The sequence below is a fragment of the Halanaerobacter jeridensis genome (assembly GCF_016908315.1).
GTDB classification, from domain to species: domain Bacteria; phylum Bacillota; class Halanaerobiia; order Halobacteroidales; family Halobacteroidaceae; genus Halanaerobacter; species Halanaerobacter jeridensis.
The window spans coordinates 1-57,671 of the sequence record NZ_JAFBDQ010000004.1 but is presented as its reverse complement, the minus strand read 5'-3'; the positions used below and the strand labels follow the sequence as shown (position 1 = coordinate 57,671).

The following is a 57,671-nucleotide window of genomic DNA, read 5'->3' as shown; positions in this document are numbered from 1 at the left end:
TACAGTATCCACCTCTCCTTCTATACTTTTTTCCTTTAATACCTTTCTAATATTAATTTTTAACATCATACTACTGCCTAAACCATGACCACAAACTGCATATATTTTAAGCATAATTATTCCCCCTTTTCTTTAGAATTTAAAACTTCTGTTATATATTGATATAACTTATCAGCATCTTCCTTGGCATGCATTTTTTCTACGACATTATCAGACATTAATAATGTCGTTAATTCTGACATAGCCTCAACATGTTTTTCTTCATCTACAGCCCCAAAAGCTAATGCTACTTCCACGGGATCATTACTTTGATGACCAAACTCAATTGGAGGATCTAAAGTAATTAAACTCATTCCTAATTCTTTAACTCCATCCTCAGGGCGCGCATGTAAAATAGCTATACCTTGGGCCAAAACTACATAAGGACCATTCTCTTTGATTGAATTAATCATTGCTGTAATATACTCTTCTTCAATTAATTCATCTTTTAGCAATAATTCACCAGCTTTTTTTGTGACTTCCTGCCAATTTTCCACTTCTACTCCAGTTATTATTCTAGTCGGAGCTAATATTTCTAATAACATCCCCCCGCCCCCTTTCTATCATCGTCATAATTCTTTATTTTGTATCATCTTTTTACTTTTTTCTTCTAATTATATTGTACTTAGTAATTATTACAATCTCAACAGTTAATTACCACAATTATCTTCTAATGGCATTGTGGCAAAACTAGGTTAATTAATCCAAAATTGCCACAATCATTAATTAATTAATTCTTTCTCAAAACAAAAACAAAACCGCCTCACGGCGGCTACTTTAAAATTGATAATGGATTCCAACAGCAATTCCTAAAGATTTCATTTTTTCAAATTGATAATGATCAGTGAAGATATCTAAAGTAAAATTTTGCTGCTCCATACCTAAAGATAGACAACTGTTATGCCCAAATCCTTTAATATAATAACGCTTTGAACTAGAATCAGAATAGATGATTTTTAATGATGAAGTAACATAATCATCATTTCCTGGATTATTCTCTTCCCACTCTGCCCATTGAATTCGAGGATACAAAATAATTTTTTTGCGTTTGAAATATAAAGCTAAATTTAATGCCTGCGGTAGACGCTGTTCTAAATCTATGATTTCCTCTCGCCCTTTCATTGTGGCATTATAATCAATATTCCCTTCACTATCTCGACTTACATTATCAGTACTAATCTGTCCGCTTTGATGTTCTAAATCACTCCAATTTATTCTAGTAGCTAAATTATTCAATGCCAATTGAAAATAAAGGTCTGAATTAACTATAAATTTTGTTTTAAGATCTAAACCATAACCAGAACTAGTAGTCTTATTTGTCGGCTTATAAATTTCTGCTGTACCATAAGTTATTTACATCATCACTATTATCAGATTTAGGAATTGCTACACCTGAAAACTCTTCTCTATAATATTCAATACCTTCTAAATCTTTAATAGTAATCTCTAATCTTAATTTCCTTTTGCTTTCCAATTCTAATTCTTTGCTATAACTAACTTCTTGACCTAAATATTCAACTTCATTCCTAGCATAACCAATTGCTAAATTATTCTTTGTCACCGTATCATTTTTTACATGTTTTATAAATTCAATCAAATCAGAAGATCCCACTATATTTGTACGAGATTGATTAAAAAATTGAAATCTCCACTTTTTAAAACGCTATTTAGTATAATATTTATTATATTGTTTATACATCAAATCTTCATCTAGAAGAGGAATCTGGTCAAGATCAGGTACCGGAATTACAGAAGCATCTATTAAATCTAATTTCTTTAGCTTATCAATTTCTAGCCAATTATTTTCTAAACTTCTCTCTACATTATAACTAACAAGAACATCATTACTTTTTTTCTCTTCTGCAGCATTAATCTGAACTGAAATTAATAACAGCAAAATAATTAATATTAAGATCAATTTTATTTTGTTATTGCTATCAATTACTAAAATCATTATCTACTCCATCCTTTTTATAAAAAAACACCCAAAGTGGGTGCTTTTTTATTTAGCAATTCAATTTTTAATTAGTAAAGTGTTTCTGTAGTACCATCATCATAATGGATGGTTGGACCAAATGTATCTTCGTCAATTGAAGCAATCTCTTCATTATTACTATCTTTAATTGAACCTGTAACTTCTGATTGGGCTTCAGTTAAAGCAAACTCAATCTCTTGTTCATTAGTTAAAGTCAAAGTAGCACTGTCTTCAGTTTCAGATACTGCTAAAGAGCCATTCATACTTCTACTACCACGGCTATAAGCAATTTCTAAATAATGACTACCCTCTTCAGAATTATCAGCTTCGTTTTTATTTAAATTAGCACTCATATCTAGATTTAAAGTTGGATAGTCTACATGAGTTACTTGTCCATTAAATGTTACACTACCATAAGGAAAATCACTTTCAGAATAAGGATCATAACTAGCAGCATTATCTGCTGTAACCTCTAAAGACCCCTGCCAAGTGGTAGTCTGAGGATTAAGATCATTATAATCACCATTAAAACCTATAGTTTGAGGAAGAAGATCATTTTCATAAGGGTTTTTCACAAAATCAGCATCAAACTGACCTTCAAATTGAGCAGAATCAGTACTCACTAAACCTGTAAAACTTAATTCTGCACTATCTGGAGTTTCCGCTGACATATCTTCATCTCCGGTCAGACTAATATCTAATTCTCCATTAGTACTAATTACATCAGTATTAATGTTTCCAGTTAAACTTAAATCTGCAGTCCCTGTTAAATCAGTTTCAGCACTACCAGTTAAAGCAACATTCAAACTGACATCTCCACTTTCTGGGCCATGGAAAGTTCCATTTAAATTATAATTAGGATTAGCAGGAATTATAATGTGGTAGATAGTTCCATACTCGTCTATTATTTCAGCAGTAATTGTATCGGTACTATCATTACTTAATGTCAGACTGCCTTCATAATAATAATCACTTTGACTTGAATCGTTCACATTATATTCAAATTCTGCTTCTTCTAAATCAATAGCATAATCATAACCATCAGTTTGAGGATCAGTTGACTCTACTAGTATATTATTAAGATTAGTTAACTTAACAGAAACATAATAACCTTCATTAACAGTATCATTAAGCTTCCACTCCCAAAACTGTCCATCATTTTGATATTGCTCAACAAGTTCTACATCACCATTAGCTAGCAAATTATATTCTCCTGGCCTAGCCTCCATAAAATCTGATGTGATTAAATGATCAATTTCTTCCATCTCTGTACTTAAATTTTCAAAAAAACTAGCAATTTCTTGAGCAGTTTGATTCTGTTTTATAGCTTGCTGCTGTAAAGCCTGATTCATAAATATACCAGCATTTCTAACTTCTTGAGTCATTCGTTTAGCATCAGCACAAGCTGGATAACCAGGATTAGGAATTTGAGTATTATTAACAAAGTCTGCTAATTTACTTGTATTTATCTGTGGTTTGCCAGACGTATCAGTATTAATATCTCCACTACCAACAGTCAAATTAAGAGTTCCATTCTGAACTTTAGATAACTTCTTAGCCTTTTTCAATACATTTTCAATATCAATAGTAGTAATCTTATAATCATTATTACCTCGGTATTGATGATAGCGTAAAGCTGTTAATGTAGTAGCTCCATTAACTTCACCAGGTCCTGCTCCATCTAATTGCATTGTTTCCCCCACTTCAGGAATTAAAGTAGATAAATGTACTCTATTCTCTCCTACTTCTTTCTCTGCTACGATTAAAACATTAATTCCTTTTGGGATTTTACTAATTTGATAACTTCCATCATTTCCAGTAGTAGCTACTGTTCCCACTTGTTGATTAGTGTTAAAATTAACTGCTGTTACTTCCGCTTCTGTTACAGCTTGTTCAGTACCATTAGCTCTGACTTTAGTAATTAATAAATTAGCAAAGTGCTGCCATAATCCAGTATTACTAGCCACTGTAGTTCCACTAGGTGCTTTTACCGTACCTGAAATAGAAGTAGTTTCTAGTTTAGGTGCTGATTTACCTCCACCACCACCACTGCTACAGCCCATCAATAAAGAAAAAACTAACAATAAACTTATTAATAATCCACTCCAAGCTATTTTTCTCATCTCTTTTCCCCCTTTACTAAAGTAATTTTACTATAATTAAAAATTACCATAGTTATTTATTTCTTAAAACTAGGCAATTTTTGTTTTTTAGCTTTTTTTGGAAAAAGAATTCAAAAAAATAAATCCCGCCTGCATTAACAGGCGGTTTCCCGTAATCATTGGGATTAAAAATAGGAATCAAATAAGGCACCACTATACATAGAAGAAAAGGGGAATATTGATTGCCCTGACTGATTATAGAGACTATACTCACTCAACTGCGAATACTCTGAAATTGGCCCTGATAAAGTATTTTCTACTTGATCATTTACTTGGGAGGCAACACCAGTTACACTCCCTAAAGTTTCCTTTACTTCATCATAATTTTCTTCTAAGCTTTGACTAAATTCTTCTTCGTTCAAACTCAATGTTCCATCAATTCTACTTTCAATTCCAATCGCATCTAAATCACTAGCTGAACTTTCAGTAATACTAGTTAAATTTTGCGCTAACTCAAGTGAATTACTCTGTTGAATATTATCTCTCAAAAAACCGATTGTGTCATTAAATTGATCAACAAAAGATTGAGCAGCTTCCGTAACAGATTCATTATCTGGACTAACCGTAATTGTAGAACTTCCTGTAGATTGCAAATCAAAACTAAGTTGTCCATTATCAATTTCTAATTGATTACTAGTTGACACCTGACTTTCCCCGTTAACTTCGTATTCAGCATCTTGAGCAGCTTGAACTGTATTATCTAAATTAGTCTGAGTAGCTAAATCACCACTTACATCAGAAATAGCAAACTTATCACTTGTTCCAGTTGCATTAGATTCAACTTGTAACTGCTGAGTTCCATCATCATTAGTCACAATATCTGCACTAAGGTCTAATTCAGAATTATTAATTTCATCTTCTAATTTATTTAATACATCTGAATTAGTATCACTAGATAACACATTAATATTTATTTCTTCAGATTGGCCACCTTGGCTAAGCTGAATAGTATTATCTCCAGTAGTGAAACTACTAGCAACATCACTATCAAAACTAGCACTTTCATTAACCTGTGCTTGCGCAAGTTGATTGACTTGAACTTCATATTCAGTTGTAGTAGCACCTGTATCTGCACTAGCAGTTAATACATCAGTATTTGAACTAGATGCTATTCGCTCACTAAAAACAGAATCACTTTCTTCAGTCGTATTTAGAACTGAATCTGCTTCTTCAGTAATCAAAGATTCTGCTTCAGTACTTAAATCTGATAGTTGAGATTGAAAATTATCTAGATAATCAGTGTCAAGAGAATTAGTGTAAATTGAAGAAATGTCAGTTAAAGAATTGTTGACATTTTGAGTCCGAGTGCTCAAATTAGAATAGTTAACTAGGGAAGAATAAAAGTTATAACTATTAATATTGTTACTTGTGTTAAATAGGGAATAAGAACTATCAATTCTCATGGTGTCACCCCCTTTATGCAACTCTTATATATATTATACTAAATTTTTATTACAAAGTAAATAAATCTAATAAGTATATTTCAGTCTCCTAGTTAATGGAGGTGATATTATAATTGTGTCAGACGCTTGGGATAATGTAGAAGAAGAAGTCTTTCAGTCTCCTACTTTACGGAGTAAGTACTGTAATTGATAATTGGAATCCAGGAAGTGGTGAGGGATTTTACTTTCAGTCTCCTACTTTACGGAGTAAGTACTGTAATTGTAAATTGGCAGGGTGTTGACGCATATTATAATACTTTCAGTCTCCTACTTTACGGAGTAAGTACTGTAATGAATGGGGAAGAAAAGAAACAGGCTGTTTTAAATACTTTCAGTCTCCTACTTTACGGAGTAAGTACTGTAATCGCATATTTTAAAACATAATAATCCTATGATAGCAGTAATCAAAGTTCTTACTATCATCACAAAAACCTTTTATTTTTCTCAAACCAAATCTTGCATAAAACCCCAGGGGGTTTGAGAAACTTTTTTCATCGTTGCTATAATAGTAATTAGCAATGATATAGAAAGCTCACTCATATTCAATAATCATTTAAAAAACTTTAAAAACCATGGGGGTTGCGAAAATGGTATTTCAATTTATTAATTCACGTATTATACTTATATTCCTTCTTATTTATCATAATTATTATAATTAATTCTTTTGGTTTGCAACTTTTCTTTATAAGATAAATTATTATCAGATGCTTTCCCAAGACTACAAAATGGACAATCTTTAATCTCTTTTTCTCCCTTGGGAGTCCAATAATATGAGCCGCATTTATAACAATATACTTTTTTAATCATTATTATTCTCCCCTTTCACACATCCCCACAATAATTTTGATACTCACAATCTCTACATTTGCCGCGATCACTGGTAGGAGCAGGCATCTTTTCTGTTGCAATAATCTCATTAATCCCGCTAATTATTTCTTTAACTTCTTCTCTTAATCCCGGAGTTAATTCAACTTCTATAGTTTCTTTAGGAGGAATTAAATGAATTAACCCTCTATTTATTTTCGTTTGATATTGGTCTTCAACTAATAAACAATAAGCAATTAATTGATATTTATGGTTAATTCCAGGCTGACGATTAGTATACTTTAGCTCAATCGGAATATAATTTCCTTCTTGTACAACCATCATATCCATTTCACCTTTTAAATTTAATTCAGGAGATGACAATCTAACTCCAAATCTTTTTTCACCTTCTTCTAAACCATAACGCTCTAAAGTTCGTCGCGGTTCTAGTTCTTCGTTACGATCATGTCTTTCTTGACCGTTTTGCATTTTATAAGTTTGTCTAGGCTGTACTGGCATACAGTAAGTAAAATAAATAATACGCTGACAGTAAGCATATTGTTTAATATCAGTTACTTTAATCAATCTAATCACCTACCTCTTAATTTCTTGTTTTTGTTTTAAATCTTTATTGCAAATAGGAAATAATTTGATATCGCCCTCTTCTTCCCCTAAAATCTTATCTAATCTCAGCATTAACTCTTCTCTTAAATTTCTATTTAATCGCCCAATAAAAGCACTCCACTGAATTCGATGCAAATCATAATCTTTACAGGCTTCAGCTATTTTCTTTCTTTTCTTATCATCGGGAATATCATAAATAAGAATAGTTTTCATCTTACCACCCACTCACAAACGAATCATATTCTCTATTTCCTTTTAAATAAGAAGCTAATTTCCTCGCTTGTTTTTGAATAATAACTTCTAAACGATACTTCTTACCTTCGTATCTTTCTTTGCTTTTTAACCTATCTAAAATTTTATTAGCCAGTTTTTTTCGATCATCTTCAGCTATTCGACCCTCTTCAACTTCGAACTTAACATTCTGATTTAATAACCCAATAATAGTTTTATCTACTATAGTTTGTCTAAATTCTTCGATCAAATCTAGGGTTAGAGATGGTTTTCCTGGGCGGTCAGCATGTAAAAATCCTGCATATAAATCTAATCCTGCTCGTAAAATTGCAGAAGAAACTTGAGAATAAAGAATACCATAGCCATAATTCAATAATGAATTAACTAAATCTTCAGCTCCTTGTGTTTTGCGACCAGGAAATTCTAATTCATCAGGTAAAATTTCCTCGATAACCTGCCAATATTTTTGGGCAGCTCGTCCTTCACTTGACAAAATCAAGCTGCGGCATTCTTCAATATCATCTCCTGTTATATCTTCGAGTTCTTTTTTTATTTCTTCTATCTCTTCAATCTGATTATAAATCCAATCATAAAGTTCTTTGTTCTTTTGTTTCCTAGATTTGGCTAAGTATTTAAGTAAAACAATTTGATTATCGATTTTACCTTGAGCAAAAGTCGAAGCTAGCTCTAATCCCCGCTTATCTTGATAAGCCATTAACTGCTGGCGTCTAGTTTTAATTGTTCCTGTCATTGCTGCCGAAGATAACTTAGCAAGATGCTGACCGCGATAATCAACAAAATCAATTTGAATTCCTGCTTTAGCACATTCTTGAATCAAATCTGAAGAAAAAGAAACACCAGAACTAGAAATCATTATCTCTTTTAATCTAAAGAATGGTACCTCTTTGATAACTTCTTTGTCTTTTTTTACCACTACCCGCTCGCTCTTCTTACCTACAAACATACCATAGTCATCTACTACTAATGATTTTTGGCCCATTTTTAGTCCTCCTTTAATCAGTGTTACTTTTATTATAAAGAAGACTATTCCCAACGGGGTGAAAGTAAAAACTAATTTTTCAAAAAAAGAGAATGACCTCGGTTAAGAGATCATTCATTGAATAATTCTTTGAAATTTAATGTATTAGACAATTTTTCCATGAAATTATCTTTTTCTTCTTTTAATCGTTTTTCTAGTTCATCGATTTTTTCTTCTAACTCTTCCTCGGTTAAGTCAGGATTTTCTTTTAATAATTTCTGTTTGTCGATGTCTTTTAAGTCTTCTATGATTTTATCGAAAGAATTCCTTAATTTGTTATCTAATTCATCATTATTCATTAACTGTTTGCTGATTTTATCATCTATATCTGTCATTTGGATTAGCTCCTTTCTTTTTTATTATGATTCTTCAGTCTCCTAGTTAATGGAGTAAGTATTGTAACTTATTTAGCGGAACAAGGAATAGGCAGTGGTAGCTTTCAGTCTCCTAGTTAACGGAGTTAGTATTGTAACTTTAAAACTTATCTGAATGATGGTGCAGATAAGATCTTTCAGTCTCCTAGTTAACGGAGTTAGTATTGTAACTACTTCTCATAAGTAGTCGCCTCATAGCACTACCGCTCTTTCAGTCTCCTAGTTAACGGAGTTAGTATTGTAACAGTAACCAACACCCGAGAGGGTGTTTTTCTATTGCACTTTCAGTCTCCTAGTTAACGGAGTTAGTATTGTAACCGCAAATTTTACAGCATAACAATCCTATTATAGCAGTAATCAAAACATTTCCTATCATCAAAACAAACTATCACTTTTCGCAAAGTTAATCTTGCACAAAACCCCAGGGGGTTTGCGAAACCAACTTCATCCCTTGTAAAACATAGGCTTGAAACAATTCAAACTACAAATAACTCTTTATAACTCATCCCACAAATTAATACTAAAATGAGGGTTTGCGAAAATTAGTATTCTTTCCACATATAATTACTTTATATACTTCCGCTTCAAACTCCTTCTTAAAATTTAAGTATTACTAATTAATTTATAATTTCCTAAACCAAACACAGTATTTTTTCCTACATGAGTATATTGCCCTAAAATTAAATAAGGCAAAAATGGTTCTAAATCTCCTTGATAAACAACCTCCCCTACTAAGCCTTTCATTTTTATTTTCTTATTTTGACGGTTTGAATAACGATACCAACTCTTCCATCTAGTAGTATCTTTTGCTAGTTTAACTTCTTTTGCTTGTTCTAAATATTGATGAAATTTAATATCTAATTCTTCCTCTCCATAAAAAACACTTAAACTAGATAGTCTTCTAAATAAGTTTTTCATTAATTTATAAAAATCAATTTTCTCTACGAAATCACCTTTGTTTTTTAGTAAAGTTGGCGATGAAAATTTTAATTGTAATCTTTTTTTATCTAAAATAGATTTAAACTTTTCTAAATCTTCATTTGAAATAGTAATCTGCTGGGCATTATTATAACCAAATTCATTTGAAAAAATTCTGTTTTTGTTACCAGTAATTTTATTTCCACTCCAAATTTTTTCAACTATAAATTCACCTCTACCTACTCCGATTCCTTCTTTTTCTAACTGTTTCCAAGCTTCAATAATATAAGGCAAAAATTTTTTAGTATATCCAAATAAATTTAATTTGAATTCTATTTTTTCTCCTACTTTAACTATTCCTCCATTTCCAACCGGTTCAAAAACAAAAGGACGGGGTTTATTATTAAATCTTTTTGAAGTCTTTTCTTTTTCCTTGCCTACTAAGAATGGATTAAATAACAAAGAATAGGCACAATTATTATTTAAATTACATTCTTTACACTTTTCATCTTTCAAATTACAAGCGACAGTTTTTAATCCATGCCCAAAAGCACCCCGCAAAGTAGAACCGGGATGCTCAGGCAGTTTTATGTTATCTTGGGCTTGTAGAATAAAATCCAAACTCATAACTTCTAATTCCATAGTATCACTCCATAATCAATTTGTTGCAATTTTATAGTATTGATATCCTTCGCCAGATAATGTCTTTTCTAAATCAACCGTAAAAATTCGTTTATTATTCTTTCTCTTTAATTTTTCCTCACTATTGTAAATATTAACTGCTTCAAAAGTAGCTTCTGGCGGAATATCCTCAGTAAATTGAATTATTGATTTATTACTACTGTTTAAACTATTTTCCCCCATTAAATTCAAATATTCATTAGTTAATTCTTCAATTTGGTTAAAAGATTTAAATTGCATAAATGAACCTCTTTTGCCAAAATAATTAATTCTAATAGCTAATTTTTTCAATAACTGAATTTGTTCCTTTGAAAAATCTACTATCTCTAAAGCTATTTTTAAAGTGCCATCGAAAAATACATATTCACGATAAGCAGGTTTAGATCTGCCTTCTCTATTTCTTAAGTCTGTTATACGACCAAAAGTTTTATTAACTACTGCTTCACTAGGTAAATTAAATTTCACTTTTTTATCTTTAATCAATTCAAAAACTTCTTTACCTTTATTTAAATTATATTCATTAATAGCCTCAGCAATCAATCCCATCTTCACTCCATAAGGCGTAGGGAATAATAATGAAGTTGCCGCAGTATTAGTAGCATTAATATCTTTAAAAGAAAATAATGCTGTCGGTTTATACTCTATTTCTAGCCACATAAAACCCCTCCTTCATCTTCTTAAATACCATAAGGGACTGTATTATTAATTAATTCTTCAATAACTTTACAGAACTCAGACATGGAATTAAATTCTTTCAACTCTACATTTTCTCCTATAGAATTTAACGTTTTAGCAATAGATTTAATCTCTTCATTATAACCTGAATTCAATGCACTAATAGTTGGAGCTGGAACTGAACTATAACTCACACTCACTACCCCTTCAAAACTTGTCATGTGGGGTGCTTGGGTGTTCCTCATTGCTCCCTCAGGAGAGTAAAAACTCATCATCACTGATTTAAGTAATGCTTTGTATCTAGCTTCTATCTCTTCACTATCCAAAGCATATTCTTTAGAGATATCATTATACCCAATTCTAGCAACCTCTAAATTATTAACAACAGCATATTGCCCTGAATTGATTGGCCTATAAAAAATATTTTGTCCCTCGTTTTTCCCACTTCCTTCACTTTTATCTAAATCAGAATATTTAACATGAAATAAATTATCAGAATTGAACTGTTCTGGGATGGCTACTACCCAGCCAAACTCCACTGTTGAATCGCGACCTATATTTTTATTGTTATTAGTAATTAATATCCCTTCCGTATCATCAAGGGTACACATTTCAAGCATTTTATCAACTATCTCTGCTTTATTATCAGCATTTTTAGTAAATTCATCAAACTGATCATCAATTGTAATTCGATTAGCGTCAAACTTTTTACAACCCTCACATAAAGCTAAATTTTCATCTTCTTTAGCAATTTTAAACAAATGACTTGACTGAATATGCTTTAACATATCACCTGATATAGCATTAACTGTAGCTAATTTCCCAGCACCATCAGTAATAGTGACATTTCGAGTGGTCAATTGATTACCTTCAGATTTTTCATTATTTAAATCATGCAAATTCAAACCAACTTTCCCATTAATAGAGATTGAATAAACTTTCTTACTCATTATTATCTGCCCCCTCTTTAACTTCTTCTACTTTTTCATCTTTCCCAAATCCATACGCCAAAAGCATATTACCAATAATTTCAGAATCATGTTCATCAATTAAATTTACCAATTGTTCAAAGTCCTTAGTAGTCAAGTTAGAACGCATCGGGTTATTATTGTGAAAATTTTCCAACCCGTTTTCATTGTTATAGTCTGCCATAAATTCTGATAATTCAGTAACCAATGTTTCTTTATTAAGTGCTGCTCGTCTTAAATCTTGTAACAAACCAAATTTAATTTTTTTCTTATCATTGTGATAAATTGGGATTAAAGTACTATTTCTAATTGCCTCAGCAAAATTCTGAAAGCCCTCATTTTCTAAAATAGAAGAATAATTAGTTTGATCAACATTTTCTAATTTACTCATAATAAATTTAACACCTCGCTTGGTATATATTTTTGCTCCATTATCATTAGCTAATCTTTGAATTGCTAAAACTGCATGTTGATAATAATAATTTAGCAAATAATCAACTTTCTCAGTAGTTAAGAACTTATACAGTTCTTGAAAAATCTTAATGTCTTCATTTTTATCATCAATTGGTCTTATTAATTCCATAAATTCTTGAAATACTTCTTTAAACTTTACTTTATCTTTTTCTTCATCTAATACAATCCAGTTAGGGATATTTAGATCATAAATATTTTTAATCACATGGTTTTGACCCATATCAACAAGATATGCATTTTTTAATCCTTGAATATAGTTTCTTAATAGTTTTCTTCTTCTCCTTCGTCTACGATTATCAAACTGTTCTAATTTATCTAACAATTTAATAATAAAATCACTCAAAAACAAAATGTTTTGTTTTTCTAAAGTATTCGCTGGATAATAATCAGGTTCAATCTGATAATATAAACTATCAAAGTCATCTAATAGTACTTGATTTGGAATAATAACTGAATAAAGTCTATTTCCAGAATTCAAGCTTTTTAGCATAAACAATTTATAAAATCCAATTAATATTAGAAATAACTTAAACCAGCTTTCTGATGAATTTTTAGGACTAATTCTAGATGTGGAAGATAAATCATCTCTATTTAATCCCTTGACTCTTTTGGGTAATAAACTACTTAAAGCATTATGGCTCTCAGTGAAATCAAGCTTAGCTTGGTTGTAAAGTTCTTTAATGTTTTCTGTAATATTAGTAACATTTTCTGATTCAGGTAATTGATTTTGAATAATTTTTTTCACCTTGTTTCTTTTACTCCAATGATAATTATCAAAACCTTCAAATAACTGGTCTAAATTATTTTCTATCTCTTCTAATTCACTATTAGACAGTTCATTTTTTATAATCTTTTTAAATTTATTAAGCTGTATTTTAATAAATAATTGGTCTAAGTTATCTGATAATTGACTATAGTCACCTTGAGGCTCACTAAAAGAATCTAAAATGATAAATAATAATTCACCAAAGTATTCTTTTATACTATAGACATCATTCATTATCTTATTAGACAATGGTACTCCTGTAGTTTGACGAATTAAATTTGACTTATGCTTAGTAGCAGACCACTCTTTATATTCTTCATCTAATGTGAAATCTACTATATCTTCAGTATAATCTGGTTTGTTATCCATTTTGTCATAATATATTAATGGATATAACGTCTTGAATTCTACATCTGTAAAATTTTCTTTTATCAACTCTTTATCTGATTCAATCTGGTAGAATGAAGCCATATCTTTAATTACAATTTCTGGGTTTTCTTCACCACTTTGTATAAGAACTTGTTTGACAATTTCTGCAATTCCTCTACACAGCAAAATGTCACTATAATCCCCCTCTAATTTAGGTACATAGAATTGTCTCATTAAATCACCTCTTCCTCAAATTGATTTAGTTTTTTAGTTGCTCTTTGATCAGCCAATCTTAATATTCTAACTAAACTAAAATAAAATAAATAATGTTCAATTGTTTTTAGTCTTATTTCATCAGAAATATCCTCACTCGCTCTAGAATTTAAATATAATCTATCTATTCCTTCATTTATAAAGTTAATCAAACTATCTTCTGTAAAAAACTTTGCATTTATATTTAATAAATAATTTTTAGCAACCTTAGAAATGTTGTATTTATCAACTCTAGTTAAATTTATTGAATGGTGAGAAATAATAGATTTACCTATAATATCAATTAGTATTCCATCTTTATTCAAATAATCTAAAACAAAATCTTCTAATAAAGATAAGCAAACCCAAAAGCTTTCTGCCGCATGACTTGGTGGTTTATTATTTCTTTCTGCATGTGCTATAAATTCATATTTGCTTTTTTTATGGGCCAACTGCCACTCATCTTGTAACTTACCAAGATCATGAGACCAAATAGTGAATTCTATTATATTTCTAAAATCCCCATCATTTAAATTAAACTTTTCTTTTAAAAAGTTAATTAAATAGTTCATTTCTATTTCTAAATCCCTTACTTCATCTTTTATTCTACAAATATGTTGCAAATAACTTTCTTCATTATATTGTTCGTCATAATCAAATTCACGAGCTGAATAGGGTAATAAATCAAATTCTATTTCTTTATTTTTTTCTTCAAATTGTAATCCTTTTTCTTTATTATAACTAAAATAATCTGGATTAAGAATATACAAATTATTAGGATAAATATTATTAATATCTACTGCTCTATAAGTATATTTGAAATCACTATCATCATCTCGTTCAATAACTTCTTTAACTAACCAATCATCAGTATCATTATCTATTTCTTTTAATTTTTTTCGCAAAGTCCAAGGAGAAATACTAAGGCTTTGATAATTATAAGGCGACATTTTATCTACTATCCATTTTTTAATCACTACACTACAAGCAATAACATGGCGGATTAAATCTTTGAATTGACTTTTATCTGGATTTTTCCAACTTTTTAGAATGAAATCATCTGTACTATTATCAATTTTTTCATTAGCTAAAGCATCAACATTAGTTTCTTCACTATAAACTTCATTAATTATCTCTTGCGAAAGTTCAGGGTTTAAAACTTGTCCATCAATTTTTTCTAATGCCTCAAAAGTTTTTACAGTAACATCTCTATCATAAGGTAAATATTTTTTATCTCCTTCATTTAAAACATCATAGACATAAACTTGACCTTTTTGATTACGATATCTAGCACATCTCCCAATTCGCTGCAAAAAAGAATCTATAGAGGAAATTTCAGTATGCATAATATCAGAAGTAATATCAATTCCGACCTCAATTACTTGTGTTGAAATTAAAATCACGTCACTTTGTTTATTGTCTTTAGAAAACATTTTCTTTATTTTTCTTTCTTTCATATTACGATCTTTATCTAAAAATCTAGAATGAATTAACATTATATCAGTTTCTTCATTATTTTTTTCAAGCAATTCTTTAATATCATCATATATTTTTTTAGCATTTTCTACTCTATTGCACATCACTATACTTTTCTTTGATTGATCTGCATCAGTATTCTCAATTTGATTATGTAAATTAATTATTTTTTTAGCCTGCAAAGAATTATTTCTAATAAAAATTTTTCTCTCTTTACCTTGCTGAGTTACTATATCTTTTAAATATTCTGGTTTATCTGCTCTAATTATTTTAGCATCTAATTTATCTGCTAAATATTGTATTCTTTCTCGAGAAATAGTAGCAGTCATAATACAGAATGGTATTTTATCTTTTAGTTTTTCTAATAACAAAGTAGTCGTAGTATATGAACTACTTAAATCAAACAAATGAAACTCATCAAATATTAAGTACGAAGAGAATACAGCACCCAAATTAACGTTGCCTAATCTCTTAGATAGTGATATCGGCATGCTTAAAGCAGAAGATAAACTTTGGTCAAAAGTTGTAAATATTATATCACCACTAAAATATCTATCTTCTTTTTTCTCTCCAGTTTGAAGTGTAACATCAAACTCTTTATCAAAATTACCTTGATTAATTTCATCATATATATCAGTATATAAACTATTAACTAAAGTTCTCCGAGGAGTAGAATAAATTAACTTTTTCGGGAAATCAATTTTTTCTTCATTCCCAATTACGAAAGGCATAATAGAAGCTAAGGTTTTACCTGCTCCAGTCGGAGCTTGTAAAATAAGATTTTCTCCATTTAAAATTGTTTGGGCTACTTCTTTTTGATACTTAAAAGGAGAAAAACCATCAATCTCTTGTCCACTTTTTGTTTGGCCATAATAATCATTTATTTTAGCTTCTAATTTATTATTAGTCATTCCCATAAACCTCCCGCAATTTATCAACCTCTTCCCTAACTTCCTCCCTCAATCTCTCAGGTTTCAACACTTCAGCTTCAGCACCAAACCCTAAAATCCACTCCTTTACCTCATTAAAGCTACAAGTATTAATAGTCATAACCACTTCATCTTCATTTATTTCTTCTAATTCTTGAGTACTATGATAATTATTTTCCTTTACCTTTCTTACCGCTCTCCCAGTAAACTTGATTTTGATTTCTTCTTCCTCTTTACCACACTCTACTCCCCAAGCTGTCCCCAAATAATCTTCAACAGAAAAATCATCTGGATAAATAAACGATAAATCCAATAACTCAATTCCTTTAATTCTATCAACTCTAAACACTCTCATGTCCTGCCGCAAATTACAGTGGGCATAAACATAAAGAGCACCTTCATTGAAATCCAGAGCATAAGGAGAAATTTTCCTTTTAGTAACTTCATTTTTAGAAGCAGAATCATATTCAATTCTTACTTTTTTAGTTTCCTGAATTCCTTGCTGTAAGGTATTAAAAACTTCACTATAATTATTATAATCAACTAATGATTTTAAATTGAAATGAATTTTATTCTCTAAATTGGATAGTAAATAATTAGTTTCTTCAGGTAAAGTAGCCATCAATTTTGCTGTAGCCATATTAACTTCATTACAGTAAGGAAACTCTAAGTTATTCAAGATGTTATTTCCAGCTAATACTAAAGACAAAGCCTCTGAAACACTCAAATCTGGTGGGGTCATATAATAATCTTCGCGAATTTTATAACCATCTGTTCTTTGGTCTTTTTCAATTGGAATTTCTACTTCTTCTCTTAATTGTTTTAAATAACGATAAAAAGTACTTTCGGAAATATTCAAAGCATCCATTATTTCTTCCCGACTATATGTACTGTACTTTTGCTCGGTCATACTAATAAATTTTATCAACTTAGAAACTTTGGTTGAAATCCCCATAATATATTACCTCCATTTTCTTAATTCTAGATGATTTTAATTATCCCTCCAATAACATCCAAAAGTTTGTCTTTTAAATATCAAATTGAACTGAATATTATTCTCTAATTCAATTATATCTTCTTTATTCCCAACGGGGTGAAAGTGAAATTGATCTTTTACAAAAAATAAAGTAGTCCCTGCGGACTACTTTTCAAAATTGTATTAAGCTTTTAGTTTTGAATATAAAGTATATTCTTTAAATCTCCTACTTTATGGAGTGAGTACTGTAATTAATCTTTTCAATCTTTTCTTTCTTAATTTATTTTTCTTTCAGTCTCCTACTTTACGGAGTTAGTATTGTAATCTTCATAATTCTTTTTTCAGCATTAGGTTTCATAGAACCTTTCAGTCTCCTAGTTAATGGAGGTAATATTGTAATTTTTCACTATTACATCAAAGGAGCAAAAACCCGCAAGACTGAACCCACTAAAGATTTATACCACTTCTGTTCCTCTAAATCTTCTTTAGTGATTTTTTTACATTTTTCTAATGTAGTTTCAAAATCATCTTTCATATCTTGAATAGTACTGCATTTATAAAGCCAAACTCCACACTCAAAGTGAAGAAATAAACTTCTATAATCCATATTAATTGTCCCTACTCCCCCATAATTATCATCAGCAACATATGTCTTAGAATGAATAAAGCCCGGCTGATACTCATAGACTTTAACTCCACTGGCCATTAAAATTTCATAATAAGATCTTGTTACAAGATGAACATACCATTTATCAGGAATATGAGGAGTAATTATGCGCACATCAACTCCTGCTTTAGCTGCTGATGTCAAAGCTGTTATCATTTCATTATCTAAAATCAAATACGGAGTTGTAATATAAATATAATCTTCGGCTTTAGTTATCAAATTAAGATAAACCATTTCTCCCACTGCTTCATTATCTAAAGGACTATCAGCAAACGGTTGTATATATCCATCTTTTTTACTCTTTTGAGCAGAAGGAATATCAGCTTTATACTCATTAATATTCTCTTCAACTCCTGTCAAGTGCTGCCACATAGATAAAAACATCACCGTCATATTCCAAACTGCTGCTCCTTGCAGCATAATTCCAGAATCCTTCCAATGTCCAAATCTATCAATCTTATTAATATACTCATCCGCTAAATTAATTCCACCAGTAAATGCAGTTTCACCATCAATCACGACAATCTTACGGTGGTCTCGATTATTATGTTTAATTGACAAAATTGGAAATAAGGGATTGAAAATTGCTACTTTAATCCCCAGCTTTTTTAATTTTTCCTGATATTTATAAGGTAATGTCTGGAGGCATCCTAAATCATCATAAATAAGTCTTACCTCTACTCCACTTTCAGCCTTTTCAATTAAAATATCAAGTATAGTATCCCACATTTCTCCTTCTGCAATAATAAAATATTCAAGAAAAATATATTTTTCTGCTTTTCTTAATTGTTTCTTTAGTTCTTTGAAATGCTCTTCTCCACTCTTTAAATATCTGCTCTCAGTATTATAATAAGGAGGATATTTAGCATAGTTTTGAATATATCTTGCTTGCTGAGCAGCAAACTTATTTTTAGACTTAATTTCTTCGAGAATTGAATCTCTTTTATCTAATAAATTTTCGGTTTCTTCAGTTATTGATTTCAATTTCTTCTTAGACCTTTTACCTAATTTACTACCACCAAATAACAGATAAAACACTCCACCAAAAACTGGGAATAACAAAATTGGAATAATCCAGGCTAATTTATAAACAGGATGCATATCATTATTTAGTATTATTCCTACTATAATAATACTAAGTACTGTGCTTACCATATAAAAGAAAACAAAATAATCATTAAACTTTGCTATAACTCCTATTAATATAACTATTTGGGCCAATATAGCTACAGCCAAAAAAGTACTCCGCCGAAATAAAACATTTTTAATAAACTTCATATTTTCCTCCATTGATAAAATTAAGAATATAATATCTCTTATTTATTATTTTACTTAATTTTATTCAACATGTAAACAAATTCTATAAACACTTTCTAATTCTGTTCTTACCGTCAGCTTTAGCTTTATACAAAGCCTTATCTGCCATCTTTAGTAATTTTTCATTTTCATCTATTAATTCTGAATTATAATCTGCTATACCAATAGAACAACTTAATTTATTTTTGGGGGGATTTCTATCTTCTCACCTATTTCTTTTTCTATTACAGGTTGAAAATGATTAACTTCAATTAATCTATTTTGAATTCTTTCAGCTAACAAATATGCTTTATCAGCCGTAGTTTCTGGTAAAACTAATACAAATTCATCGCCTCCAAAGCGGGACACAAAATCAGTTTTCCGTACACTTTCTTCTAATAGTTTAGCAAATTCACAGAGTACTAAATCACCTATATCATGACCAAATTCATCATTGTAATACTTAAAGTTATCTAAATCAATAAATAATACTGCATACTTTTTGCCGTATCTTCTTGACCTTTCCATTTCTGATTCTAATTTATTTCTTAATTCCCATCTATTATAAACTCCAGTCAACGAATCAGTCTTAGAAGAAACAAGCAATTGTTGATAAGCATCTTTTAATTCTTGATTCCTTTCTATTCTTTCTAATGCAATTGATAACTGCTTTGCTACAATTGATAATATTTTTAGCGAATCATTACTTAAAACTAATTCTTTGCTTATTGTAGCACATATAATGCATCCTATAACCTCTGTTTCACTTTCTAAAGGAACAAATATCAATGAATTAAAGTTACCTACCACTTCTTGACTATAATCTTGCCTAGGATTAAGAATAATTCGTTCAGTACCTTCAGCAATTAATAGATTAATAAATTTCTGGACATCAAAATCAAAGTTCACTTCTTCATCATTAGTAAAATAATTTTTCCAAGTACCTTCCTCTTTTAAATATAAATAATTAGCTTCAATTAAAAAATTATCCTCTATTAATTCCATTGTTTTTTCAGCTAAATCTTTGTTATCAGAAGTTTTCATCAATGTATTTTGTAAGTTATTCAAAAAGTTTATTTTATCCATTTGTTGATACAATTTATCTAAAGTTTCTTCCAATTCAACTGATTCAGGAATCCAATCAAAATCAAAATTAGATTTTGAAAAATTAAATTTATCAATCTTTACTGGTTCTCTATTTATTTCACTTAGGATTAAACCCTTATAAAAATTGTATTCTAATTTTTTACAATATTTTAATCCACGTTTAAATAAATTATTAGCTTTTTCTACACTTCCTAATTCTTCACACATTAAGCCATACTCATAATACAATTTAGGATACAAATATTGATTATTTTCTTCAATATCATTACACAATTTTATAGCCCAATCAAAATGTTTTTCTGCTTCTTGATAATTTGATTCTGCTTTGAAAATCAAAGCAGTTAAAAATTCTAATAGGAAAAAATCCAAATTATTTCTTGCCTCTCCTGTTGTGTCCTTTATACTACGATTATCTATTTTAATAATACATTCCTGGACTTTATTAAAATTACCTATTTTTAAATAATTAATCCCTAACAATATATATATCCTAATCTTAGTATGATAAAGTAGTTTTTTTACTTGAGATTCCTTTAATATATCAATGATTTTATTTAAATAAAAGATTGCTTCTTCATACTCTTGAGCAAAAAACAAAGTTAAAGCTAAATTATAACAGGTCATACCAATTTCATGATAGTCTTTAGTTATACGTAAAGAATCCAAAGCCTGATTATAATAGTCATAAGCTTGCTCATAATTTTCTACTAAAAAATGAAAAGAACCAATTCCATTATAAATAATTGCCAAAGAAGATTGGTCACCAATTTTTTCTTTTAATTTTTTACTTTTATTATAATACTCCAAAACTTGATCATATTTCTTTTTTCTTTTATATAAAACTCCTTTAATATGATAGGCAACTGATAGTCTATATTCATTATTATAATTTTTAGCAAGGTTTATCATCTCATTACAATAAGTCACTGCTTTACTACTACCATAATCATTTACAATATAAAAATAAGCAAAATAACATCTTGCTAATGTATTATCAAAATCTAATTTCTTGCCTAAGGCTATCAATTGCTTATAAATTCTTTCTCCTTTTTCTTTAGTATAAACTCGTCTTTTTTCTTCAATTAGAACAATCAAAAAATAAGTTTTAAATATTTGAACTTCATCTTCTACTTCTTGCGCTAATTTTAGACTTCGATTAGCCAATTTATCAGCAGTTTTCATATTATATTTTTTGAAATGAATTAATGAAATCTTACGATAGATATCAGATAACTCTTTAGTTTTTCTATTTTGTTGCAGATAATTTGTAATTGATTGATAATAAATAAGTGCATTACCATTTTCATCAAGATAATTATGAATATCTCCTAATAAATTAATCATTTCAATATAATATTCTGTAGTTAAATTTTCATTATTGTTTTGATATCTTTCATAAGCTTCTGTAATGTATTTTTTAGCTTTTTTTAAGGCTAAAAAATTTAAACAATCATTACTTAAATTAATTAACTCTTCAATCTCAAGAACGGTAGAATCTTCATTACTAATTTGGTTGTTTTTTATTCCGATTGAACTTTTTAAATCAATAATCATTTGCTGTGAACGTACTTTATCTAAAAAGTCTTCCCATTCTTCTTGATTTTGCCCTACTAATCTTATATCTTGAGCAAAAGAAAAAATAAACATGATTTTTCCTTTGTAACTATTTTTCATTAAATATTTTATTAATCTTAAAGTAGATAAATCTGCCCAGTGCAAATTTTCAATCACAATTATAACCGGATTCAATTCACTAGTTTTCTCTAACAACTTTGTTAAAGAACTTAACATTTGCTGTTTTTCATATTCAATTTCTTCTAATATAACTTCTTCTTTTCGTTTTGTCTTTTGGCCCTGCAAAAATTTTAGCAAAACTAACTTTTGTAATTGATAAACTCCTACTTCTTCTAAATAGGAATCTAACTCATTCATTCCTTTTAGCTGTTCTTTAATAAAATCCAAAAAGGGATAATATGGATTGTCATAATTATTCTTCTTGATTTTTTCTCTTAAAACGACTTTATTTTCTGTTAAATCATCAAGGTAATTAGTTATATATTCAGAAAATTCTTGCTCAGAACTATTAAAAAATGCAAATCCTGTTTCACCTTTTAAAACATTATTCCAGATATCATTTAAATAATTAATAGTAAATTCAGCCGAGTTAGCTTCATTTTTTTGAAATAAATCCACCTTAAAAGACCTCCTCTTCTAACTAAAAAACTTAAAGCAAATAAATATTATAAATGGTTTATAGAATATATCTTAGATTAATTTTAACTTGATTTACTAATTAAGTAATTAAGGGTAAATCTTTCAAAACCTTTTTATTTTATAATTATTTACCTTTTTTGCAATTAGCTTTTGATTTTTTAATTGGAATAAAATCATTAAACAAATTCATTAATATCATTTTCAATAAAAGGATAATTTAATAAAACCTCGAAAATAATAAAGATAAGTAGGCTTCTAGATGAAAAATAAACTAATCATTATATTAATTATTTTAATAGTATCTTTTTTAACCACAACTATTCAAGCAGAAAACTTAAAAATTCATTTTATTGATGTCGGTCAAGGTGATTCAATACTAATTCAATTACCAACTCAAGAAACAATGCTCATTGATGCTGGTCCTAATGATAGCGGGCCAACCGTCGCCAGCTATCTACGCAACTTGGAAATTAACAAAATTGATTATTTGCTTGGCACTCATCCTCATGCAGACCATATTGGAGGATTAGACTATATAATCAATAATTTTAAAATGGGAAGAATTTATATGCCCAATGTAACTCATACTACAAATACTTTTCGCGATGTATTATTAGCAGTTAAAAATAAAAATAAGAAAATCAAAGGAGCTACTGCCGGATTGGAAATAGTTTCTCAACCAGAACTCAATCTGAAGGTGTCACTATTAAGCCCAGAAGGAAAAGATTATGAGAGTCTAAATAATTACTCATTAGTTACTAAAATAAATTTTCAAGATACCTCTTTTCTCTTAACTGGAGATATTGAGAAAAAAGTAGAATATGATTTAATCAACTCTCATGTTCCACTTGAGGCTGACCTATTACAAATACCTCATCATGGCAGTAATTCTTCTAGCAGCAATCTGTTTTTATATAAAGTAAAACCTAAGTATGGAGTTATTTCTGTAGGGCAAGATAATCCCTTTAACCATCCTAGTTCACAAATAATCAGCCGCTTAGAAAAACATGGCATAAATATTTATCGCACTGACCAGCAAAATACCATTATCGCTACTAGTGATGGACAAAAAATTTCATTCAATACGAGTGCAAACTCTAAGAATAAAAAAATTAGAACTAATAATCAGACTGGAGTAAAAATTTCAAGGGTTAGCCTAAGTGATGAACTAGTTGAAATTACTAATACTAGTCAGCAAGAAGTTGATATTTCAAATTGGAAGTTAGTCAGTGTGAAGGGAAAACAAACTTTTACTTTTCCCAAAAATACAACCCTGGCCAAGGGAGAAAGTATCTTCATAGTTTCTGGGCGAGGCAAAGAAGCTGGTCCTCAAACTATTGTTTGGACTGGTCGCTACATTTGGAATAATAATGGTGATACAGCAAAATTATATAACCAAGAACAAAAACTTATATCAAAATATTAAAATAAAACTGGAGGCGATAATATGTGGGTTATTGATAGATTTGAAGGAGATAAAGCAGTAATTGAATGTCAGAATCAAACTTTTACTATTCCTAAAAAAACGCTACCAAAGAAAGTAGAAGAAGGAGATTTTCTAAAAGTAACTATTGACCATGAAGGAACTGAAAGAGTCCAAGATGATATTGATAAACTTAAAGAAGAATTATTTGAATAAACCACAGATGAAAATAAGGTCAGTGAACATTACCTGACCTTTATTTAACTATCTATTTAATTTTTATACTATGTTCACAAACAAATTCTGCTCCTGGGTCTATACTATTAATTCCCTTTTTCTCTTTTAAATTTCCTTTGCTATCTTTTAAATCAGCAATTCCATACCACGGTTCAATACAAATAAATGGTGCTTCTGGAGATTTAGACCAAATTCCCAAGTAAGGAAAGCCTTCAAAGGAAACTGTAACTTCTCTCGCTGACTGTTTACTTTTTAAACTCACTTCTTCAGAGCTGAGATTTTTAAATATCAAAGCATCATTATTAAATAATTCTGGTATCAAGTTCTTAACTTTGCTATTAACTAAAAATGACTCATGTTCATTAGTTAATAAACCTTCTTCTAAATAATATGCTGCAACTTTTTCTGCTTTCTCAAACTCTAAATAATAATCATGTTTCTTCTCCCCTGCCTCTAAAGGCCAATTAAATCCTGGATGTGCTCCAATAGAAAAATACATTTTCTGTTCATCTTTATTCTTAACTCTATATTTAATCTTAACCTCATTCTCTACTAGTTCATAACTAAGATCCAGCTCAAACTGGTAGGGATATTTTTCTAGAGTAGCTGGGTTACTAGACAAGCGATACACAAGCTGGTCTTCTGTCTTCTCAATCAGTTCAAACTCACTGTCTCTAGCAAAACCATGTTGAGTTAAATCAAAGCTTTGTCCATTAAGTTGATATTGATCATCTTTTAATTTGCCTACAATCGGAAACAAAATAGGAGCATGACGTCCCCAATATTCAGAATCTGCTGTCCATAAATATTCCAGATCATCTTCCTTTAACTTTAAACTAGTCATCTGCGCTCCCTGACTATCAACTTCAAGTCTAATGTGTTGATTACTCAACTTAGCTATTTTTGCCATAATATTCTCACTTCCTCATCTTTTAGTATTTTATCTTAATATCTAAAAGTTCAGTTAATACTTTTGCTACCCCATCATTCACATTTGTAGGTGCTATAATATCAGCCTTTTCTTTCAATTCTTCTAATTCAGAATTCTTCATTGCTACTGCTGTTTGAGCTGTTTCTAACAACTCTAAATCATTAGCACTATCACCAAAAGCAATTGTCTGTTCTAGCGGTATCTCTAAATATTGAGTTAATAGATCTAAAGCGCGACCTTTAGAAATATCCGCAGCATTTATCTCTAAATTATCAGGCCCTGAACTAGTTACCTCAATACCAGTTCCTACATTAGCTGCTATTTCATCATTTATTCTTGGTAGTTCTTCTACCTCTCCTAATATCAAAATTTTATGAATAGCCGATTCTTTATCGCAAACATAGTCTTTTAAATCAGTTTCTGTTTGGAGAGGTTTCCCTAATTCATTATTAACAATTATTTTTTCTTTTTCTTCTGATGGTAAATTTTTAAAAGGACTCTGGACACTATTAACTATTCTTTTTAAAAATTGATGTTGATCTTTGACTAAAACTTCCTCCGTTGTAAATAAAGCATACTCTAAATTTGATTCTTTCTCTAAAATATCAATTACAGATAACAAACTATCCATTTCTAGTGTAGCACTAAAAATTTCTTGGCCTGCAGCATCTTCAACATAACTCCCATTAGTAGTAATATAGACTAAATTATCTATATCACTAGTTACTCTTTTTGCTTCCTTATAGTGTCTCCCAGTTGCAATCGCAACTTTATATCCCTGCTGCATTAACTTTTTAATTACTTTTTTATTGGTTGCTGATACTTCTGACTCTAAGTTTAATAATGTACCATCCAAATCTAATAAAATCAGTTCTATATTTGTATCTTCCATCTTCGTCTCCCCCTTGTTTCAATAACAATAGCTAATATTATTTGGTATATACCGACAAACATATGTCATTATAACATAAACAATGTATTATTCCAATCCGTATTAAAAATAGTCCTCCAGATTAGGAGGACTATTGAATCTAGTTATTCAAACGGATATTCCAAATCTAACTGTTTACGTATTTCATCAAGTATTCTCATGTTTTCTAAACTTAATTCTAACATTTTTTCTGCTCTTTTTTCCTGACCTTCCAATAATAATTTACTTACTGCTTCAGCTTCATAATTATATCCAGTCGTATCTCGCTTGTCTTCAAATACTTCTTCACATTCATCTGCTTCTAAAACAGCCTTTTCAGCTCGCCAGAAATCAGGAATATTAATTTGTCCCTTAGTCCCATAAATTACTGCTTCATCTTCTAGCTCTGTTCGAAGCGAACTTGACAATTGCGCTAATGTTCCAGATTCAAATTTTAATAGTGCTGCATTATCTTCATCAACGCCTGTAGAACCTAATCTTCCCTCTGCTAGTACATTTTTCACTGCACTATTTTCGATAAGATTTGCTAAAGCAATTGGATAAATTCCTACATCCAATAATGCTCCTCCAGCTAAATCTAGGTTAAATAATCTACTGTCTGGGTCTATTTCATTTCTAAAGCCAAATTCAGCTTCTATCATTTTCACTTTACCAATCTGACCATTAGCAATCCATTCTTTAACCTTTTTAATAGCCGGTAGATAATACGTCCACATCGCTTCTAATAATAATAAGTCTTTTTCTGCTGCTAATTCAGCTGCTTCTTGTGCCTGTTGATAGTTAACTGTTAATGGTTTCTCACAAAATACAGATATATCATTTTCTAGACACAGCATTATATTTTCATAGTGAAAAGCATGCGGCGTAGCAATATAAACAATATCAATCTCTTTATTTTTAACTAAATTTTTATAGCCCTCATAAGAATTCGGAATATTATATTCAGCTGCAAATTCTTTGGCCCGGACTCTATTCCTTGAAGCTACTCCAGCTAATTCACCACTATTAACTGCTTTAAAATCACTAGCAAAAGCATTAGCTATATTTCCTGTACCAAAAATCCCCCACTTAATCATTGTTATCTCCCCTTCCTGTTAACTTATGCAAATACTTCTTTTGTTTTATTAGCAACTCGTTCACCAAAAATTTCTGCTTTTTCTTGATCTTCTGCATCACCATCTTTAATTGTTACAATTCCATAATGAGTATAAGGATCTCCTTCACCTGCACCACCAGAATATACAAGCATGCCACTAACTAACAGATGTCCTGCTAATGTTAATAAAGCCACATCTGAACCGCCACCTAGATAATTTTCAGTAGCAAACATTGCCCCTAATTTACTACTAAAATCATAACTACCTGCTTCAGTATCAAGCCATTTTTTCATCTGCCATGAAATATCACCATGATATGTAGGACTCCCAAAAATAACAGCTTTAGCTTCTGTTAAATAATCTTCATCAACATCATCAATACTCATACATTTAGCCTCTATCTCTTCTAATTTTTCTGCTCCAGCAGCAATAATTTCTCCTACTTGCTTTGTATTACCACTTTCGCTATGATACAAAACTGCTAATTTCATAACTAATCCTCTCCTTTATTTATCATTATAAAACTACATCCCCTATAAACTTATTATAATCTAATAAATTAAGATTATAATTTTCTTTTATATTTTTAATCTTGCTTTGCAAATTAGAACTTATTTTATCTAAAGTTTTTTCATTAATATTAATAGAATCAATAATTTCTTGCTTAAACTGATTATAATCTTTTTCTATACCTAAAATTCTTTGATAGTAATTACCACTAATTACATCACCTAGATGTACAATCTTAGTTCTTAAATCATTTATTTTAGGCTTATGATGATGCCTAATTATTTTTGCTACATCACTGGGGATTTTCCATCTTTTACATAGCCAACTTCCAATATCACAGTGTGTAGCCCCATTCATCATTTGAGCCTCAGCTTCAAGTAATGAAATTTCTTTTTCTTTAGCTAAAGAATAAATTTCATCCAATAGGTCAGGCATACAAACATCCAATGCCAATACTCCTATGTCATGAATTAAAATTTTAAAAAAGAATTGATTACCATAAGGATGATTGATCTTCTTTGCTATTTCATTACTTGCCAAAGCAGTCCCTACACAATGCTCCCAATATTTTTTTCTATCAAATTCTTCCGATCTTCCTAATCTTTTAGGAAACAAAGATTTAAGTAAAATAGCAACAATTACTTCCTTCATTGTTTTCATACCTAAAAATTTAATAGCTTGACCTAAAGTATTAACCTTTCTCTGCAAAGAAAAATAATTAGAATTAACAACATCTAAAATAACTTCATTGAGATTACCATACTTTTTAATTTGAGATTTAAATTCATCTATTTCTAATTCTAATGGGTACTCTAATTTTTCAAAAATATCAATCACTTCTGAAGGTAAACTAGGAAAAGAAGATGACTTTTTTAATAAAACTAATATTTTTTCTTTATCCATAAGCTTATTCCTCCTGAAGAATGCTGTAAAATCAATGATCACTAATCTAGCTTATTACCTTTATTATATCATTAAAAATATAAATTTTAAATTCTCAGCTAAATATTCTATAAATAACTTAAGCAGCTGAGATATCTCAGCTGCTTAAAAAGAAATTTATTTATCTAAATTAATTTTATAAACTCCCATATTATTCTGGTCTACTTTTAAAAATTCTACACCCTTAAAATCATATTCTTTTATATATTCATTAGCTTTAGGGTGTGAACGGAAAGTCACAGTTCCCTCAACATCAACTGGCTTAATACTCCAATTCTTTGTAGGCTCAGGATTGATAGTTCCTTTAGATTTAACATATTTAATTATCTGAGCTCGATTAGTAGCACCTGATGGCGCATAAACTGGATCTTCTTCTACACAAGGTGGGAAGCTCCCGCCTCCACCAGCACGATAATCATTAGTTACTACTAAAAATTCTTGTTCAGCAGTTAACGGTTGACCTTCATAAGTAGCATTAACAATTCTTTCTCCTTGTGGTTTAGTAACATCAATTTGATACTCAATTCCTTCAATCACATCATAATTATAAGCAGAAAATTCACTATTTAATAACTTTTGCTTACCAGAAGCATTAGGATCGATGCGATTAAAGTTTTCTGCACTTCTCTCTAGCCATTCAATTACTTGCTGACCATTTAATTTCATAACCCGAATTTGATTAGCGTAAATATAAATATCAGTTACATCACCAATTGTAATATTTCCTTTTCCAACTTCAGTAAAGTACTTAGGATTTTCTCTTCCTGCCTTAAATGGTGCAGCTGCTGATAAGATCGGCAAATCAGAGTATTCACCTTCTGCAAACTCTTGCTTGGCCCACCATAATTGAGCATTATTGATAACTTGAGTTACAGAAGAATCCATCACTCGAGAAACATAAGATCTTATATCTCTTTCTGACTCACCTAAAGGTTTTCTAACATAATCTATTGTAGCTTGATGCACATCTTGAGCCATTTTTTCAACCATCGGATGGGCTTTAACATTTTTATCAACTACCTTCAACTCTGTATCAGCAGATCTTACTTTCCAATCATCTCCATTGTTAATTAATTTTAAATCAATGACTCCTAAAGCTCTTCCCCATGATTTAGGCATCACTGCTGGCACACCATGAATAGTTCCTGCTTCACTATCAATTCCTTCTATATCTTTATATCCACCAGGTAAATCACCATGTTGATGACCTAAAATCATTGCATCAATTCCATCTATTTGCGCCAAATAATAAGCAGCATTTTCTCGAGCATCATAGGAATCTTTAGGAGCAGTGGAGATTCCAGTATGAGCTATAGCAACTACAATATCAGATTTCTTCTTAAGTTCGGGTACATACTTCTTCGCTGCAGTAATTATATCTTCCATCTCTACATTTCCTTTTAAATGACTACTACCCCAACGCATAGTCTGCGGCGGTGTAAAACCAATGACACCAACTTTTAATTCTTTACCATCAATTTCTTTTTCTATTATAGTATATGGTTTAACATATCTTTGATCTTGATTATTTAATTTAATATTAGCTGAAACCCAAGGGAATTCAGCACCTTGACGAGCCTTTTCAAAGTAATCCATCTCATAATCTTGTAATTCATGATTCCCTACTGCTACTGCTTCATAACCCACTTTATTATAAATTTCAACAATTCTTTGGGTTTCCCCTTCTTTTAGTGGATCTATTTGTGTTTCTAAAGTACTGATTAAACTACCTGAAATTATATCTCCATTAGAAAGAAGCATCGTATTTTGATTATTATCTCTCACTTCTTCAATCAAACTATAAGTTTTTGCAAAGCCAAATCCTTCAACTTCTTTATCAGCCATATAGTCATACGGCATCAAATTTTGATGCATATCTGTAGTACCCATAATTGTTAAACTGTGCTCTGTACCTGAAGTCTCAATTCTAAACGCTTCCACACTCAAACTACCTACTAAAAGGAAAACAGCCACCATTACCATACTTAACATAATTTTTTTGTTTTTAAATCTCAATTTAATCCCTCCTAGTTAATTTTATATTTCTTACTATGGGGGATTATAAAATTATAAAACTTATGATAGATCATTAGACGTATGACTTCTAACATTTCATCTTTAATTTTATAATATGGTAATTTAAGTTAATAGTCAACCTAAAAATTACTAAACTAGAATTTAATTAATTTTTATCTTATAATCCCAAGGTAATAATTTTTCTACTGCAAAATTACTACTATTCTTAATAAGTTGCTCTTCATTAGAAAAATTAATGATCACACGTACTTGATTATTTTCTTTTTCTCGCTTAAAAGCAAAAATATTTTCATCAGTCTCTGGTAGTACCTCAGCTTGAGCACCATATTGCCCATTCCATAAAGCAGGATTATTCTTTTTCAACTTTAATAAGCGCTGATAAAACTCAGCATATTGATAATCATCCCATTCAATCTGATCTTTATAGAAAAAATCAACTCTTTTATCCAACCCTGATTCTTGTCCGCCGTAAATTAAAGGCATCCCCTGCAGGGTAGCTGCTAAAACTGAAAAAGCTAAAAAACCTTCTCCAAAAAACTCTTCATCAGATGCTTCCCAAGTATTCTTATCATGATTAGTAGTAAATGCCATCCGGTAAGCATCTTCAGGAAATTCATCATCTTCTTCAACATAGTCTTTAAGGTCTAAAGTATCTTTGGTTTCTTCAGCTATTTCAATCATCAAATCATGAAACTCCCAATCATAAGTCATATCAAACGCTTCTTCATGCAACTCTGGCTCTTCCCACTCTGCTAACATAAATACATCTTTAAGTTCGTCTAATTTCTTTCTTGCCCGTTCCCAAAATTCAGTCGGCACTAAGCCTGCTACATCACAGCGATAACCATCAATATTAGTCTCTCGAACCCAGTACTTTAAAGCTTCAATCATCTTTTCTCGCAATTTAGGTTCGCTATAATCTAAACCAATCACATCTGTCCAATGTTCTAATTCTTCTCCATTATCATACACATAGGAATGAATATTTCCCTTTTCATCTTTTTTATACCATTCAGGGTGTTCTTCTACCCACTTATGGTCCCAAGCAGTATGATTAGCAACCCAATCTATAATCACTTTCATATCTTGCTTATGTATCTCTGCTACCAAATCTTTAAATTCATCTAAAGTCCCGTAATTAGAATTAACAGCAAAATAATCCCTCACAGCATAGGGACTACCAAGTTTCCCTTTACAGTTTTTAATTCCAACCGGATGAATCGGCATCAACCATAAAATATCTACCCCCATCTCTTTTAAACGTGGTAAATGTTTTTTAAAAGCTGAGAATGTACCTTCGGGAGTATATTGACGTAAATTAACCTCATAGATATTAGCATTCTTAGACCACTCTGGATGTTCAAATTCTTTCTTTTGTCTGTTGTTCATATTGACCCTCCAATTAAAATATTTTATTTTTCTAACCTTAATAAAACTACTCCTAATGCTCCTTTTACTCCTATTTCTGACCCTAACTGTGAAGTGGTTATTTCTTTCCCCTTTACAAGAAAATCTAAAGCTCTTCTCTTCATAACTCTCTCAACTTTCTCTGCAAATAAATCCCATGAATCAGTAACTCCACCACCGATAATAATTTTTTCAGGATTAAAATTATTAATTGCATTAGCTAAACCAATTCCTAAGTAATTAGCTACTTCATCTATTATTTCTTTAGCAATTTTATCACCTTTACGTGCTGCTTTAGCTACTACAGCTCCATCAATTTCTGCAGTATCAGCAACTAAATCAGCAATCATAGTATCTTTCCTTTCTTTAACTGCCTCTCGCCCCCTACGACTTAGAGCAGTTCCCGAAGCTAAAACTTCAAAACATCCATAATTACCACAGCCGCACTGCACATCACTATGAGGGTCTAAGGTAGCATGACCTAACTCACCTGCACCACTATCAGCACCATGCAAAATTTGACCATCCATAATCACTCCTGCACCAATCCCAGTACTAATAGTAATGTAGACCATATCTTTAGTATCTTGACCACTACCAAAATATTTTTCACCTACTGCTGCAGCATTAGCATCATTTTCTAAAAAAACCGGTACCTTAAATTCACTTAATTCTTTTTCTACATCCACATCTTTTAATTCTAGATTAGGAGGATTAACAATCACTCCTGTCTCAACATCCAATGGCCCAGGACTGCCTAATCCAATTCCAGCTATTTCTTCTACATTAATATCTGCTTTTTCTAAAACTTGATAGATTGTTTCCTTAATATTAGCAAAAATAATATCTTTAGATTTTTTAGCTTCTGTTGGTCGCTTAACTTTAGCTAAAATTTCACCTTCCATATCAGCAACAGCAGTCAAAATTTTAGTTCCACCTAGATCAATTCCTACTACATATTTAGAATTATTCATGAGCTTAACTCCTTTTATAAAAATATTTACTTAAACTAAATCACGACTCTTAAATTAGAAGAGATAATTAGTTAAGTATGACAGTTAAATCAGATTTGTTTAATAAATTTAATTTTAATTCTCCATTAATAGTATTTAACTTAAAACTCAATTTTTCCTCCCCTAAATTAAAAAATTTAATTATTATTTCTTAAATTAAAAGGCGTTCTTTCTAAAGTGAATTCAGTTCCGCGATAATAATTATAACTAAAGACTATTGCCCTTTCTTTAGAAAAGGTAGTTCTAATATTTTTTAATACAGGCTGATCAGCTTCTATATCTAATAATTCAATAATTCTTTGCTCACCTAAAATAGCTTTCATTTTGTCTTTAGCTTTAGTAGGAGTATGACCATTTTCTCTCAAGATTTGATAAATTGATTCATTAGTAACCTCTTTCTCCAATAATTGCGGACAAATTGGATAAGGAATATAAGATTGCTCAAATCCTAAAGGGATCTCATCAGCAAAATTAATTCGTTCAATTAATATTACTTCTTCATCTTCCATTAGACTTAATTCTTTTTTTATTTCATCTTTTGGATTTATTAATTTTTTAGTTATAATCTCATTACTCGGTTCTTCTCCTCGAGCTTTAATTGATTCTTTGATACCTACTAAGGATGGAATATCAGAATCTATTTCGGAGACAAATGTACCTTGTCTTTCTCTTTTTTCTAAAACACCTTCATCGACTAAATTTTCTAGAGCCTTTCTAGCTGTCATTCTACTCACTTCATATATTTTACTCAATTTGCGTTCTGAAGGAATTTTCTCTCCTCTTCGATATTCTCCTTGCTTAATCTTCTCTCTAATTTTATTTTCTAGTTGATAATATAGCGGAATATCATTATTTTTTAATTTCACATTAAATCACCTGCACCTTCCTCAACCATACCTACTATAGACTTTACAGCCTTCGATTCATCTTGACCATCAGCTCGAACCAAAATTTCTGCTTCTTGATTGACTTCTAATCCCATTACTTCCATCATATCTTTAGCATTAACTTCTTGATCATTATAAATGATTTTTATATCTGAATTATATTCAATAGCTTTATCCACTAATTTAGCAGCCAGTTGCGCTGGTATTCCTAATTTATTTGAAATTTTAACTCTATCTCTCACCATTTTCTCCCCTCCAGATTATTTAACTTTGTCACTCTTGTTTGTTTTTTATGGTATATACCAAGACTAATAAAAAAATAACCTTACAATAAAAAGCAATTACACCTCTTGGTCTATACCAAGACCTTAAGTTCATTATAAATAATGACATAGCAAATGTCAAGAACTGCAATTTAAACTTTGTTTTAATAAAATTTTCAATTCCATAATAAAAAGAGTACCTTGCTAGTCAGTTAGCAAGGTACTCTTTAAATCTAATATTATAGAATCATCATTTTTTCGTGAATGATTTTTACTCACTATCTAAAATGAATTCCACATCTCCCATTATAAACTAGGAGTTTTGACATTCAATACTACAAATTTTTCATCTTGGTCTGCTTCTAAAGACATTTTAGTATTCGGAGGACACGGAATAATATCTTTCTCTTCTACCACTTTAGATTCATCACCAATTTGTAATCTGCCAGAGCCTTCTACTACATAAAAGAAAACATTTACTGGGACTGAATGTTCTCCTACTTCATCTCCTGGTTCTAAAACTAAATTCATGATCTGAACATCATCATTTTTTAATAATCCTTTAGCAATTACTCCTCGTTTGTTCTTACTTCCTTCTACTTGGTCCATTTTAATAATCTCCATTTAAATCATCTCCTCTAAATTTTATGAATTATTTTTTACTTAATCTTAAGCAACAGAAATCATTTATTCCACAATCTTATTTTATTCAATAATTAGATTATATCTTAAACTAGACAATACTTCTGTAATTTATATCACAAAAACTAAAAAATAGCCCGTTTAATAAACGGACTATAATTCCTATCTAAGTCAAAATAATAAACATATCTCCTAAAGACTTTGTCGGCAATTTGTCGGTAGAGATTTTTTAGTATGAATAAGCCCCCACTCATAATTGTGGAGACTTTTATTCAATCAACTATAATTAATCCATTCTTGATTTTGATTATCCCAATTTCTAAAGAATTCTTTTTCATTAATAACAGCTTTATAAACTGGAAATAAAAAGGTTTTTAATCTATTCATAATATTATGAAATGAAATAGATTCTTGATTAATTCTTTTCAGATAATTATTCCACATTTTTATTCGTTGCTCATCTTCAGCAAACTTTTCTTTAAATATAATTGGATTAGTTTCAAATGATGTCCCTCTTTTTTGAAAAGTTTCATAAATTGCTTCTTGTAACACTCTACCATCAAATTGTTTTAATTTGGAAATCATATAAATATCATAAAAATCTTTCATTCTACTATTAATCTGCCCTAATTTAAGCATTGCCTCAAACTTTTCAGCAATTATAGATTCAAGAGAATAAGCATTTATTTTAGGAGCTTCAAACTCTAATAAGCTAGGATAATTCAAAGTTTTAGCTTGAGGGACTATTACATCTCCAAAACCAACATCTAACTGTATCCTCTTTCTAGCTTTCCCTAAATAAGCAATTATATTAAGCCTTACTCCCTCATATTCAGCACCTTCTGTAATCTTTTCTACCTGAATAGAATCTGTTTCAAATTCTACTCCATCCTCAAATTGAATTTGAGAAATGTTTTTAAAAACATTTTTTATTTTTTCTAAATCATTTGTGATATTTTCTGCTAAAAAATCAATATCTTTAGTTGGTCTTAGCTTAAAGTTAGTTGTAGATAATATTAAAATCCCGCCTTTAAGAAAAAAATTAGAATTATACTTTGAATTAGATAACCTATATAATAATCTTTCATGAAAATAAAGTAATAAAATTTGATTAAAATCAATTTGTTCTTCTTTAGCTATATTTAATAATCTAGATCTAATTGATTTTATTTTGTTTTTATTCACATTAATACCTCCAAATATGTTTTAGCTATATCAAAAACTCCAATTTTTTCTGCATAATTTAGCAACTTATTAATATCCTTATTACTTCTTTTAACATATTCAGTTAATGCCTCTTTAATTATATCCATTCCAACCCTATCTTTAAATTTTAAGCAATCACAAATTGTTTTTTCTAGATCATATATTTTAACAGTTTTATTGTTTAATTCTATTTCTTTTATACCAATTTCAAATTGTTTTTCTTTAAAATATATAACCTTGATTGGAGGGTAATCCGGCAACTTAGGTTTATAATCTTTTCTGTGAATAGCAATATAATATTCAAAATGATTATAAGTAGTTATATCATAATACGATAAGGCTGACAAAAGACAAATTACACCATTGGGTACAATTTGATTAGCTTTTACAAAACCATCTTTTAAATAATTTATATCTTCAATCTCCCAAAAATAAAGTCCTCGTTTAATTTTATCTATTACTCCTTCTTCTACTAATTGATAAAGATAATGAGAATGAATTCCTTGCTTAGTTATATCTTTAGTCCTTGCATAACCTCCATTTTCCTTAAAAATCCTTTTTATCTTTTGCTTTTTATCTTGCATAATACCCCCCCTCTTTGTAAAAACCTCGGCAATTTTTATTTTTGCCTAGCTTTTTACAAAATATTATATCACATTTCTATAACTGTAACAACTATTATAATATAAAAAACACAAACTCCTCTGCTTAAAATTAAAAATAGTTTTAAACTTTAATTTTATCTTCAATATCGGTAAATCTCAAAAAACTAAGAAATAGCCCGCTTAATAAACGGACTACAAAATAAATGGTGGGAATAAGTGGGTTCGAACCACTGACCTCTACGATGTCAACGTAGCGCTCTCCCAACTGAGCTATATTCCCTTAGTATTTAATTGATAATTGAGAATGGACAATTGACAATTAAAACCTAAAATTAAAAACATAAACAACAAAAGCCATTTATGTTTGGTCTCTTGCTTTTCTATTGTCAATTATCAATTGTTAATTCTACATTATAATTAAAATGGTGCCGGAGGTCGGATTCGAACCGACACGGGTATGAAAGCCCACCGGATTTTAAGTCCGATGCGTCTGCCAATTCCGCCACTCCGGCATATAAATGGAGGTGGCACCCGGACTCGAACCGGGGCATGAAGGATTTGCAGTCCTTCGCCTTACCAACTTGGCTATGCCACCATAACTAACTAATGGTGAGCCATGGAGGATTTGAACCTCCGACACCCGGATTAAAAGTCCGATGCTCTACCAACTGAGCTAATGGCCCACATTTAATTGGAGCGAAAGACGGGATTCGAACCCGCGACCTTCTCGTTGGCAACGAGACGCTCTACCAGCTGAGCTACTTTCGCATGGTCTTTCTCTCACGCGGCACTTATGAATTATATATTATTCAGTGGGTTATGTCAAGAAAAAAATCAATATTTTTTTCAAAATAACCCCGAGGCCGAAGCCTCGGGCATTTAACATTAATTCAACTGTTTATCTTGGGGTAGCCATTGATTAACTAACTCTTTATTTTGATCAACATATTTAGCCGCTGCCTTCTCAAGCTCTTTTGCATCTTTCGCCATTTTGATTAATTGACCTAATTGTTGGTTATTCAATTTGTATTTCTGTAAAATTTTAGTAGCTTTAGAGTAGTCTTCTTTAATTCCTGGTCGACCTAAAGTTTTGATACTATCTGGCTTACCATAAACTCCTTTAGGATCTTTTAAGAATTTAAGGTCAAAAGGAAACCACTTCCAATGAGGAGTCCAACCAGTTACTACAACTGGTTCTTTTTGATTGATTGCCTGTTTTAATTTGGCAGTCATAGCAGCACCACTGCTTCCAACTAATTTCCAATCACTCAAACCATATTTCCCCATTGCTGTATTATTAGTCACCTGCATAATACCTGCTCCAGGGTCAATCCCAACTATTCTTTTATTAAATTTATCAGCATTATTCTTTAGTTGAGATATGCTATCAATTTCTACATATTTAGGTACTACCAAACCTATCTTAGCTCCTTTATAATTATCACCTAAATCTACTAATTTATCACCATACTCTTCCCAGTATGACTTATGTGTTTTTGGTAGCCAAGCACAAACCATAGCATCAATATCACCTTTAGCCACACCTTGATACATAGCCCCTGCTTGCACCGTCATGAGTTTAACATCATAGCCCGCTCTTTCCAAAACTTCTTGCATTAAATAAGTTGATGCTTCAGCAGAAGCCCACTGCACATAACCTAATGTAATTTCTTTATTCTCTACTTTTTTCTCTGCAGTTTCTGTCTTTTCTGTAGATTTTTGTGCTTGATTACTACCACAACCAACAACTAACAAAGAAACTAATAAAACAGCAATTAATAAAGTTGTTATCTTTTTGATAACAGCCACCTCCGAGGTTTAGTTTAAAATTAGATTAATTGAATTAATTAGTCTCTCGACCAAATAATCTATCTAAAGTAATTGCTAATATTACTACACCTAAACCTGCTTCAAATCCAAGCCCTATATCTACTGTAGATAAAGAACGTAGGACTGGTTTTCCTAATCCACCTGCACCGATCATAGCAGCAATTACTACCATAGATAGAGATAACATAATACACTGGTTAATCCCCATCATAATTGACGGCATTGCTGCAGGCAATTCAACTTTAAATAACATTTGGAATGGAGTCGAACCAAAGGCACGTCCTGCCTCTTTTAATTCTTCATCCACCTGTTCTAATCCCAAATAAGTTAATCTAATTGGTGGAGCAATTGCAAATACAACTGTCGCTACAATTCCTGGTACAGTTCCTAAACCAAAGAACATTAAAGCTGGAATTAAATACACAAAAGGAGGAATTGTCTGCATAAAGTCTAAAATTGGACGAGTAATAATATCAATAATTTTACTTCTTGATTTCAAAACACCCATTGGAATTCCAATTACTAAACTAATTAAAACAGAAGTCATAATTGAAGCCAAAGTAGCAATCAATGGGTCCCACATTTCTAAATTCAACACTAATAGAAATCCTAAAACAGTTCCAATAGTTAATTTTATGTCCTTACGAATCAACCACGCAATTAAAGCAAATACTCCAATGAATAATAGCGGATGGCCAAAAGACAAAATTCCAATTAAACCATCCATTAAAGTTTTAATAAAAGCTGAAAAACTATCTAAAACCCCGCCGAAATTAGAAATAATAATATTAACTAACCATTCTACAGCATTTCCTAACGGTATCTTTTGAGTTAAAAAATCAATGATTGCCACTACAAAACCGCCTCCTTTTATTAACTTATCTCAATTATATGCTGCTGTTGGGGCTGAAAAGTAGCCCCAATATTATATTATCTACTTACTTAACTTCTCTGTTAAAACTTTTTGAGCATCTTTACCATCAACAGTTTTCATACCTTTAACCCATTCTTTAACTAAATCAGGATTATTATTAATCCATTCTTCTGCTACTTTCTTTGGGTCACGTTCTTTCTTCTGATATTCTAAAATCCAAGCACTTTGAATATCAGATGTTACTGCAAAATTCTCTAAGAACTTATAGAAGTGAGGACCCTCTTCTTTTAGCTCTGGTCGAGCAACTGAATAAACTACATCATTGCTACCCCAAATACCTTCTGGGTCTTTTAAATATTTGATATCATATTTCACATTCATCCAGTGCGGCTTCCAACCATTAAAGGCAATCCAGTCTTTATTAGCAGTTGCTTTTCCTACTGCAGCTAACATTGCAGCAGTACTACCTGTTGTTAATTCCCATTCCTTTAAGTTATAAGTATTGTTATCAATAGCATCTTTAATAATTTGATTACCATCATTCCCTGGTTCAATTCCTACTATTCGATTATCAAATTTATCTGCATGTTCTTGTAAATCAGCCATTGATTTAACTCCTGCTTCCCATACATACTTTGGTACTGCAGTCTGATATAGAGCTTCTGGTAAGTTAACTCTTACATTTTCCACAACGCCTTTTTCTTGATAAGGCTTAAAGTTAACTTTCATTGTTGGGTCCCAATTACCTAAAAATGCATCAATTTGATCTTTTTCCATTCCAGTAAATAGAACCTGCTGAGTATAAGAATCCATTGTTACTTTATAACCTAACTTTTCTAGTACATTTTTAGCAACATGCGTCTTCATTGTCACGCCCGGCCAATTAACATGACCAAATTTAATTTCAGTCATTTTTTTATCTTGTTTACTGCTTTCATTTTGTTCTGCTGTTTGTTGTCCTCCGCATCCTACAACTGTTAAAATTAGAAGTACACTTAATGCTGCAACTAATAAACTTTTAGACTTCTTTTTAAACATTTAATTTCCCTCCTGAATTATTTTTTAAACTACTTCTTCACTAGATAAATTAGATAATACAGAACTCTTAACAATAATACCTATCAATTTATTATTATCATTAACTACAGGTAATGGACAATCTAAATTAGCAATTTTAGAAAACAATTCATCCATATCCTCTTGCGGACTAGCTGTTGGTACTTCCTTTACAACTTCAGACAAGTCATCTTTACCTTTATTAACTAATTCTAAAACATCTTCCATTTTAACTATTCCTTGATACTGTCTATGCTTTCCTACTACAAAGATGCTAGAAATTTCTTCGTGTCTCATTTTATGCATTGCTGCGCGAGGACCATCTTGCTCTGAATAAACCATTGCTCGAGGTTTAATCATTGCATCTTTAGCATTTAATAAGCGACTACGATTAACATCTTTAACAAAGTCTCGCACATAATCATTTTCAGCATCAGTTAATATATCTTCGTGAGTTCCAACTTGTACTATTTCTCCATCCTTCATAATCGCAATTCGATCACCTAATTTTAATGCCTCATCTAAATCATGAGTGATAAAGATAATAGTCTTATTCATTTCATCATACAAGTCTAATAAATTATCCTGCATTTCTCTTTTGATTAATGGATCTAAAGCACTAAATGGCTCATCCATTAATAATACTTCTGGATCAACTGCTAATGCTCTTGCTAATCCAACTCGTTGCTGCATTCCACCACTTAATTCATCTGGGTGTTTTTGCTCCCACCCATCTAAGCCTACTTTTGCTAATGCATCTTCAGCTGCAGCTTTTCTAGTTTCTTCATCAACCCCTTGTATTTCTAAACCAAACTCAGTATTTTCCAATACAGTTTTGTGAGGAAATAGTCCGAAATTCTGAAATACCATTCCAAATTCTTCTCTCCGAAATTTACGTAGTTTTTCAGAATCTAAATCAGTAATATCTACTCCATCAACCTTTACAGTTCCCTCCGTTGGCTCAATCAAACGATTTAAACATCTAAGTAAAGTAGATTTACCACTACCAGATAATCCCATGATCACGAATATCTCTTGCTCGTCGACATCAAAATCAACATTGTTGACACCGACTGTTTGCCCCGTTTTCTCTAAAACTTCATCTTTTGCATGACCTTCTTCAACTAAATCTAGGGCTTTTTCTGGATTTGGCCCGAAAATCTTGGATAGACCTTCAACTTCAATTTTTGCCACTTTTCAACTACCCCCTTTTTTATTATCCATAGAAAAGGACTTTGAGAAACAATTTCATAAATCGTCCCAAAGTCCTAAATTTGCGCTGTTAAGCATTATACTTCACATTTGTTTGTTATCTATCTTCTATAAGTATTATAATAAATAAAATCGCTTTGTCAAATTTATACGGTGTAAAAATAGATTTTTACTAGTACAAATCCCTGATGAGGAATGAATCCAATGTCATATAATTGATAATTTTCCAATTGAGGGTTTAACTGTTTAGCCTCTCTAACATAGCATCTTAATTGGTTTAAAATATCAATTGAATCTAAACTTTCTACTTCTAAATAGCGATTTATCGTTAAAATTTTTCCTTTCATAACCAACTCCCCCATAAGAATAGTAATGAGTAACAAGTGATCAGTAATCAGTTAAAACCTTAAATTCAAAACCTAAAAATTATAATTAATCCTTTATCCTTTTCACTTTTTTCTTCTTACTCTTACATCATCATTCATAATCTACCATTGGCATTTATTCTTATTTGTTATTACACAGGCTTGGCAATGCCAAGCCTCTTACTTCTTACTCTTTACTCATTTCTCTTTACTGTTTACTCATCACTGTTTACTCATCACTGTTTACTCATCACTAATTCTTAAATTTACTGCATAGATTCTCAACTGCTTTTTTTTCTATCCTTGAAACATAAGAGCGAGAAATACCTAAACGACGGGCAATCTGTTTTTGTGTTCTTTTCTTGCCATCTCTGAGCCCATATCTCATTTCTAATACTTTCTTTTCGCGATAATTTAATTCCTCTAACTTTTTATATAATTTTTCTGATTCCAGAGTTAATTCTACCTGGTCATTAATCTCATTAATAGCAGTTCCCAAAATATCAATTAAGGTTATTTCATTACCTTCTTTATCTGCACCAATAGGTTCATACAAAGATTTTTCTTCTTTTTTTCGTTTTATCTTTCTTAAATGCATTAAAATTTCATTTTCAATACAGCGCGCAGCATAAGTGGTTAATCGTGCTTTTTTATTAACATCAAAAGTTTCAATTGCTTTAATCAACCCAATAGAACCAATTGAAATTAAATCTTCAGGGTCCACACCAGTATTTTCATATTTCTTCACAATATGAGCTACTAACCTCATATTATGCTCAATTAAAATTCGTTTTGCTTCTTCATCTCCATTATTTAAACGCTCTAAATACTTCTCTTTTTCTTCTTTAGATAATGGTTGGGGGAAGACTGTTCCACTTGAAATATATGAAATTAAGGTCATTAAACTATCAACTAATTTTGCTCCTAACTCAACTAAAAAAACAGGCACCATCAACTGACCACCTCCCGATAAAACACCTCTACTTTCATTTATATGAAAAATGGTCGCTAATTGTGCCTGTCCAAAGTAAATTATTCTTCAATTTTTATTATTTTTAAATCTAATTTTTCTTCTAAATCTCTAACTATCTTTAATACTTCAGGCTTTGTGCCAGGAGTTACTCGTAATTTCAATTTTCCCATTTCCCCCTCTGTACCTACTACTGTAACAGTAGCAAATCCTTCATAAGCTTTTAATACATTATTAGCAAAAGTTAACTGCCCATCTTCTTTCGTAACTTCTACTTCAATAATAGATGTATTATCCATTTTCATTTAACTCCTCAATTAAAGTTTTGATTTTAGTAACTAAAATATCCATTGCTACTTTATTATGTCCACCTTCGGGTATAATTACATCAGCATACTTTTTACTTGGTTCAACAAATTGCTGGTGCATTGGACGTACCATTTCTAAATACTGCTCAATTACTGAATCTACTGTTCTTCCACGTTCTTTCATATCTCTCTGTAAGCGGCGAATAAATCGTACATCATTATCAGTTTGAACAAATAACTTAATATCTAATAAATCTCTTAATTTTTCATTATCTAAAACTAAAATTCCTTCTAAAATAATTACTTCGCGTGGTTCAACAGTTATAGTTTCATCAGTTCTAGTATGTCGAGTAAAACTATAGACTGGTTTTTCTACTGCTTGATTGTCTAATAACTTTTGCAAGTGATCTATTAATAGCTCAGTATCAAAAGCAAAAGGATGATCATAGTTGGTCTTTTTTCTTTCTTCAAACTCTAAATGACTCTGATCTTTATAGTAAGAATCTTGCTGAATCAAGGCAATATTTTCTCTATCTAATTGTTCCATAATTGTTTTTGCCACTGTAGTTTTTCCTGATCCAGTTCCTCCAGCAATTCCTATCAAAACTGGTGCACTCATTAGTTATTCTCCCTTCCTTTTTCTCGTCTTACTAAATCATATTTATTAACTGCTTCTTTTACTTTAACCGTAATTAACTGCTTGGGATGGGGAGCTTCTGTAATGGTTAAACCATCCTCATTAACCATCGATTCAATCTCCTGTTCAAAAGTATCAGTTTCAGGGCCAAAAATCTCAACCTGATCCCCTTGGAAGAACTTATTCCGCACTTCAATCACTGCTTCTTTAGTCTCAGCATTATAATCATGGACTACTCCCATAAAGTCATACTGGCGAGAATACCCTGAAGTCTCATAGTTCTGTTCACTACCTCCTGGCGCTCCAAAATAAAAACCAGTTGTATAATGACGGTGACTAATCTTCTTCAATTCTGCTAGCCATTCTTCTTTAAAAGAATAATTGGCAGGGTTTTTAGCATACTCATCTAAAGCTCGCCGATAAACATTAGTTACAGTTGCAACATAATGTAAACTCTTCATCCGTCCTTCAATCTTTAAACTATCTAAACCAGTTTCTATCAACTTTGGAATGTGTTCAATCATACACAAATCTTTAGAATTAAAAATATAAGTACCTCGCTCATCTTCTTCAATAGGATAATATTCTCCTGGACGCTGTTCTTCCATTAATGTATACTGCCAGCGACAAGAATGAGCACAATTACCACGATTAGAATCGCGATCAATCATATAATTACTCAATAAGCATCTTCCTGAATAAGAAATACACATTGCGCCGTGCACAAATGCCTCCAATGATACATCAACTCGTTCATTAATTTCAGTCATCTCTTCTAGAGATAACTCGCGGGCCAAAATAATCCGCCCTGCCCCCTGCTGCTGCCAAAATTGCGCACTACGCCAATTAGTGTTATTAGCTTGAGTACTGATATGAATTTCTAATTCAGGTGCTACTTCCTGCACAATAGCAAAAATACCTGGATCGGCTACTATTACTGCATCAATTCCAGTCTCAGCTAAATTAGCTATATATTTATCTAAACCTTCTAAGTCTTGATTATGAGGAATTATATTGACAGTAACATAAACATCAACATCATGCTGATGAGCAAATTCCACTCCCTCTTCTATTTCCTCTAAACTAAAATTACCTGCTTTTTTACGCAAACCATAATTAGGTCCACCTAAATAAACTGCATCTGCTCCATACATTACTGCTACTTTCAACTTCTCTAAAGTCCCTGCTGGGACTAAAAGTTCCGGTAACTCCATTATTGCTCTCCTTTCTTTCTACTAATTGCAACTCCATCACCTAAGGGGATGATAGTTGAATCAAGTCTAGAACTATTCATCACTCGCTCTACATATTCCTTTAATCGCTTTGTCAATGTGCTATAACGAGGATGATAAAATCTATCATCAGCAATCATCCCTTTAAATAACACATCATCAGCTACAATTAATCCTCCATCTTTTACTAATCTTAAACTCTCGTCTAAATAATTCAAATACTGCCCTTTAGCAGCATCAATAAATATTAAATCAAATTCAGCTTCTAATTCAGGCATTATTTCTAAAGCATCGCCTTCTTTTAACTCAATATTATCATAACCAAATTGAGCAAAATTATCTCGGGCAGCTATAGCTTCTTTTTCTTTTAACTCAATAGTTACTATTTCCCCATCAAAATCTTGGGCCAACCACAAAGTAGAATACCCTACTGCTGCCCCTAACTCTAAAATTCTGTCTGCTCCACTAATTTTAACTAACAAATTTAATAGATTACCTACTTCAGGTTCAATAATTGGTAAATTACGCTGCTGGGACTGCTGGGCAACTTCCTGCAGTTCTTCATTTGTTTCCGCTTGACTTTCACGCAAATAATCTATAATCCAATCCTGAACTATATTACTCACTCTATGTCACCTCATTTTGAACTATCATCTAAGTTATTTTGTATTTTTAAATGTTCACGATAAGTTTTGCTAAACTTATGCTCTCCCCCACCTACTGCTACATAGTATAAATAATCTGTATCTGCTGGCTGCAAAGCTGCTTTAATTGCTTTTATACCAGGATTATTAATTGGCCCTGGCGGTAAACCGTAATTCAAATAGGTATTATAAGGAGAATCAACTTTCAAATCACTATATAATAAACGGGCCTTACGCTGAGGCAAGATATATTGAATAGTAGCATCAATCTGTAATTTCATTTCACGATTTAAACGATTATGAATCACACTTGAAATTACAGGGAATTCATTTTCTAATTGGCCCTCAGCTTGTATTAAAGAAGCAATAGTAATTATTTCTTGCACATAATACTCACTCTCTTTAATTTTAGACTTTAAACTCTTAATTTGTTCCTGAAATTGTCTTAGCATAATTTTAATTACTTCTTTAGCAGAACTACCATAAGGTATACGATAGGTATTAGGGAATAAAAAACCTTCTAATTGATAAAGAATATCTTCTTCAGCTTGTACATTTAAATCTAAAAAATTAAGCTCACTAGTTTTCGCCAACTTTAAAAACTTTTCTCTTTCAATTCCCTTTTTTTCTAATATATAAGCTATATTTTCTATAGTTGCCCCTTCTGGAATAGTCAACTTATAATCAGCCATTTCTCCTGTTACTAATTTATCTACAATTTGAGGCAAAGTCATCATAGAACTCAAACGATAATGACCTGCCTTTACTTGAGAAGCAACTCCTTTAAATCTTACATATACTTCAAATACTAGAGGGTCAATTATTATATCATTTTTACTAAGTTGATTAGATATCTCATTGATATTACTGCCAGGCTCAATATGAATGATCTTTTCAACTTTGTCATCTAAAAGTTCACCTGCTGGTTGTAACAACATTAATCCATAATAAAATAATATAAAACTAAACAGTAGTACCAAGAGACTAATTACCATTTTTTTAACAACGTTAAGCACTGGCATTTTATTACATCCCCTCTAAATAAATTTCCTCTCTTTATTATAATTAAAATTATCAGATTAAGCAAATAATAAAAAATTCCCTTAGGCTGAACCCAAGGGAATTTTATCAAGCAATTTCTTCTAACAGAGTTCCATCTTTTACATGAATATTTGCCCTATCAATTACAGTAATCACTACTGCTTTAAACTCTCTCACTTCGATAATTACAGCCAAGTTATGTTCTTGGTCAATAATTGCAACTTCTTCTCCCGTATCATTATATTCTAATAGCTTGTCTTCTAAGCTGAGAATTATGGCCACTACTAACTCTTGATCTATTTCTCGTTCTTCCATTCTTTCTTTGGCATGGGTTGTCCCTTCAATTCTAAAGTACTGATCATCAAGATAGGTTTCGTTTAATAACAATTCAACCCCCTCCCTCGTCTTCTTTATTAACAGTATTCACTTCTTTACTCAATTCTATACTAAATTTCGGAGGAGGATAATGCTAATTTTTACTATCCGATTAAATTATTCTTCATATTGAGCTTCAAGTTCTTCCTGTAATCTCACTAATTCATCTTCATCTACTACAGGTTCATAAATCCGCTCTTCATTCTCATCTTCAGTAATCTTTAAAGCATATCCTTCTCCATTCTCATGATCTTCTTCTGGTAATAAAATTAGATAAGATATCTCTTCTAACTCTACTACAGTTACAATTTGATAAATTGCTTCGCTACCATCATGTTCTTCTAGAATTACGATTCCTTCTTCTTCATTAACTACTTTAATCTGTCCTTCTCTTTCTGCCATTAAAATCACCTCAAGTATAAGTATTAATTGTAATTTTAATTGACCTTAACATTATTATCTAAAATCCTAATTTTTACTATCTAAATAATTCTGCAAAATTACAACTGCAGCCATTTTATCAATTACATCTTTTCTTTTAGCTCGACTCATATCTGCTTCGATTAAAGTCTTTTCAGCAGCACTAGTTGATAATCTTTCATCCCACTTTTTAACTGGAACCTCAACTTTTTCTTTTAATTGTTCTATAATTCCTAATACCTTTTTAGCTCGGGGACCTAAAGAGCCATTCATATTTTTAGGGAGCCCAATCACTATTTCATCTACATTATATTGTTCAACTAATCCCTCTATATATTCTAATTGTTCTTTAGTTGAATCAAATTCAAGTACTGTCTTACCTTGCGCAGTTAATTCTAAGGGATCACTTAATGCTACCCCAGTTTTCTTATCACCAATATCTAAGCCCATAATTCTCATCAACATTTCACTCCTTAACCGGTTCCACTACTATTAATTTTACTCCATATTTAAATTGTGGTAAATTAACTTGATTACTAGGACTAATTTTATAATTAGCTACTTCACTCATATTATCTAATAAACTTTTGACATTTGCAACCTTTTTCCCTAAAATTTCATCAATTAATTCTACTTGCTTCAAAGTCCCAACTACTTCCCCTGTGCTTATTACCTTAATCTTTAACTTTTCATCAGTTATCTCTTTTATTTGCATATCTTTAATCTTAATTTTATCAGAGTATAATTTAAATTCAACCCCTAACTGCTGATTATAGTCTGCTAAAGCAAGGTCTTTAAGAGCTGATTTCCTAATTGCAAAAGCAACTGCATTAGTTTCTCCATGAATGATGACTTTAGAAGCTAAATCTCCTGCTTCATTTTGAGCTTGTAGCCTTTGTCCTTGCAATTTTAGGCGTTCAGCAAAATAAATCATCTCTGCTTCAAATTTCTTTTTTAATTCTTGATTAGCTTTCTGTTTCAATTCTTTTTTAGCTTTTTTTAAAGCCCTTTTAATATCTCCAGCAGTAATTTGTTTTAATGATTTATTCTTCCCACCTGTTGTTTTTTCTGGATTAAACAATTTAACTGCATATGACTTATCAGCAAATTCCACAATTCGACCACTACTTACATTAGCAGTCTGCCCCTTATTAATAGCTCGAATATTAACTTCTTCTTTCCCAGCCTGAGCTCCAACTACTACCCCCATCATTTTCTCAACCTCTATCTTAGGTACTACTGCTTGAGCCAAAGTTTTATATTTAATACCATTTCTAGTAGCAATAACTGTTCCGGCAGGAATTATAATTTCTTCCTTAGTATTATTAATAAATGTCACTACTCCTGTCGCATATTCTACTCCTACACTTTTTTCTCCTGTCGCATCTACTTGAGTAGTAGTCTTTAATTTAATCTCTTTTTTTATTAATGCTAACTGTTGGGTTCTAAAATTCACTTCTTTTTCTTCTAAATCAGCAATAAAATTACTCACTACTTTTTTATCTTTTATAACCGGAGTGACTTTAATTGTAACTATTGGCAGAGTAAAATAAAAATACCCTGCTCCTAAAATTACAGAAAAAATCAGAAATAAGAATACTTTAACTAATTTATTACCTTTAGATTTGAGTTTGAAGTTTTGTTCTGATTTAGTACTCACTAATAAATCTTCTTTAGGTTCATCTACTCCTTTATCTGTTTTAAACTCTTCTAAATTATCATAAACTTCAAATCCTACTCCTCCTAATAAATTTTTAACCTTTTTAATATTAGTAATAAAGATTAATTCTTTTTCAGCTCGATTAGCATACTTTCTAACTAATTCAATATTAACCTGTCCAATAAAAATAGAAGAACGTTGATGAATTATAATTATTATTTGTTCTTCATCTATACCCTGCAATTTTTCTAAAAAAGACTTTAAAGATTCTTCCGGGTCAATATATATCTTGCTATATTCCTTCATTTTTCCCCTCTCCTAGCTAAACAAAATTAGAAACTAGTTTTTCTAAGAAATTTCCTTCGTGACTAGACTGCACCATAGCTGCCTGTAACGCTAAACTTTTCGGAGTTACATTTTCAGTACTATCTTTTAAATTAACTCTATCTTCAATCCCTTTAATATCACTAGCAGTTAATAAGTTTATTTCTGGAGTTTTAAAAAAAGGTAATTCTTCATATAGTTCACGTTCTTTAATTCCTTCTTTTAAATTAGCTAAGGAACTTCCACCACCGCACAAATATATTTTTTGCGGTAATGCCTCAGAATTAGCTAATTTAGATAGAGCTACTTCAATTCCTTCAGCTAATAATTTAATATCGTTTTTTAAGGTAGTATCAATTTGGTCTCTACCTTCTTTAACCTTTCCTTGCGAGTACTTTAACTTTAAATCTTCAGCTTGAGTAAGAGAAATATTAAAATGCCGGGCCAAACTTTTTGTGAAATTCCGTCCCGCTAAACTGAACATTTTTGTACCTTCGATTCCTCCATTCCTCACCAAAGCAATATCCGTCGTTCCTCCTCCAATATCAATTACTATAGCCCCAAATTCATAAGCTTCATTACTCATAATACTTTTAGCAATTGCAAAGGGTTCAGCAATAATACCTGCCAGTCTATAACCTAAACGCGTAGCAATCGTCTCTAATGCGCTCACATGTACTAAAGGAGCAAAGGTATTAAACACAGTTACTTCTAAATTCTTACCCTGAAATTTTTCCGGATTACTCACTTTGTAGCCATCTATTTTAATTTCTACCACAGAAGAGTTAACTAATTCTACTTTTATATTTTCTAAACCTATATCTGCTAATAACTTTTTCTTAGCAGTAGTTAATGACTCTTCTTGTACTTGATGAACTAGATTATCAATTTCTTTTCTCTGCAACCTCTTCGTAGAAATAGTTCGTTTTTTACTTACTTTATTAACTACTCCTTTAACAAATTCCCCTGCAATCCCAATTACTACTTCATTAACTTCTACTTCAGCCATTGCTTTAGCCTCTTCAATGGCCTCATAACAACGTTTAATCACCTCTTCTATATCAGATATTGCTCCGCCTTCCATATTAGAATAATCTTGTTTTACTTTTCCAAACCCAATTATTTCTCGCACTTCATCATTATTAAATCTAACAATTAAAGCTTTGACAAATTCAGTGCCAATATCTAAAGCAACTCGATATTGATAATCACTATTTTTAGTCCCAGTAAATAGATCTCGCAAAATAGATAATATTTTAATCACCTACCTCTCCTTTTACATTATTATACATTAAATATTTATTTCCTTCTTTTGGAAAATAAATTTGTAGTAAAACTAAGTATACTAAAGTAAACACAGGCACTAATAATAAAGTAGCTACTACCACTACTCCCGAATCATTAACTACTCCTGCAGCCAAACTCCCCCATAATAAAGCTTTAAATCCTGCTGTAAAATAGGGATATTCACTGATTAGTTTAGCAGTTAATCCGCGCGGATGTTTAAATAACACTACCAGAATAAACACAAAAGCTAATAATACTTTCGTCCAAATTGTCCATTCTAATAACCGCAAATTAATAGCTAGCTTTCGTTTGATTACTGTTACTAAAACTCCCAAACCACTCTGCTGTAATTGCAAAAATAAACGAGTAAAATGGCTCTTTGCACCCGTGCTAAGATCAAAAACTAAAATACTAAAAATAATTATAGCGCCTCCACAGAAAATTTTAATTATAGTTTTAAGCTTAAAACTACAATCATTTAAATAATAATAACTCAATAAAACAGTAAATACAGAAGCAAGAAGTCCCCCAAAATTTGCTCCTAAGTCAGGAGCAGCAATAGTTACGATTAATATTAAAGATACGCCAATTAGTATTTTATTATTAACTTTTTTTCTTAATTCAAAAAACAGGGTCAACAGTACTATAGTTATACCAATTAAGAGCCCCATATATTCATTACCCAAACCATAGTACCGAGCTCCAATAACTGGAGAATAACCTAAAATAGATACTTTTAATAAGTTACCCCCGCTCCATAAGTCAATAATTAATATTCCAGCAGTTAAAATATTAGGCAAAATTATAGCTAATAGACTTTTTTTACTAAATAATTTAAAACTTAAACTAACACCAATTAAACTACCACTAATCCATAACAAGTGAGTGAAAAAAAGAGAAAAATGAGTGAAGAATTTAGAGAAAAGAAAAAACAACGGTAACCAATTAATAAGCAAAATTGTATAAAGTAAGAAGTTTTGAACTATTTGTCTTCTGCTTTTAAAAATTAAACTTAGAGCAACTAAAACTAAAATTATAATCTGTAAAGCAATAAACTCTTTAACTACTAACGGTCGCCAAGAAAAAATAGTTTGTATCTTTTGCTCTAATCTATTTAAATAATGGATTTTATTAGCAGTAGCAGTAGTGATTATAGGTTGGCCTGTAAACTGCAATTGAGGTTCAGTTAGCAAATAATTATAAATGCTTGGTAAAATATCTAAATTAGTCATTAACCCTAATTGCTTAGTAGTTCCAGAAGAAAGCAATCCAGCTTTAATATTAGGACCAGCAACCAAAGTCCAACTCAATTTGTATCCCTGCTGCATATATTTTTTAGCTGGCGTAGGCACTAGGACAATTAAGTAGTTCTTAGTTAAGTCAAGTTCAGCTTTAATCTCTCCTAACAGCTTATCTACTCTAGTAATTGATTTCTCTTTTGCTTGACTAAACCTATCAGGCAGTAACTTGTTCTTGACTGCTTCTATTCGAGAAGTAGTACCAGATTCTACAATTATTAAATCATTATTGTTCAAATACTCTTTAAACTTAGCAACTATATAACTTTTGTTTGTTAAATACAAAGAAGGATATCGGCTCACCAATAAATTACTTTGGTGGCCAATATCCCCCTGTTTAATCACTCCATATTTATTTATCCCAAGTAATGCTACTTGACGTCGGTAACTGCTGCCAGTATCCGCATTACCTAACACAGCTATTTTTAAATTATGTCGAGCCAAAACAGTACCTAAGTTACCTACTTGAGCCTGATAAGAACTATAACGATTGGCCCGTTTTAGTTGGGCTAAACTAAGATTTACAATTGCAGCTGAGTCATCTAACTGCCCTATGCGGCGGTGATAAATGTCTTCAACTGCACTATTCTGCCATTTTTCGTAGCGATTAAAACTATGTTTTCCGACCGAACTCCCACAAGCTCGGTCACCACTAGCAATAGTTAAATAGGTATCTACTGGTTCTAAATGGTCTGCAGTTTTAGCATTCATCAATCCTACAGCTCCCTCTGACATTAATTGTCTTAAATGAGGAGCCTCAACCTTTTGCCATTCCTGCCAGCTAACTCCATCAACAATAAATAATACTACCTTATTAGCAGCTACTATCCTGCCAGCCCAAACAATAATTAACAGCAATACTATTAGGAAGACTCTCTTTTTCATTACATCACTCCAAGCTATTTGTCTAAATAACTTCGAACTAACTCTTCAACCATCTCATCGACTTCAAATTGCCTAATCTTACTTCGTGCATCCTTATGGCTAGTAATATAAGTAGGATCTCCAGATAAAATATAACCTACAATTTGATCAATTGGATTATAGCCTTTATCTTCTAAAGCCTCATAAACCTCTTGCAAGACTTCAGAAATTTCACTTTCTTCTTCCTTATCAAGTTTAAACATCATTGTTTTATCACTCATTGGCGTCACCTCGATTTTCAATAGTAGTCTTCCTAATTTATTTATTCTTTATACGCAATTATTTTCCTGTATTAAATCTTATTCAACTTCAGCAATTACTTCTTTTGCTTTATCTAAAGCAGCAGATAATTTCTCAGGTTTACTACCACCAGCTTGGGCCATATCAGGACGACCTCCGCCGCCACCACCAGCTACTTGAGCAACTTCAGAAATAATACTACCAGCTTGATAACCTTCATCTACTAAATCAGCAGTAACTTTAGCTACAAATAGCACTTTATTAGGCAACTTAGAACCTAGGATGACAATTCCTGAATCAAGTTGATTAGCAAGATTATCTCCCATTTTTCTTAAGCCTTCAGCATCTAAATCTTCAACACTATCTAAAATAACATTAACTCCATTAATCTCTTCTGTATCACCAATCAAATCATTAGTTTGAGCAGCAGCAAGTTTATCTTTCAAACTAGTAATTTCTTTCTCTAAATCTTTAACCTCTTCTTGTAGATTATCAATTTTATCTAATAACTCATCGGGCGTACCTTTTAATTTAGCAGCAGCTTCAGAAATTAAATCTTCACGCTGTTGCACATAATTTAAAGCTGACTGTCCAGTTACTGCTTCAATTCTTCTCGTCCCAGCAGCAACACCAGATTCATTTATAATTTTAAATAAGCCAATTTCTCCTGTAGCATCAATATGAGTCCCCCCACACAATTCACTACTATAATCACCTACAGTTACTAACCGTACTTGTGAACCATATTTTTCACCAAATAACGCTACTGCTCCTTTTTCTTTTGCCTCATCTAAAGACATTAAATCTACATTAACTTCTAAATTTTCCTGAACCCGATGATTAATTCTGTTTTCGATCTCTCTTACTTCCTCTTCAGTTACAGCTTCAAAGTGAGAAAAATCAAATCTTAAACGTTCAGGAGTAACTGAAGAACCAGATTGATTGACATGATCTCCTAATACGTCCTTTAACGCTTGATGTAGAAGGTGAGTTGCCGTATGATTTTTAGCTGTAGCCTTTCTTAACCGATCATTAATCTCAGCTATAACTTTAGAAGCTACTTTGATTTGACCCCCAGTTACTTCTACTTCATGCACTGTTAATTCAGCAATTTCAACTGTATCTAAGACTTGAGCTTGACCTGTTTCAGTCTTAATAATTCCTTGGTCTCCTATTTGCCCTCCACTTTCAGCATAAAAAGGAGTCTTATCTAATACAATTCTTGCTTTATCACCTTCACTTATCTTTTCTACTTCCTCTTCATCTTGCACAATGGAATTAATCTCAGTCTCTAATTCAAATTCCTCATAACCTACAAAATCTACTTCACCGACATCATCTTTTATATCTTTAAATAGTTCTAACTCACTATGACCTTGATCATGGTCTTCTCTAGCTTCTCGAGCTCTCTGGCGCTGTTCTTGCATGGCTGATTCAAATCCACTTTCATCAATCGTAAAGCCATGTTCAGCAGCAATTTCAGCCGTTAACTCTTTAGGAAATCCATAAGTATCATATAAAGTAAATACCTTTTGTCCAGGAATTTCTGCTACATCTTTCTCTTTTAGCTCAGCAATAATATCTTCTAGAATATTCATTCCCTGGGCCAAAGTTTTTTGAAAACGTTTTTCTTCTTGTTTTACTATTTTTTTAATCTGTTCTTCTTTATCTTCTAATTTAGTATAGTGTTCACCCATAACCTCAACTACTAGCGGTACAATAGTATGCAAGAAAGGAATTTCTAAATCTAATTCTTTAGCATAACGCACAGCTCGTCTTAATAATCTCCGTACTACATAACCACGGCCCTCATTAGACGGTAAAGCTCCATCTCCAATTGCAAAAGTAACACTTCTAATATGGTCAGCAATTACTTTCACTGCTATATCTGCCTGCTCTTCAGCTCCATACTCTACATCACAATTATCTGTAATATAGTTAATTAAAGGCTGAAATAAATCAGTTTCAAAATTACTTTCTACATCCTGTAATAATGATGCTAAACGTTCTAAGCCAACTCCTGTATCAATATTCTTTTGTGGCAAATCTAAGTATTCTCCATCTTCAGTCTTATTATATTGAGTAAAGACAAGATTCCAAACTTCTAGATAACGGTCACATTCGCAGCCTAATTCACAACCTTCATCACAGCCATATTCTATACCCCGATCATAATGAATTTCAGAACAAGGTCCACACGGGCCAGTTCCTATTTCCCAAAAGTTCTCATCTTTCCCCATTCTAACTATTCTATCTTTAGGAACTCCTATTTTTTCATGCCAAATTTTAAAAGCCTCGTCATCATCTTTATAAATAGAAATCCAAAACTTACTCTCATCTAAACCTAATTCATCTTTTAAAAATTCATAGCCCCATCTAATCGCCTCTTCTTTAAAATAATCTCCAAAAGAGAAATTTCCTAACATTTCAAAAAATGTTTGATGGCGGGCCGTCTTTCCTACATTCTCAATATCATTAGTCCTAATACACTTCTGAGAAGTAGCAATTCTTCTTTTAGGCGGAGTTGCACTGCCATCAAAATATTTCTTAAAAGGAGCCATGCCAGCATTAATCCATAATAAAGTAGGATCATCTTGCGGAACTAACGGAGCACTAGGTAAAATTTTATGATCTTTACTTGCAAAAAAATCTAAAAAATGTTGTCTAATTTCACTACTATTCATCTTTTTCTGAGCCTGCTTATAAAAACCTATGCAAAACTATACATAGACCACAATCATACAGGATTAGATCGTGTTAGGTATAATCGTTTGATTATAATCTTCCCTACTGCCCTTAATATTTACAATATCAAGGTACTAGAAAGATACAGGTGTTACCCGTCCCTGAATTTTACATTCTAGGCAAAGTCCTTTCTCTATGTGGTGCTTTGCCCTATCTAAACTATTGGAAAATTGATTCTTTTAATCAAGTTATAATTATTAAGCAATTTCCAACAATCTTTTCCTGTATCTAGAATATGCATAGTCCTTGCTATAAGCAGGATTTTCACCACCTTCCTTTTTAATAGTTTTAATCAAAGTTTTAATTAAATAATCAATCTTACCCCATTTAGACCATTGGGAACTAGAAATAAAATTCGTGAGTTTAACTCTGTTTAAATAACTACTCATAACTTGGATTAATTGTTTTGGAATTCGTTCATTAAAACCTAAAGCCCTTCTGCCAATTACTAATGCAGCAGAATTATGAACACTTATCCCAAACTGATGCTGGTATTTATATTTGCCAATGATGCTAGTAAAGGCAGGGTTAACTTTAATAACTTCTATTCCTTCACGTTTACATCCCCTCTCTAAAAAAGTTAACAATTTCCTATATACAAATTGATGCGAAATCCTCTCAAATTTCTTATTTCCATACCTGTTGCGTTTAAATTCCAAATCTTCAATTGCTACTGAATATCCTTTATTTTTAATAAATTCAACTACTTCTTTTGCTAATTCACCACAAAGATTAGTCCGCCTATTACCTTTAGCAGAAGTTAATTCAGGATTGGTTATACATTTATGCCATTTATAATTACCTTCTTGGTCAAGACAAGTTAAAGCAAAACCATCTGGGTTAGTGTCTATTCCTATAATTCCTACTTGTTCAGGATTAGCAGATTTAATTTCTGGCGTTTTCTCTTCAATAGTTATATGAGCATAATATTGATTATCCTTACGAATAACTTCTACATAATACGGTTTCTCTTTGTTAACAGCTTCTAAGACCATACTTTTATAATCTCTACCGTTAATTTCACCCTCTAAATTCTCTTTTTGCGGTAAATAAAGAGGGAGTTTAATATACTCATATCTACTATTAGTCTTTTTGACACTAGTATTAATCCTTAAAAAGATGTTATCCTCTTTATCTAAAACAATTCGCGTATTGAGATTACCTTTTTTAGTCTTATCTCCGCGAGAACAGAATTTATTGTTACGAAGTTCTTTCCATTCTTGATTAGAAATCTTACCTTCACACCTAGCTTTATAATTTTCTTTACCACCAAAAATAACTTTAGGAATAGTACCTTCATCTAAATGTTTTTTATATTCTTCTAACTTTCGCTGATATTTATCCAGCTTTGTTTTTAAAGCATGGATTTTTTGTTTGCATTTTGCTCTTTTTAATTCCTGCTTAACCTGTTTAACCTTAGATTTATAATTATTGTGATATTCTTTTACTAATTCCTTTTGCGAAGATATAATGTTATCTGCTTTCATAACTGCATCTTTCGCATATCTAGAGTTAAGTTTATATTTACTCTGTAGTAATTTCTCTAAATCCCCTTTATTCATTGGATCATAAGCATCAGGCTTTCTACGATTAAAAGCAAATCTGATTGCTGAAGAAAATCTAAGCATAAGGTTATCAAG

The 57,671-nt window shown here is 31.2% G+C and carries 56 protein-coding genes, 5 tRNA genes and 1 CRISPR repeat array (1 of these 62 running past the window's edge); of the genes, 2 read left to right on the top strand and 59 right to left on the bottom strand.

All coding sequences use genetic code 11. The annotated features are described in order from the left end of the window. The 21 genes from JOC47_RS04665 to JOC47_RS15885 all read right to left on the bottom strand — a co-directional run. Positions 1–114, bottom strand: the start of a protein-coding gene (locus JOC47_RS04665) for a PTS sugar transporter subunit IIB (protein WP_204700822.1). It extends 177 nt beyond the left edge of the window; only the first 114 of its 291 coding nucleotides appear in the window; its start codon is at positions 112–114; its stop codon lies off the left edge, out of view. 2 nt (positions 115–116) lie between these two features. Next, a complete protein-coding gene (locus JOC47_RS04660) occupies positions 117–584 on the bottom strand; it encodes a PTS sugar transporter subunit IIA (RefSeq protein WP_204700821.1) in 468 nt (155 codons plus the stop codon). Between the two features lie 232 nt (positions 585–816). Continuing rightward, a complete protein-coding gene (locus JOC47_RS04655; RefSeq protein ID WP_204700820.1) occupies positions 817–1,281 on the bottom strand; it encodes a hypothetical protein in 465 nt (154 codons plus the stop codon). 82 nt (positions 1,282–1,363) lie between these two features. Continuing rightward, on the bottom strand, positions 1,364–1,636 hold the full coding sequence (locus tag JOC47_RS04650; protein WP_204700819.1) for a hypothetical protein: 273 nt from the start codon (positions 1,634–1,636) through the stop codon (positions 1,364–1,366). Between the two features lie 66 nt (positions 1,637–1,702). Next, positions 1,703–1,993, bottom strand: coding sequence for a hypothetical protein (locus tag JOC47_RS04645; RefSeq protein WP_204700818.1), 291 nt, complete (start codon positions 1,991–1,993; stop codon positions 1,703–1,705). A 71-nt stretch (positions 1,994–2,064) separates the two neighbouring features. Further along, positions 2,065–4,137, bottom strand: coding sequence for a hypothetical protein (locus JOC47_RS04640; protein WP_204700817.1), 2,073 nt, complete (start codon positions 4,135–4,137; stop codon positions 2,065–2,067). Between the two features lie 164 nt (positions 4,138–4,301). Continuing rightward, positions 4,302–5,579, bottom strand: coding sequence for a flagellar filament capping protein FliD (gene fliD / locus JOC47_RS04635; protein ID WP_204700816.1), 1,278 nt, complete (start codon positions 5,577–5,579; stop codon positions 4,302–4,304). A gap of 672 nt (positions 5,580–6,251) precedes the next feature. Continuing rightward, positions 6,252–6,425 (bottom strand): hypothetical protein, encoded by a 174-nt coding sequence (locus tag JOC47_RS04630; protein WP_204700815.1) that lies wholly within the window; start codon positions 6,423–6,425, stop codon positions 6,252–6,254. 15 nt (positions 6,426–6,440) lie between these two features. Beyond that, positions 6,441–7,016, bottom strand: a complete 576-nt coding sequence (gene cas4, locus JOC47_RS04625) for a CRISPR-associated protein Cas4 (protein ID WP_338035319.1) — start codon at positions 7,014–7,016, stop codon at positions 6,441–6,443. Continuing rightward, positions 7,017–7,259 (bottom strand): CRISPR-associated endonuclease Cas2, encoded by a 243-nt coding sequence (gene cas2, locus JOC47_RS04620; protein ID WP_204700813.1) that lies wholly within the window; start codon positions 7,257–7,259, stop codon positions 7,017–7,019. Between the two features lies 1 nt (position 7,260). Then, the gene (gene cas1 / locus JOC47_RS04615; RefSeq protein WP_204700812.1) at positions 7,261–8,277 is read right to left on the bottom strand and encodes a CRISPR-associated endonuclease Cas1; all 1,017 of its coding nucleotides are present in this window, start codon (positions 8,275–8,277) and stop codon (positions 7,261–7,263) included. A 110-nt stretch (positions 8,278–8,387) separates the two neighbouring features. Beyond that, on the bottom strand, positions 8,388–8,651 hold the full coding sequence (locus tag JOC47_RS04610) for a hypothetical protein (RefSeq protein ID WP_204700811.1): 264 nt from the start codon (positions 8,649–8,651) through the stop codon (positions 8,388–8,390). A gap of 31 nt (positions 8,652–8,682) precedes the next feature. Beyond that, positions 8,683–9,008: a CRISPR direct-repeat array (repeat unit 37 nt; unit sequence CTTTCAGTCTCCTAGTTAACGGAGTTAGTATTGTAAC). 285 nt (positions 9,009–9,293) lie between these two features. Further along, a complete protein-coding gene (cas6, locus tag JOC47_RS04605) occupies positions 9,294–10,250 on the bottom strand; it encodes a CRISPR system precrRNA processing endoribonuclease RAMP protein Cas6 (protein WP_204700810.1) in 957 nt (318 codons plus the stop codon). 15 nt (positions 10,251–10,265) lie between these two features. Continuing rightward, on the bottom strand, positions 10,266–10,946 hold the full coding sequence (locus JOC47_RS04600) for a hypothetical protein (protein ID WP_204700809.1): 681 nt from the start codon (positions 10,944–10,946) through the stop codon (positions 10,266–10,268). 20 nt (positions 10,947–10,966) lie between these two features. Beyond that, a complete protein-coding gene (locus tag JOC47_RS04595) occupies positions 10,967–11,914 on the bottom strand; it encodes a DevR family CRISPR-associated autoregulator (RefSeq protein WP_204700808.1) in 948 nt (315 codons plus the stop codon). Continuing rightward, the gene (locus JOC47_RS04590) at positions 11,907–13,775 is read right to left on the bottom strand and encodes a hypothetical protein (RefSeq protein ID WP_204700807.1); all 1,869 of its coding nucleotides are present in this window, start codon (positions 13,773–13,775) and stop codon (positions 11,907–11,909) included. Before JOC47_RS04590 ends, JOC47_RS04595 begins: the two co-directional genes overlap by 8 nt. Next, a complete protein-coding gene (gene cas3, locus JOC47_RS04585) occupies positions 13,775–16,180 on the bottom strand; it encodes a CRISPR-associated helicase Cas3' (RefSeq protein ID WP_204700806.1) in 2,406 nt (801 codons plus the stop codon). The genes JOC47_RS04590 and cas3 overlap by 1 nt, the downstream gene beginning before the upstream one ends. After that, positions 16,173–17,153: a helix-turn-helix transcriptional regulator gene (locus JOC47_RS04580; protein WP_204700805.1), complete on the bottom strand. Its 981-nt coding sequence runs from the start codon at positions 17,151–17,153 to the stop codon at positions 16,173–16,175. The genes cas3 and JOC47_RS04580 overlap by 8 nt, the downstream gene beginning before the upstream one ends. Before the next feature lie 430 nt (positions 17,154–17,583). Next, a complete protein-coding gene (cls, locus tag JOC47_RS04575; protein ID WP_204700804.1) occupies positions 17,584–19,119 on the bottom strand; it encodes a cardiolipin synthase in 1,536 nt (511 codons plus the stop codon). A gap of 82 nt (positions 19,120–19,201) precedes the next feature. Beyond that, entirely contained in the window at positions 19,202–19,294 is a 93-nt protein-coding gene (locus JOC47_RS15950) for a hypothetical protein (RefSeq protein WP_369127959.1), read from the bottom strand. A 38-nt stretch (positions 19,295–19,332) separates the two neighbouring features. Continuing rightward, on the bottom strand, positions 19,333–22,437 hold the full coding sequence (locus JOC47_RS15885) for a diguanylate cyclase (protein WP_204700803.1): 3,105 nt from the start codon (positions 22,435–22,437) through the stop codon (positions 19,333–19,335). A gap of 280 nt (positions 22,438–22,717) precedes the next feature. Here JOC47_RS15885 and JOC47_RS04560 point away from each other — a divergent pair, with 280 nt between their 5' ends. Both JOC47_RS04560 and JOC47_RS04555 read left to right on the top strand, forming a co-directional pair. Then, positions 22,718–23,884 (top strand): MBL fold metallo-hydrolase, encoded by a 1,167-nt coding sequence (locus tag JOC47_RS04560; RefSeq protein ID WP_204700802.1) that lies wholly within the window; start codon positions 22,718–22,720, stop codon positions 23,882–23,884. Positions 23,885–23,905: 21 nt separating this feature from the next. Continuing rightward, positions 23,906–24,097: a DUF3006 domain-containing protein gene (locus tag JOC47_RS04555; protein WP_204700801.1), complete on the top strand. Its 192-nt coding sequence runs from the start codon at positions 23,906–23,908 to the stop codon at positions 24,095–24,097. A gap of 52 nt (positions 24,098–24,149) precedes the next feature. Here the strand turns inward: JOC47_RS04555 and JOC47_RS04550 are convergent, their stop codons facing one another. The 38 genes from JOC47_RS04550 to JOC47_RS04365 form a co-directional block, all read right to left on the bottom strand. Further along, positions 24,150–25,028 carry an aldose 1-epimerase family protein gene (locus JOC47_RS04550; protein ID WP_204700800.1) on the bottom strand — a complete coding sequence of 293 codons (879 nt, stop codon included), beginning with the start codon at positions 25,026–25,028 and terminating at the stop codon, positions 24,150–24,152. 22 nt (positions 25,029–25,050) lie between these two features. Then, positions 25,051–25,941 (bottom strand): HAD family hydrolase, encoded by an 891-nt coding sequence (locus tag JOC47_RS04545; protein ID WP_204700799.1) that lies wholly within the window; start codon positions 25,939–25,941, stop codon positions 25,051–25,053. 143 nt (positions 25,942–26,084) lie between these two features. Further along, entirely contained in the window at positions 26,085–27,056 is a 972-nt protein-coding gene (locus JOC47_RS04540) for a Gfo/Idh/MocA family protein (RefSeq protein WP_204700798.1), read from the bottom strand. Positions 27,057–27,079: 23 nt separating this feature from the next. Beyond that, on the bottom strand, positions 27,080–27,568 hold the full coding sequence (locus JOC47_RS04535) for a flavodoxin family protein (RefSeq protein WP_204700797.1): 489 nt from the start codon (positions 27,566–27,568) through the stop codon (positions 27,080–27,082). A gap of 25 nt (positions 27,569–27,593) precedes the next feature. Continuing rightward, positions 27,594–28,490, bottom strand: coding sequence for an HDOD domain-containing protein (locus tag JOC47_RS04530; protein ID WP_204700796.1), 897 nt, complete (start codon positions 28,488–28,490; stop codon positions 27,594–27,596). A gap of 156 nt (positions 28,491–28,646) precedes the next feature. After that, positions 28,647–30,545: a bifunctional 2',3'-cyclic-nucleotide 2'-phosphodiesterase/3'-nucleotidase gene (locus tag JOC47_RS04525; protein ID WP_239550920.1), complete on the bottom strand. Its 1,899-nt coding sequence runs from the start codon at positions 30,543–30,545 to the stop codon at positions 28,647–28,649. Positions 30,546–30,707: 162 nt separating this feature from the next. After that, complete coding sequence (locus tag JOC47_RS04520; RefSeq protein WP_204700795.1) at positions 30,708–31,955, bottom strand: alpha-amylase family glycosyl hydrolase; 1,248 nt, start codon at positions 31,953–31,955, stop codon at positions 30,708–30,710. 23 nt (positions 31,956–31,978) lie between these two features. Further along, positions 31,979–32,947, bottom strand: a complete 969-nt coding sequence (locus JOC47_RS04515) for an ROK family protein (RefSeq protein WP_204700794.1) — start codon at positions 32,945–32,947, stop codon at positions 31,979–31,981. A gap of 176 nt (positions 32,948–33,123) precedes the next feature. Further along, the gene (locus JOC47_RS04510) at positions 33,124–33,852 is read right to left on the bottom strand and encodes a UTRA domain-containing protein (protein ID WP_204700793.1); all 729 of its coding nucleotides are present in this window, start codon (positions 33,850–33,852) and stop codon (positions 33,124–33,126) included. Beyond that, on the bottom strand, positions 33,849–34,118 hold the full coding sequence (locus JOC47_RS04505) for an HPr family phosphocarrier protein (RefSeq protein ID WP_204700792.1): 270 nt from the start codon (positions 34,116–34,118) through the stop codon (positions 33,849–33,851). The genes JOC47_RS04510 and JOC47_RS04505 overlap by 4 nt, the downstream gene beginning before the upstream one ends. Positions 34,119–34,442: 324 nt before the next feature. Next, on the bottom strand, positions 34,443–34,760 hold the full coding sequence (locus JOC47_RS04500; RefSeq protein WP_204700791.1) for a cupin domain-containing protein: 318 nt from the start codon (positions 34,758–34,760) through the stop codon (positions 34,443–34,445). 294 nt (positions 34,761–35,054) lie between these two features. Next, positions 35,055–35,963, bottom strand: a complete 909-nt coding sequence (locus tag JOC47_RS04495; protein ID WP_338035318.1) for a nucleotidyl transferase AbiEii/AbiGii toxin family protein — start codon at positions 35,961–35,963, stop codon at positions 35,055–35,057. Next, positions 35,960–36,568 (bottom strand): type IV toxin-antitoxin system AbiEi family antitoxin domain-containing protein, encoded by a 609-nt coding sequence (locus JOC47_RS04490; protein WP_204700790.1) that lies wholly within the window; start codon positions 36,566–36,568, stop codon positions 35,960–35,962. Before JOC47_RS04490 ends, JOC47_RS04495 begins: the two co-directional genes overlap by 4 nt. A 225-nt stretch (positions 36,569–36,793) precedes the next feature. After that, positions 36,794–36,869, bottom strand: a tRNA-Val gene (locus JOC47_RS04485). Positions 36,870–37,012: 143 nt separating this feature from the next. Further along, positions 37,013–37,101, bottom strand: a tRNA-Leu gene (locus tag JOC47_RS04480). A 7-nt stretch (positions 37,102–37,108) separates the two neighbouring features. Then, positions 37,109–37,184: transfer RNA gene (locus JOC47_RS04475), tRNA-Cys, on the bottom strand. Between the two features lie 12 nt (positions 37,185–37,196). Further along, positions 37,197–37,272 (bottom strand) — tRNA-Lys (locus JOC47_RS04470). 9 nt (positions 37,273–37,281) lie between these two features. Then, positions 37,282–37,357, bottom strand: a tRNA-Gly gene (locus JOC47_RS04465). 117 nt (positions 37,358–37,474) lie between these two features. After that, positions 37,475–38,398, bottom strand: coding sequence for a glycine betaine ABC transporter substrate-binding protein (locus JOC47_RS04460; protein WP_338035317.1), 924 nt, complete (start codon positions 38,396–38,398; stop codon positions 37,475–37,477). Positions 38,399–38,432: 34 nt separating this feature from the next. Then, the gene (locus JOC47_RS04455) at positions 38,433–39,272 is read right to left on the bottom strand and encodes an ABC transporter permease (RefSeq protein ID WP_204700789.1); all 840 of its coding nucleotides are present in this window, start codon (positions 39,270–39,272) and stop codon (positions 38,433–38,435) included. An 81-nt stretch (positions 39,273–39,353) separates the two neighbouring features. Beyond that, positions 39,354–40,331, bottom strand: coding sequence for an ABC transporter substrate-binding protein (locus JOC47_RS04450; protein WP_204700788.1), 978 nt, complete (start codon positions 40,329–40,331; stop codon positions 39,354–39,356). A 24-nt stretch (positions 40,332–40,355) separates the two neighbouring features. Further along, complete coding sequence (locus JOC47_RS04445; RefSeq protein ID WP_204700787.1) at positions 40,356–41,543, bottom strand: quaternary amine ABC transporter ATP-binding protein; 1,188 nt, start codon at positions 41,541–41,543, stop codon at positions 40,356–40,358. A 164-nt stretch (positions 41,544–41,707) separates the two neighbouring features. Next, positions 41,708–41,908, bottom strand: coding sequence for a hypothetical protein (locus JOC47_RS04440; protein WP_204700786.1), 201 nt, complete (start codon positions 41,906–41,908; stop codon positions 41,708–41,710). 271 nt (positions 41,909–42,179) lie between these two features. Next, positions 42,180–42,878, bottom strand: coding sequence for an RNA polymerase sporulation sigma factor SigK (gene sigK / locus JOC47_RS04435; protein WP_204701056.1), 699 nt, complete (start codon positions 42,876–42,878; stop codon positions 42,180–42,182). A gap of 80 nt (positions 42,879–42,958) precedes the next feature. After that, on the bottom strand, positions 42,959–43,195 hold the full coding sequence (locus tag JOC47_RS04430; RefSeq protein WP_204700785.1) for a DUF4911 domain-containing protein: 237 nt from the start codon (positions 43,193–43,195) through the stop codon (positions 42,959–42,961). Further along, a complete protein-coding gene (gene udk, locus JOC47_RS04425) occupies positions 43,188–43,823 on the bottom strand; it encodes a uridine kinase (RefSeq protein WP_204700784.1) in 636 nt (211 codons plus the stop codon). The genes JOC47_RS04430 and udk overlap by 8 nt, the downstream gene beginning before the upstream one ends. After that, positions 43,823–45,055 carry a peptidase U32 family protein gene (locus JOC47_RS04420; protein WP_204700783.1) on the bottom strand — a complete coding sequence of 411 codons (1,233 nt, stop codon included), beginning with the start codon at positions 45,053–45,055 and terminating at the stop codon, positions 43,823–43,825. Before JOC47_RS04420 ends, udk begins: the two co-directional genes overlap by 1 nt. Further along, entirely contained in the window at positions 45,055–45,699 is a 645-nt protein-coding gene (locus tag JOC47_RS04415; RefSeq protein ID WP_204700782.1) for a class I SAM-dependent methyltransferase, read from the bottom strand. Before JOC47_RS04415 ends, JOC47_RS04420 begins: the two co-directional genes overlap by 1 nt. A gap of 11 nt (positions 45,700–45,710) precedes the next feature. Continuing rightward, positions 45,711–46,739 (bottom strand): endolytic transglycosylase MltG, encoded by a 1,029-nt coding sequence (gene mltG / locus JOC47_RS04410; RefSeq protein WP_204700781.1) that lies wholly within the window; start codon positions 46,737–46,739, stop codon positions 45,711–45,713. Positions 46,740–46,845: 106 nt separating this feature from the next. After that, entirely contained in the window at positions 46,846–47,145 is a 300-nt protein-coding gene (locus JOC47_RS04405; RefSeq protein ID WP_204700780.1) for a DUF4258 domain-containing protein, read from the bottom strand. Between the two features lie 105 nt (positions 47,146–47,250). Beyond that, entirely contained in the window at positions 47,251–47,535 is a 285-nt protein-coding gene (locus JOC47_RS04400; RefSeq protein WP_204700779.1) for a DUF1292 domain-containing protein, read from the bottom strand. A gap of 66 nt (positions 47,536–47,601) precedes the next feature. Continuing rightward, positions 47,602–48,012 carry a Holliday junction resolvase RuvX gene (gene ruvX / locus JOC47_RS04395; protein WP_204700778.1) on the bottom strand — a complete coding sequence of 137 codons (411 nt, stop codon included), beginning with the start codon at positions 48,010–48,012 and terminating at the stop codon, positions 47,602–47,604. 7 nt (positions 48,013–48,019) lie between these two features. Beyond that, positions 48,020–49,519, bottom strand: a complete 1,500-nt coding sequence (locus JOC47_RS04390; protein WP_204700777.1) for a baseplate J/gp47 family protein — start codon at positions 49,517–49,519, stop codon at positions 48,020–48,022. Positions 49,520–49,535: 16 nt separating this feature from the next. Further along, positions 49,536–50,801, bottom strand: a complete 1,266-nt coding sequence (locus JOC47_RS04385; RefSeq protein ID WP_204700776.1) for a cell division FtsA domain-containing protein — start codon at positions 50,799–50,801, stop codon at positions 49,536–49,538. Beyond that, complete coding sequence (locus JOC47_RS04380) at positions 50,794–53,007, bottom strand: hypothetical protein (protein ID WP_204700775.1); 2,214 nt, start codon at positions 53,005–53,007, stop codon at positions 50,794–50,796. Before JOC47_RS04380 ends, JOC47_RS04385 begins: the two co-directional genes overlap by 8 nt. 14 nt (positions 53,008–53,021) lie before the next feature. Further along, positions 53,022–53,267 carry an IreB family regulatory phosphoprotein gene (locus JOC47_RS04375; protein ID WP_204700774.1) on the bottom strand — a complete coding sequence of 82 codons (246 nt, stop codon included), beginning with the start codon at positions 53,265–53,267 and terminating at the stop codon, positions 53,022–53,024. Between the two features lie 78 nt (positions 53,268–53,345). Next, positions 53,346–55,970 carry an alanine--tRNA ligase gene (gene alaS / locus JOC47_RS04370; protein WP_204700773.1) on the bottom strand — a complete coding sequence of 875 codons (2,625 nt, stop codon included), beginning with the start codon at positions 55,968–55,970 and terminating at the stop codon, positions 53,346–53,348. 258 nt (positions 55,971–56,228) lie between these two features. Further along, a partial coding sequence (locus JOC47_RS04365; protein ID WP_204700772.1) for an SSO2105 N-terminal domain-containing protein occupies positions 56,229–57,671 on the bottom strand: 1,443 nt, incomplete at its 5' end.

Coding starts and splice junctions, on each gene's coding strand:
- JOC47_RS04660 (WP_204700821.1), bottom strand. CDS start 584: ATGTTATTAGAAATATTAGCTCCGACTAGAATAATAACTGGAGTAGAA.
- JOC47_RS04645 (WP_204700818.1), bottom strand. CDS start 1,993: ATGATTTTAGTAATTGATAGCAATAACAAAATAAAATTGATCTTAATA.
- JOC47_RS04640 (WP_204700817.1), bottom strand. CDS start 4,137: ATGAGAAAAATAGCTTGGAGTGGATTATTAATAAGTTTATTGTTAGTT.
- fliD (WP_204700816.1), bottom strand. CDS start 5,579: ATGAGAATTGATAGTTCTTATTCCCTATTTAACACAAGTAACAATATT.
- JOC47_RS04630 (WP_204700815.1), bottom strand. CDS start 6,425: ATGATTAAAAAAGTATATTGTTATAAATGCGGCTCATATTATTGGACT.
- cas2 (WP_204700813.1), bottom strand. CDS start 7,259: ATGAAAACTATTCTTATTTATGATATTCCCGATGATAAGAAAAGAAAG.
- cas1 (WP_204700812.1), bottom strand. CDS start 8,277: ATGGGCCAAAAATCATTAGTAGTAGATGACTATGGTATGTTTGTAGGT.
- JOC47_RS04610 (WP_204700811.1), bottom strand. CDS start 8,651: ATGACAGATATAGATGATAAAATCAGCAAACAGTTAATGAATAATGAT.
- cas6 (WP_204700810.1), bottom strand. CDS start 10,250: ATGGAATTAGAAGTTATGAGTTTGGATTTTATTCTACAAGCCCAAGAT.
- JOC47_RS04600 (WP_204700809.1), bottom strand. CDS start 10,946: ATGTGGCTAGAAATAGAGTATAAACCGACAGCATTATTTTCTTTTAAA.
- JOC47_RS04595 (WP_204700808.1), bottom strand. CDS start 11,914: ATGAGTAAGAAAGTTTATTCAATCTCTATTAATGGGAAAGTTGGTTTG.
- JOC47_RS04590 (WP_204700807.1), bottom strand. CDS start 13,775: ATGAGACAATTCTATGTACCTAAATTAGAGGGGGATTATAGTGACATT.
- cas3 (WP_204700806.1), bottom strand. CDS start 16,180: ATGACTAATAATAAATTAGAAGCTAAAATAAATGATTATTATGGCCAA.
- JOC47_RS04580 (WP_204700805.1), bottom strand. CDS start 17,153: ATGGGGATTTCAACCAAAGTTTCTAAGTTGATAAAATTTATTAGTATG.
- cls (WP_204700804.1), bottom strand. CDS start 19,119: ATGAAGTTTATTAAAAATGTTTTATTTCGGCGGAGTACTTTTTTGGCT.
- JOC47_RS04560 (WP_204700802.1), top strand. CDS start 22,718: ATGAAAAATAAACTAATCATTATATTAATTATTTTAATAGTATCTTTT.
- JOC47_RS04555 (WP_204700801.1), top strand. CDS start 23,906: ATGTGGGTTATTGATAGATTTGAAGGAGATAAAGCAGTAATTGAATGT.
- JOC47_RS04550 (WP_204700800.1), bottom strand. CDS start 25,028: ATGGCAAAAATAGCTAAGTTGAGTAATCAACACATTAGACTTGAAGTT.
- JOC47_RS04545 (WP_204700799.1), bottom strand. CDS start 25,941: ATGGAAGATACAAATATAGAACTGATTTTATTAGATTTGGATGGTACA.
- JOC47_RS04540 (WP_204700798.1), bottom strand. CDS start 27,056: ATGATTAAGTGGGGGATTTTTGGTACAGGAAATATAGCTAATGCTTTT.
- JOC47_RS04535 (WP_204700797.1), bottom strand. CDS start 27,568: ATGAAATTAGCAGTTTTGTATCATAGCGAAAGTGGTAATACAAAGCAA.
- JOC47_RS04530 (WP_204700796.1), bottom strand. CDS start 28,490: ATGGATAAAGAAAAAATATTAGTTTTATTAAAAAAGTCATCTTCTTTT.
- JOC47_RS04520 (WP_204700795.1), bottom strand. CDS start 31,955: ATGAACAACAGACAAAAGAAAGAATTTGAACATCCAGAGTGGTCTAAG.
- JOC47_RS04515 (WP_204700794.1), bottom strand. CDS start 32,947: ATGAATAATTCTAAATATGTAGTAGGAATTGATCTAGGTGGAACTAAA.
- JOC47_RS04505 (WP_204700792.1), bottom strand. CDS start 34,118: ATGGTGAGAGATAGAGTTAAAATTTCAAATAAATTAGGAATACCAGCG.
- JOC47_RS04500 (WP_204700791.1), bottom strand. CDS start 34,760: ATGGAGATTATTAAAATGGACCAAGTAGAAGGAAGTAAGAACAAACGA.
- JOC47_RS04490 (WP_204700790.1), bottom strand. CDS start 36,568: ATGCAAGATAAAAAGCAAAAGATAAAAAGGATTTTTAAGGAAAATGGA.
- JOC47_RS04450 (WP_204700788.1), bottom strand. CDS start 40,331: ATGTTTAAAAAGAAGTCTAAAAGTTTATTAGTTGCAGCATTAAGTGTA.
- JOC47_RS04440 (WP_204700786.1), bottom strand. CDS start 41,908: ATGAAAGGAAAAATTTTAACGATAAATCGCTATTTAGAAGTAGAAAGT.
- sigK (WP_204701056.1), bottom strand. CDS start 42,878: ATGGTGCCTGTTTTTTTAGTTGAGTTAGGAGCAAAATTAGTTGATAGT.
- JOC47_RS04430 (WP_204700785.1), bottom strand. CDS start 43,195: ATGGATAATACATCTATTATTGAAGTAGAAGTTACGAAAGAAGATGGG.
- udk (WP_204700784.1), bottom strand. CDS start 43,823: ATGAGTGCACCAGTTTTGATAGGAATTGCTGGAGGAACTGGATCAGGA.
- JOC47_RS04420 (WP_204700783.1), bottom strand. CDS start 45,055: ATGGAGTTACCGGAACTTTTAGTCCCAGCAGGGACTTTAGAGAAGTTG.
- mltG (WP_204700781.1), bottom strand. CDS start 46,739: ATGCCAGTGCTTAACGTTGTTAAAAAAATGGTAATTAGTCTCTTGGTA.
- JOC47_RS04400 (WP_204700779.1), bottom strand. CDS start 47,535: ATGGCAGAAAGAGAAGGACAGATTAAAGTAGTTAATGAAGAAGAAGGA.
- ruvX (WP_204700778.1), bottom strand. CDS start 48,012: ATGAGAATTATGGGCTTAGATATTGGTGATAAGAAAACTGGGGTAGCA.
- JOC47_RS04390 (WP_204700777.1), bottom strand. CDS start 49,519: ATGAAGGAATATAGCAAGATATATATTGACCCGGAAGAATCTTTAAAG.
- JOC47_RS04380 (WP_204700775.1), bottom strand. CDS start 53,007: ATGAAAAAGAGAGTCTTCCTAATAGTATTGCTGTTAATTATTGTTTGG.
- JOC47_RS04375 (WP_204700774.1), bottom strand. CDS start 53,267: ATGAGTGATAAAACAATGATGTTTAAACTTGATAAGGAAGAAGAAAGT.
- alaS (WP_204700773.1), bottom strand. CDS start 55,970: ATGAATAGTAGTGAAATTAGACAACATTTTTTAGATTTTTTTGCAAGT.